A 57671-nucleotide genomic window follows, 5' to 3' on the forward strand; every position below is an offset into this window, starting at 1 on the left:
CGCCGACGGCTCGTCTTGGACCGATGCCTATGCCGACCTTCAGAGCGCGCTCACAGCGGCGCCCCTCGGAGCCGAACTGTGGGTGGCCGAAGGCACCTACCGCCCCACCAAGGGCACCGACCGGACGGCCTCGTTCGAGTTGCGTACGGGCGTCGCGCTCTACGGCGGCTTTGCCGGCACTGAGACAGCCCGTGACCAGCGCGACTGGACGGCCAACCCGACCATTCTCAGCGGCGGCATCGGCACGCTGGGCGACGACACCGACAACACCTACCAGATCGTCACCGGCGAGGACGTAGACGGGACGACGGTGCTCGACGGCTTCACCGTGACGGGTGCCCGCGCAGACGGCACCTCGCCGCGCAACCGAGGCGGCGGGCTCTACCTGCTGCGCGGCGAGCCGGTGCTGCGCCACCTCCTCATCACGGGCAATCGCGCCGATCAAGCTGGCACCCGCGCGGCCTTCGGGGCGGGCGTCTTCTGCGGTACGGGCTGCAACGCGGTGCTGGAGGACATCGTTTTCCGCGACAACGTCTCCGAGGGCGGCGGCGGCGGGATGTCGTGCAAAGGCTCCGCGACTCCGGTGCTGCGCCGCGTCCGCTTCGAGAACAACGCCGCGGGCATCCTCGGCGGCGGGATGACGAACGACACTGGCTGCGACGCCGTCGTGATCGATGCCGTGTTCCTCGGCAACACGGCGCGCTACAGCGGCGCACTCGACAACTTCCGCGACGCCGATGCAGTGCTCATCAACGTAGTCTTCGAGGGCAACGAGGCGAGCGAGTACGGCGGCGCGATGATCAACGACGACCGCAGCGATGCGCTCATGGTGAACGTCGTCTTTGCGAACAACCGCGCGCTCAACACCACCGACGCCGGTGCGGGGGCGCTTCAAAACAACAGCAGCACCCCGACGCTCATCGGCGCGACGTTCGCGGGCAACACGGCCGTCAACGGCGCGGGCGCGCTCGGGCAACGCGGGAGCACGACTCTGACGGCACGCAACCTCGTCCTCTGGGGCAACAGCAGCGAAGTTCGCAACGAGGGCAGCGCCACGCTCGACCTCGCGAACGCGCTCGTACAAGGCGGCTATGCCGACGGCTCCGTGATCCTCGACGCCGCCCCGCGCTTCGTCCGCGCCCCCGGCACCAACGGAGAAAATGACGCGGGCGACCTGCGCCTCCAAACCGGCTCGCCCGCCCTCGACGCGGGCAATGCCGACGTGCTCCCGCCCGACACCTACGACCTCGACAACGACGGCGACACCACCGAGCCGCTTCCGCTCGACCTGCTCCGCCTGCCGCGCGTGTCCGGCGCTACGCCCGACCTCGGAGCCTACGAAGGTGCCGTGTCGGTAGCCGGAGAGCCGGACCCCACCCCGCGCGGCGCCGTGCTCGACGCGCCCTACCCGAACCCGTCGCGCGGGCACTTCACGCTGCCGCTATCGCTTGCCGAAGCCGGTCCCGTCCGCGTCACGCTGCACGACCTACTCGGCCGCACCGTCGCTGTGCTCCTCGACGACGTTCGCGCCGCGGGCTCCCACACGCTGGAGGCCCGTCTCGACGACCTTCCGGCGGGCCTCTATCTCGTCACGCTCCATGTGGCAAACCATACCGAGCATCGCCTTTTCACGCTGACGCGCTGAATTCGCCGATGGCTGACGACCGCAGCCGCTCGCCCGCCTCAGAAGCTGTAGCGCACGCGGGCGTAGGCGTTCGTGTTGTCGGCGAGTTGCCCGAAGAACGTGGGGGCGTCTCCGAAGAACAGGTTGCCGCCGAGTGTGAACGTGACCGCGTCGCTCCACTGGTGCTGGACGACGGGCCGCACGTAGCCGTCGCCGTCGTTGGGGCTGACGAAGGCGAAGAGCGACAGCACGACAGTCTGCTGCCGCAGCAGGTACGTCCACCGGCTCGTGACGACGTGCCGCGTCTCGCTCGGCTCGACCTCGGGGGCAAAGCTGTTAGCGATCAGCGCATCATGGTCGCGCGTGTGTTCGAGGTAGTACTGCACCCCGAGCGTGAGGTTGGTCGCCAGCTCGCGCTCGTGCCCAACGAGCCCGCGCAGTTGGCTGTTCGGCATGAACGGGTCGGTCCCGTCTCGATCGTCGCGCGAGTCGTAGTAGGCGACCTCGGCCTGGCTGATGCCGCCCGCGAGCTCGCCGCGCAGGCTGGCACCGACTGCGCTGAGCGGCGCGTACGTCGGCGTCCCTGCGGCAGGGTCGAACGCCAACGGTTGCTTCGTGAATCCGGCGTAGCCGTAGAGCGCCGCCTCGACGCTGCCCAGCGTGCGGTAGACGCGCACCGCCACCTCGCTGTGGCCGAGCGTGGCGTCGGGGAGCCGCGGTTCGATGGGCGCATCCAGCGTCTCCATCCCAACGCGCTGCCCGGAGATGGGGTCGAAGAACGACAGCCGCTCGCCCGTGAGCGTGCGGTCCGGCGTGAACCGTGGCATCCAGGCCACGTCGAGGTTCGCGACGGGGCTGTAGGCCGTCGCGCGCACGGCGTTGGCGGGAGCCTTCAAGAACTCGTCGTCGCGCCCGATGAAGAAGGCGACGAAGTCCTTCGGAAAGAGGTCGTTCAGGAAGAGCAGGTCGCCGGTGCCCCACGTCATTACCTGGCGCCCGAGACGCAGCGCGACGGCGCTCCCAGGCTGCAGTGCCACGAGCGCCTGCCGGATGTCGAGGTCAATACGCTCCGTCACCTCGTCGGCGATCACGTCGCCCTCGAAGCGAAGGTCGGCGCGGTCGGTGACGTGCTCCAGGTCGAGCCGGAACCGCGCCTCGTTCATCACGAAGTCGCCCGGCTGCGTCGGGTCGTCCACGAGGCGGCTCGCGGTCCCGACCTCGACAATCCCGTGCAGTTCGACGGGCAGCGCAGCCTCATCGTCCCAGTCGTCGTCCCAATCATCCTCCTGGGCGAGCACAGCGGGTGCGGCAAGCAGGAGCAGCATCACGAAGAGGACGTGCACTGCCATCTGGGGACTCAACCAGATCTCGAGAGGGAGAGGAGTGTGACCTCTCTGTCTAACCGTGGTCATCCCGAGCGGAATTCGCCTAGCGAATGGAGCCGAAGGATCTCGGTTGTATTTCCAGGTCAAGGTGAGGCTTGGGTGCCGGCACGGAGATTCTTTACTCGCGGGAGCCTTCGGTTTGACTCGCTGCGCTCGCTCGGAATGACATCGTCTTTGCGAGCCCCTCCCCTTGCCAGCCCGTTCGCGGGGATGGCACTGAAGTGCGTTCACGCCCTCTTTCACCATGAGTGGCCTCACCGTGTGCGGAACCACTGGCGGTCGGGGTTGCGGAGCGTGCGCTCGGTGAACACAGCCTCGGGGATATCGAGGTCGTAGTCGATACGGCGGATCTCGGAGATCGTGTGCCCGCCCGTGCGGAGGTCGGACACCTTCATCGTCGTCGCCGTCGGGTGGCCCTCCACGGTCTCCACAGCGAGCGTCTCGATGCGTCGGTAGACGTCGCCGTCGGCATCGACGTACTCCATCGTCATCGGGAGGAACGTGGTCTTGTCGATCCAGACGGTCCACGCAGCGAACTCGGCCGAGCCAGGGTCGACGGGGGTGTTGCGGACGACGTAGTGCGTGTCGGTCGCCTCGATCAGCTCGTGGCGGTCATCTTCGATGGCGCGGCCCGAGATGTCCTCGTACAGAAAGTCAGAGCCGACGAAGCTGGTGCGCTTGTCGCCCGCCGCGATGCGCTTGACGAGGTCGAGGCTGGGGAGGTAGAGCCAGCGGTCGTCGTCGCGCCCGACCTGCTTCTTGACGAGGAAGACGGTGCCGCGCACGTCGGCAGGGCGGCTGAAGAGGACGACGTAGTCCTGGTCGCCGCCGTCGGCGCGGTCGCGCCTGAGGATCGTGAACTGCCGGACGCGCTCGCGGCCCTGGGCGTCCACGATGGTGAGCCGCGCCTGCGCCCGTCCGTCGTCGCCCGCGTAGTACGCCGAGCGGTTGGCCCGGTCGATGATCGCCTCGACGTCGGTGAGGTCTTGGGCAGAGGCGGGTCCTGTCCACACGAGCGCGAGGAGCAGCATCGCCACCAATTTCTCAAAGGTTAGCAATCTCTTCAACGCAGCGTGTGCGTCGAGCTTTGTGCGGCTCCCCCCGCTTGACACGCCTGGACGGCGGCCAAGCTGTCCCCCTCGTGCACGAGGGGGACAGTTCGAAGAGCGACCACAGGGAGACGATGAGAACGGGGGGAGCCGTTGCGACTCCATGCTCGGTTGTTTCTGGTAAGCGATAGTAGCCACAGCAGTACGTCGAAGCATGGGTCAGGGAGAGGTTGGAGACGCGGGCGCCATAGAGCCGCTGCGACGGCCGCGCAAGCTACGCGCGGTACCCATCGCGGCTGGCAGCAGCAGGAGCGTGGCGAGGCACGAGGCAGCCATGATGGTGGCGAGGAAGACGCCGACGGTGTTGTACGGCACGAGCGGCGAGACCAAGAGCGGCAGGAAGCCGATGGCGATCACGAGCGCGTTGCGGGTGATCGCCCGCGCAGGCTCGGCGAACAGCGCCTGCATGGCCGCGGGCCAGTCGCCCAACTCGGCGAGGAGAACGCGCGAGCGCTGCAGGAAGTGAATCGCGAAGTCGATGGAGAGGCCGAGCGTGAGCGAGCTGAGGACCGCAATCGGCATGTCGTAGTCCTTCCCGACCCAGCCGATCAGCCCGTAGATAAACAGAATCGTGACTGAGAGCGGGAGCATGGCCAGCAAAGCAACCCACAGCGAGCGGAAGAGCACAAACATCATCACGAACACGATCGCGAAGCTGCCGAGCAGCGCGTTGAGCATGCCGTTCACCATCGCCTCCTGCCAGACGACGTTGAGGTAGGTCAGCCCCGCCCAGTCGACCGTCACGCCCCCCGGCGGCGGGTTTGCGGCGATGAAGGCGGCAACCTGCTCCGTCACGGCGAGCATGTCCTGGTTGTCGCCGCTCTTGAGCTGCACCCAGATCGTCGCGGCGTCGTAGTCGGGCGTGACGAAGTGCCAGAGGTCGTTCGGGCGGTGCGACGACTGGTAGCTGAGCAGCGTCTGCGCCACACCGCCGGACGTTTCGGGGAGCGAGAAGTAGGCCTCATCGCCGTCGCGTAGCGCGCGGTGGACGGTCTTGACGAGGTCCGGCAGCGCATTCGACTTGCCGACGTGGTCCGTGGCGAGGAGCGTGGCCTGCAGCGCCTCGACGTAGGAGAGCGTCGCGGGGTCGCGGAACGTCCCGCCCGAGCCGCCGCCTTCGAGCACGGCGAGTACGTCCTCCCACACCGCCAACACCTCGTCTGTGTCGGCCTCGCCCATGTCCGCGAAATCGAGTGCGTCGTAGACGCCATCGAGCAGCGCATCGAGATCGCCGTCCGCGTCGGCTCGGAGGTCCGCCCACTGCGCTGTCAGCACAGGATTGCCTGCGGACTCGACCACCGCCTCGGCCTCGTCGATGAGCGCGGTAGGGCTGGCCTCGCCGTCGTGGCGCAGGACGAGGTAGGCGTCGTAGGTCCCGCCGAAGTGCTGGTTGAGGACGCGGTCGGCGACGCGGATCTCGTGGCTCGCCCTAAACCACCGCACCGGGTTGTCGTTGATCGTGATCTGCGCCACGCCCCACGCACTGAACGCAACGAGCGCCACGGCCGCCACGACGACGGCCTTGCTGAACCGCACGGCGCGGTCGCCCAGGCGCAGCAGGCCTGTGGAGAGGAACGAGCCACGTTCGAGGGAGCGCGCGGCGGCTCGGCTCATCTTCGCGAGCTGCGCCTCGCTCATCACGGTGATATACGCCGGGACGAAGAGGATCGTGAGCGCGAACGCGAGGAGAATGCCGAACGCCACGAACAGGCCGAAGACGCGCACCGGCGGGATCGGGGCGAAGGCGAGCGAGGCAAAGCCGACGGCCGAGGTCAGCGAGGTGTAGAGCATCGGCGTGAACAGCTCCTCCATCACCTCGGCGAGGGCCTGCTGGCGGTCGCCTGATGTGCTGTAGCGGTCCGCAAACTCGCTCAGGATGTGGACCGAGTCGACGACGGCGATGGGCATGAGGAAGATGGGGATCATCGAGCTCATGATGTGGACCGGGAAGCCGAGCCCGATCAGCAGCCCCATCGTGGCGATGACGGTCGCGAGCGCGACGAGCATCGGCGAGGTGATGAGCGCGAAGCTGCGGAAGAAGAACCACAGCATGAAAAACACCATCAGCCCCGCCATCGGCGCGGCCACGCCCATCTGCACGAACATCTCGACGCCGAACGTCTCCTCGGCGACAGGCAGCCCAGTGATGTGCACGGCCTCGTCACCACTGCTGCTCGCCACGAGGGTACGGATCTCCTCGGCAACCCGGTGGCTCTCGCTCTTGTCCACGATGGGCACGTAGATCGCCGCCGCTTGGCGGTCCTCGCTCACGAGCGTGCCCAGGAACACGGGCTGGCGTTGTACCGCCGCCTGAATCGCCAGCGCCTCGGTGTCAGTCGAGGGCGGCTCGTCCATCATCCAGTCGAACCGCACGACACCCTCACCGTCGGAGCGCACATCGTCCACGGTGGCGAGCGAGAGCACCTCGTGCGCCACGACGCCGTCGATGGCCTCGATGCCGCGCGTGAGGGCGTGGACGCGCGTGAGCGTCTCGGCGTTGAAGACGCCGCTCGGATGCGCCTCGTTGACGACGCCGACGACGAGGAAGTCGTAGAGCGCGAAGTCGGCTTTCACGGCCCGGTGGAAGACGCGCGCGGGCTGGTCCTCCGGCAGCATGTTCTCCGGGTCCGTGTCGATCTGGAGGCGCGGGATGAGCGCACCGAGGCCGAGCGTGAGCAGCAGCACGCCCGCGAAGACCCAGCGGGGCCGCTGCGTGGACAGTGCCGTGAGAGAATGGGCGACGGACATAAGGGCGCGATGCGGAGAGCGGAACGGCGGGAATATAGAAGCGCCGTCGCCGGAGCAGCCGCAAACGAACGCGGCGGCGCTCGCTCTGGAGCACCGCCGCGCTGGGTGGGTCTAGCCTGGCCGATCAGCCGGGGCCGCTCAGTTCATGAACAGCTTGCCGTGCGGCGTCTGCCAGACGAAGGCCGTTGGGATGCGGGCCCGCGCGGGCGCTTCGTCCTCGACGGCGTCCTCGGGCTCGTCGTCGAGCAGCGCCTCCGCGTCGCGGATCGCGCCTTCGTCGACCGGGTCCGCAAACTCGTCGTACGCCGGGGCGAGTTGGATCAGGCCGCGAAGCTGCCCGACCTGCTCGCCGTCGCCGTCGAAGAGGAGCGCGCGGACGACCACGCGGTCTTCGGCGACCCCGGCCACGCGGGCCTGCGCCTCGATGGGGCCGGTCACGTCGAGCCGCTGCACGGCGACGGTGAAGCCTTCACTGGCGATAGCGCGGCCGTCGGCTACGGACTGCGCGGCGAGGCGGGCGGCGTCGCCGAGGGCCTTGGCGAAGAGCGCGCGGTCCACGCGGCCGTCGGGCCCCTCGTCGGTGTCGAGCAGCCGGAATTTGACGCGCGAGGCCCCGATGCCGACGCTCACGACGTCGAGGCGGTGGGCATGGGCGGGCGCGGTGCGGTAGGCGTCTTCGAGCGCGATCAAGAGCGTCTGGTGGATCATGGTCGGGTCCGGATGGGCACCCGAGGCAGCAAGCGCGACGGATGCGGTAGTGTTGCCTGGTACAACAGACAACACCGTGCCCAACGAGCCACGCCACCGATTTCGCGCCATCGTGACAGAAGCGGGACACCTCACCGCGCCAGGGTGGCAGCAGCACGGTCACTGCCGTAATTTGTCCCTGGTCACTCGCTGTTCTGGCGCAGCCGCTCGTACTCGTCGCGCACATCTTCATCGACATGGACCCGACCTGAGCCCGCCCAATGTCGGTCGCGGCCGTCCGTCTTGATGCCCGAGATCCAGTACTCGTCGCCGCTCTCCACCTCGTAGTAGTTGCCCGCCGCACCGCCGCCTTTGATCCGCTTGAAGCGCTGCCCTCGGTAGTAGAGCGAGCGCCCCGACTTCGAGAAGGTGACGCGCCCGATGCGCGCGGGGCCGTCGCCGTTGTAGCCCGTCTTCAGTTCGATGTAGACGATTCGACTCGTCTGCCCGCGATCTAGCTGGCCCATCGTCCTGTCCTATGTTTGAATCACGCCCGGATTGAACGCTGGGATCGTGGGGACGTGGTCGGCAGCTTCGAGGCCCCAGGCGAGCAGCTTCCGCGTCGCGACGGGGTCGATGATCGCGTCCACCCAGAGGCGCGCGGCGGCGTACTCGGGCTGCATCTGCGCCTCGTAGCGCGCGGTGATCTCGTCGAGGAGCGCCTGCTCTTCCGCCTCCGACGACGGGGCCTGGCCTTTGCGCTTGAGGCTCGCCTTCTGGATCTGCAGGAGCGTCTTCGCCGCCTGCTGGCCGCCCATCACCGCGATGCGCGCCGTCGGCCACGCCACGATCAGGCGCGGGTCGTAGGCCTTGCCGCACATCGCGTAGTTGCCCGCGCCGAACGAGTTGCCAATAATGACCGTGAACTTCGGGACGACCGAGTTGGCGACGGCGTTGACCATCTTCGCGCCGTCCTTGATGATGCCACCGTGCTCGGAGCGCGTGCCGACCATGAAGCCGGTCACGTCCTGGAAGAACACCAGCGGGATGCGCTTCTGGTTGCAGTTCATGATGAACCGCGCGGCCTTGTCGGCGGAGTCGGAGTAGATCACCCCGCCCGCCTGCATCTCGTCGGTGTGCGACTTCTTGCCCGACTTCGCCTTGACGATCTGCCGCTGGTTGGCGACGATGCCCACGCTCCACCCGTCGATGCGGGCGTAGCCGCAGAGGAGCGTCTGGCCGTAGCCAGCTTTGTACTCCGTCCACGAGTCGGCGTCCACGATGCGCGCGAGGAGGTCGCGTGTGTCGTAGGGCTGGTTGCGCGCCTCGGGCATGAGGCCGTAGAGTTCGTCGGCGTCGAACGCCGGGGCCTGCCCCTCGATGCGGTCGAAGCCAGCCCGGTCGCGGGCACCGAAGCGGCCGACGAGGTCGCGCATCGTGGCGAGGCAGGTCTCGTCGTTGGGCATCTTGTAGTCCGTGACGCCCGAGATCTCGGAGTGCGTGCTCGCGCCGCCGAGCGTCTCGTTGTCCGTCTCCTCGCCGATGGCCGCCTTCACGAGGAACGGCCCCGCGAGGAAGACCGAGCCGGTGCCGTCCACGATCAGCGCCTCATCCGACATGATCGGGAGGTAGGCCCCGCCTGCCACGCACGAGCCCATGATGGCGGCGATCTGCGGGATACCGCGCGCCGAGAGCACGGCGTTGTTGCGGAAGATGCGCCCGAAGTGCTCCTTGTCGGGGAAGATCTCGGCTTGCATCGGCAGGAAGACGCCCGCCGAGTCGACGAGGTAGAGGATCGGGAGGTGATTTTCGAGGGCGATCTCCTGCGCGCGGAGGTTTTTCTTCGCCGCGATGGGAAACCACGCGCCCGCCTTGACGGTGGCGTCGTTGGCGACGATCACGCAGAGCCGCCCTTCCACGCGCCCGAGCCCCATCACGACGCCGCCCGCCGGGCAGCCGCCTTCGTCCTCGTACATCCCGTCACCGGCCCAGAGGCCCAGCTCGATGAAGTTGGGGTTCTCTTCGATGTTGGGACCGTCCACGAGGTGCGCGATGCGCTCGCGGGCCGTCAGCTTGCCGCGGCTATGCTCGCGCTCGATGCGCTTGGCGCCACCGCCGAGCTTGATCTGCGCCTCGCGCTCGCGGAGCCGGTCAAGCAGCGCTTCGTAGTGCGCCTTGCGACGCTCGTAGGCCGCGTTAAGGTTGGCGGGAGCGCCGAGGTCGGGGAGCGTGGCGGCGTCGGGCATGAGCCGTGGTGCGTGTTACGTGTTGCGTGTTCAGACTGTGGTTGTCGCGCAGCACAGGCGAGAGAAACGGACAGACTACCAAGATAGACGGGGCTTTCCGGAAGCGCTTTCCAAAGGCGTGCGAAGAATGTCGTGGGGCGTGGAAGCAAACGGACCACAGATGCCGCATCAAGCGCATTCGCCACGTCCATCTCCCCTATTCGCCAGTCGCTAGTCACTCGACCCCGAGCCGCCGCAGCCCACGCGCTAGCACCTCCGCAAGGAGCGTCTCGTACGACTGCCCCATCAGCGCCGCAATGATGGCAAACGTGCCGTCCGGTGCAAAAGTGGGCAACGTGTTGACTTCGAGAAACCAGACGCGGCCCTCGGCATCGACGCGGAAGTCGGCGCGGGCGAAGTCGCGGGCGTCGAGGGCGCGGACGACGGCGAGTGTGTCAGCATGGAGGCGCGCTTCGAGGTCGGCGTCGAGGCCGCCTGGGAGGTCATAGGCAAAAGGTGCCGCCGCGTCCTCATATCGCTCCAGCGCGTGCAGGCCGATGCCCGTTGTTCGCTCGACGGCGCGTTGGAGCACCGGCAGTGCCTCCCAGCCCTCGCCTTCGGGCGGATCGCTACCGACCACCGCGACCGTGAACTCGGCCCCCTCGACGAACTGCTCCACGAGGAGGTCCTGCCCATAGAGCGCCTGCTGCCGCTCGACTTCGACACGGAGCGCGGCGAGGTCGTCACAGCGGCTCGATGGCGCGATGCCCTTAGCCGTGCCCTCGTAGCGGGGCTTCACGAAGACAGGGAAAACGAGATCGAACGGTTCCAGATCCGACGGCTCACGGACGACGCGCCAGTCCGGCGTAGCGACACCAGCGGCGCGGGCGAACGTCTTCGTGAGTGCCTTGTCGAGCGACACCGAGAGCGCGAGCGCGTCGGAGCCCAGGCACGGCACGCCCGCGAGTTCGAGCAGCACCGGCGCGTGCGCCTCACGGTTGCGGCTGCCGTAGCTCTCGGCAATCGTGATCGCGGCGTCGAGGCGCAGCGTACCGGTGAGCAGGTCCGGCATCCGGTCGAGGAGCGCCCGCGCGGAGCCGATGCGGACAGGCGTATGACCGAGCGCTCGCACCGCCGCTTCGAGCGCGGCGACGGTCTCCTCGGGCTCGTACTCTGCGTCCCAGTCGGGTGGAGCGCCGGGCGGCGGCGGCGTGTCGCCGAAGCGGTCGTAGACGAGGCCGATGGTCACGGTGGAGGGTGGAGAGTGGAGAGTGGAGAGTGGACCAAAGCTGCTCGCGTACGCTGCCGCCGTCAAGCGAAATCCTCGCTGGTCTGGTAGCGTGGTCTACACGCCTTCTCCAACCTTGCCTTTCAAGTCATCCCCGCGCATGCGGGGACCCACTCGACTACTACGATAGCACGGGGCTGCGTTTCCGTCACGCAGTCAACTCGACCGTGGCCTCACTTCCTGCAACAACTCGCGTGCTCTCAAGGCACACTCCTCACGCCCGCGTGCGGGTACTCGTCGCGGAAGCGGCCGTCTCCACCGGAGCCTCCTCGTCCAGCGTCAGGGGCGGGGTGGCCGTCACCTGTGACGTTCGTGAGGGCAGCGGCGTGCGCTCGCCCGCAGCCACGCCGACGGGCGAGGCCAGCGTATTGATCACCTCATCGGCGAGGGTGTTGAGGCCGTCGAGCTTCTTCTGGCGCCAGCGACGGTCGAGGCCTTCGATGATCGGTGCGGCGACGAACGTGCTGAGCACCGTCACCACGGCAAACACGATGAGGAAGATCGCGCCGATCTCGCTCATGCTTGACGCAACGCCTCCAGCGATGCCACCAAGCAGGAATCCGAGGCCAGCCCCGTACCACTTGCCTTCCGTCTCCGGCTTCGCGTGGCCGACGCGCTGCGAGAGGCGCAGCCGGACGCGTTCGCCGCGCTCCGACACGCCCACGCGCGTCTCGACGCCGAGGCCGTTCGTGTGGACCCACTCCTGCGCGTTGCCGACCGTCTCAACGCGCCCGCCCGTCCCGCTCTTCCCACCGTAGGCGGCGGCGTCGATTCCGAAGCGCTCACGGAGCATCGCCACGACATCCTCCCAGCCCTCGGTCGAGAGGGGGCCTTCGATCCAGCGCTCCACGACCACGTGGGTGTCGGTCATCTCGGAGCGCCGCTGGAGCGTCTGCCCCGTGTTCGCCACCTCGGAGGCGGCCATGCGAAGGAACGAGGCGTCGAGCCCGACCTCCTCACCTAGGCGCTCCAGCTCATCAATGGTCAACCCGTGCTCCGGCTTGGGCGTGTGCTCCTGCAACTCGACGGCGCGCTTGATGATGGCGCGCACCTGGTCCTCGGTGTAGATGCGGTCGGGCATGACGGCTTCGGGGTGTTGGTGACTGCCGCCGCTACGACCGCCGCGTTTTCGGGGTTTCAGCGACCCTGCTCCCTCAGAACAGTCGTCCGGCGTGGACCGTGGGCAGCCTGTGGGTCACAGCAAGCCGAAGCCTATCCTCATTCGCGTCAGGCCGACCTAGTAAAAATTCGACCCGCGCTTTACCATTTCGACCTTCGCCAGCTACAGCAGATAGATCGGCGTGAAGGTGAAGCAGAGCGGGAAGATGAGCAGGCTCGCGTAGCCGAGCAGGCGGCGGCGCGGCGAGAGCGGCTCCGGGATCAGCACAGGCGGGTGCTCAATCCGGATGAGATAGACGATGAGCGCCACCCAGACGAGCCAGAACCAGAAGCCGAACGCCTCGGTCAGCCCCGGTACGCGCGAGCCGAGCGCGATGGCGAGCGTCACCGCGATCAACGCGGGCGCAGCGAGCCGCAGGACGCGGTCGAACATGCGGTTGAGGAACAGGTAGAGCACGCCCGAGAGCAGCGCCCACACCGCCACGTTCGCGAGCTGCGCCGACCAGCCGAAGCCGAGTTGGAACATCAGCGGGATCTCGTCCACGAAGCCGAGCCCGCCGGAGAGAATCATCAGGAAGACCGTCGCCCGGGCGATGATGCGGTGCCAGCGGTCGCCGAAGAGCGCGAAGGTGATGTGCCCGCCATCGAGTTGCCCAACCGGAAGCAGGTTGAGTGCGGTGAAAAAGAGCCCGATCCACGCCGCGAAAAGCACGGGGTAGTGGTAGATCTCGTGCATCGGCGGGAAGTTGGGCACCACGTCCGCGAGCAGGCTAATCAGCAACGTCTCGCCGAAGACGATGGTTGGGAAGCCGGTGCCACTGGGCGATGGCGGCGGCGCCACGCCGGTCCCCTGCCAGGCCTGCACCAGCGCCTCATGTGCCGGGCCGCCCACGCCGAGGAGGTACTCCGGGCCCGGCAGCGTCAGGAGCGCGTAGATCAGTGCACCGAGGGTGACCACGAACCCGGCAAGCGGTCCCGCGATGCCGACATCGAACAGGTGGTTCAGCCGCCGCAGCGGCTCGCGGATGCGGATGACCGCGCCCATTGTCCCGAAGTGGAAGAAGATGCCGAGCGCACCGAAGTCAGGCAGCGGGATGTAGTACGGCAGCGAGACGTCGATGCGGTGGTAGCGCGCGGCGAGGTAGTGCCCGAACTCGTGGCACGTCAGGAAGAGCAGCAGCGGCACGGCATAGGCCAGCCCGTCCATGGCGAGCGTCCACCATCCAGGTTCGCCGAATGCCAGCCAGCCGCCCTCAGGATAGAGCGCAGCGCGCCCGACCCAAATGCTACCCATGAAGGTGCAGGCCGCGAACGTCAGTAAAAAAAGGCCGAGGTGCAGCCCGTAGCGGTCGCGCTGCTTCTGCTGGAGCGCGGCGTCGTAGTTGACGAGCAGCCCGTGGTCGGCGGCCGATCTCTGGTCGGGGCGGGGAGATGTTTCCAAAGGGATGCGCGTGTTGCAATTGAAGCGTCCAACTCCCCCCGCCCCGCTCCTCTAGCGAGGAGTCGCGGGGCTGTCCCCCTCACCTATGAGGGGGACAGTTCGAGGAGCGCAGCACGCAAGTGCGGAGGCGACGCAGAACGGGGGGAGCCAGCGGAAGGGTTCCGAAGGGAAACCCCACCTCTACGGCCACACTCACCCCAACTCGTTCAGCCCCATCTCGATCCGGTCGAGGGCGACGCGGAGGTCGTCGTCGCTGGCGGCGTAGGAGAGGCGGAGGCCGTAGGGCGCGCCGAAGGCGGTGCCGGGCACGGCAGCGACGTTGTGATGCTCCAGCAGGTAGAGGCAGAGCGCCGTCGAGTCATTGATGACCGTATCCGTCGGGGCGTTCTTGCCGAGATGTGCCGAGATGTCGGGGAAGACGTAGAACGCGCCCTCGGGCGTGGGGCACGTCACGCCCGGCATCGCGCGCAGGCGGCCGAGGACGTAGTCGCGGCGGCGGCGGAAGGCGGCGATCATCCCGTCGAGGCAGTTGGGCTCGTCGGCGTACATCCGGTAGGCGGCGAGCCCGGCGTGCTGCGTGATGACGCACGGCGCGCTCGTGAACTGGCCCTGGATCTTGGCGCAGGCCTTTGCGATCCACGCGGGCGCGGCGAGGTAGCCCAGCCGCCAGCCGGTCATCGCGAAGCCCTTCGAGTGGCCGTTCACCACGATCGTGCGGTCGCGCATGCCCTCGCACGCGGCGATGGAGACGTGCTCGGCGTCGTAGACCACATACTCGTAGATCTCATCCGAGAGCACGAGCACGTGCGGGTGGCGACGCAGCACCATCGCGATGGCTTCGATCTGGTCGGGGCTGTAGACCGCGCCCGTCGGGTTCGAGGGCGAATTGAAGACCAGAAGCCGCGTCTTGTCCGTGATGGCTGCCTCCAGCGCCTCAGGGCTCATCAGGTAGCCATCGGCGGGCGACGTGTCCACGATCACGGGCGTGGCGCCGGCGAGGCGGGCTTGCTCGGGGTAGCTCACCCAGAACGGCGCGGGCACGAGCACCTCGTCACCGGGTCGGCACACGGCCAGCACGGTCTCGGCGATGGCCTGCTTGCCGCCGCTGCAGCAGACGATCTCCGTGGCGGGGTCGTAGGTGAGCCCGTTGTCGCGGCGCAGCTTCTCGGCGATGGCCTCGCGGAGGTCGGCCATGCCGGGGTTGGCGGTGTAGCCGTGGTGCCCGTCGCGGATCGCGCGCACGGCCGCCTCGCAGACCGGGCGCGGCGTCGGAAAGTCGGGCTCGCCCGCCGAGAGCGCAATCACGGGGCGGCCCTGGCGCTTGAGTTCCTTGGCACGGCCCGAGATGGCCATCGTGGCCGAGGGCTGCATGGCCGCGACGCGCGGGTTGAGGTCGGTGAGGGCAGGCATGGCGGTGGCGGTGGGGGCGCGAGAAGACGGGGTCCCAAGATCGGGAGCGTAAGGCACGCGCAGCAATGGAGCGTCGGCGAACACGAAGGGCCTTCAGGACGCGTGCCCACGAGACGACGCGCCTTTCGCCTCGTTCCCGACGCGTCCTCGTTTTTCGCGGGGCGCTGTAGTCTGAAGAATACACGGAGCGGTGCAACCCCTCTCAGCCTCGCGGCCTACCACCTCCACCCCGTCCTCTCTCGCCTCGCCCCTCGTCTGCCCCGTGACCTACGCCCGCCTCGACGGCTTCACCGACCTCTTCTGTGCCTATGCCTCCGGGGACGAGGCCCTGCTGGCGCACTACGCCCGCGCGCCCTACAATCTCGTGGCACGCGCGACCGCTGCCGAAGAAGCTGCCGACCACCCGCGCGACCGGGACGCCCTCGCTGATATCCTCCTCGACCAGAACCGCCGCTGGTACACAGAGGACGGCACGGCCTGGGACGCAGCACGCGCCAACATCGAAGCGCTGCGCGATGGCGAGACCGCAGCCGTGGTGACGGGGCAGCAGCTCGGGCTCTTCGGCGGACCGCTCTACACGCTCTACAAGACGCTCACGGCGCTCCAACTCGCGCGGCAGATGACCGAGGAGACCGACCGCCGCGTGGTGCCGGTCTTTTGGCTCGAAGGCGAGGACCACGACTTCGCCGAGATCCGCGCGCTCACGGTGACCCACCGTAACGAGCTGCAGCGGATCGTCTACGACGACGGCGCCGCCCCGCACGCAGACCGCGGAGCCGTCGGGCGGCTCGTACTGACCGATGCGGTGACGACAGCGCTGGACGCGTTGGAGGAGGCGCTGCTCCCGACCGAGTTCCGCGAAGCGCTCATGGCGAAGGTGCGCGCCGCCTACGCCCCCGGCACGTCGGTCCTCGACGCCTTCGGGCGGCTGATGGTGGCGCTGCTCGGCGACCTGGAGGCGCCCTCGGGCCTCGTCTTCATCGCCGACGACGATGTGCGGCTGCACCGGCTTGTGACGCCGCTCTTCCGCGCCGAGTTGGAGGACCCCGCCGCGACGCTCGACGCGATGGCGCAGGCCAGCGATGCCCTTCGTGCCGACTTCCACGCACAGGTCACGCCGATGCCGGTGAACCTGTTCTATCTCACCGACGACGCCCGCACGGCCATCGACCCCCTTGAGGGCCCTGACGGCGAACCCGACCCCTCAGGCGCGAGCGGCTTCCGGTTGCGCGGGACCGAGCAGACGTTCACCCAGGCTGAGTTGATCGCCGAGTTGGAGGCGCACCCGGAGCGGTTCAGCCCCAACGTCGTGCTCCGACCGCTCACGCAGGACAGCCTGCTCCCGACGGCCGCCTACGTTGCCGGGCCGGGCGAGGTCGCCTACTTCGCACAGTACCGCGGCATCTACGAGCGCTTCGGCGTGCCGATGCCGGTCGTCTACCCGCGCGCGAGCGCGACGCTCGTGGAAGGCAAGATCCAGAAGGTGCTCGACCGCTACGGCCTCGCCCTCCCCGATCTCCAGGGCGACCTCCACGTGCTCCACCGCCGTCTCGCTCTCGCCGCCGCCGACGCCGACCTCGGGGCCGCCTTCGGCGACGCGCAGCGCTGCCTCCACCAGTCGATCAACTCGCTCAAGCCGCTCATCGAGTCCATCGACAAGGGCCTCGTGTCCAGCGCCGAGGCGACGCGCGCGGCACTCCAGAAGGAATTCGCCAAGCTCAAGGACCGCATCGAACGCGCCCAGAAGCGCAACGAGGACGTCATCCTCGACCACCTCGAAAAAGCCGCGGTTGGCCTCGTGCCCGGCGGAAAGCTGCAGGAGCGCAGCCTCTCGGCGCTTTACTTCCTCAACAAGTACGGCCCCGCGCTCCTCCACCGCTGGCACGCCGAACTGCCGCTCGATACGTCCCAGCATGCCGTTTGGGAGGTATGAGCGCACGGACGTGTGAACGTGTGAAAGAGAATGCGGGAACCGCCCTTGCCACCGCCTTCAGGCCCTACGTTCACACCTTCGCCCCCTCACACGTCCACACCCGGAATGTTCAGTCCTCTCATTGAGCGCGCCGTCGAACTCGCGGCGGAGTGGCACGACGGCACCTACCGCAAGAGCCGCTGGCGGCCGGCCGTGTTCGAGGTACCGCAGGTCGAGGTGGGCGAGCCCGTCGCCGTGCTGCGGGTCCCCGTGATGGCCCACGTCACCGCGGTCGCGCTCACGGTGCAGCGCGCTGGCTGGGACGACGAGACCATAGCCGCCGCCTTCCTCCACGACACCATCGAGGACGCCAACCGCTACGGGCAAGGCCTCAGCTACGAGCAACTCGCCGCCGCGACGACGCCCGGCGTTGCCGACCGGGTCCTCGCCGTGACCGAGCCGAAGAAGGCCGAGAGCGGGCGCTTCCTACCGTGGCAGGTGCGCAAGGAAACGTATGTGCAGCAACTCGCCGACGGCACCGACGAGGCCGCCGCGATCTCGCTCGCCGACAAGCTGCACAACCTCTGGACGATGAACCAAGGGCTCGCGTGCGGCCGCGACATCTTCACCCGGGCGCGCCATGCCGACGGCTCGCTGCGCGGCCTCTCAGCCGGACCGGCGCAGCAGCAGTGGTACTTCAGCGCTGTCCTCGACGCAACCGCGCATTTCAGCGATAAACGTCTCGATCCGCAGCGAATCCGGCTCCGCGAGGAGATGAGTCGGTTCGACGAGCTTCTGGCTGAGCGGGGGTAACGCCCCAGGCAGGCACAAAAAAAACGACCCGGTGTCTTTCCCTACCACGGGGAGACACCGGGTCAACGCCCAGAGCCATGAGCGTTCCTTGAGTGCTAGACTAACCATTCGGGCGCGCCGTGCCTATCCCGTGATCCCGGGATATGTGGGGTACTCCGCAGTCTCCTAGCCGACCCAAGCCGGATTGCAGTCGACAAAACGCCCTTTTTCTGGCGCTGCTCGCGTGTACCTGCGTCTCGCCGCAGCCCGCACTTCAATTCAAACGGCAAGTTCAGCAGCAGGCCTGGCTCGTTGCTTCCTCGCGTTCAGGCACCCGTGTGGCCAGCCTGTCCCTCGGCACCATATCCCTCGGCACCGTAGCGCTTGTCGAGGCACAGCATGCGCGCCACTGACCCTAACTAAATCGGCTCCTCGCAGCGGTTGCTAACGGGGAGCCGATCCGGATGTAGAGCCGTTGCCTAGTGCTAGCCTGCGCTCGGCGTCGGGCGGACCGTGGAGCCGTTGCCACCTGCGCCGTCGCCTTCGGGAAGCAGGCGCGACGGGGCCGGGACGAGCGCGGCGTCGGTGTGGAGCGCCGTGTTCGTCGCCTCGTCGGAGGACGTGCCGAAGCGCGCCGCGATGGAGTCGAACGTGGAGTACATCACCGGCACGATCACAAGTGTCAGGAACGTCGAGAACGTCAGGCCCGAGATGATCGCCGTGCCCATCGGCCCCCAGAACTGCGTGTTCTCCGAGCCGAGTTGGAAGGCCGGGTCGAGGTCGGTGATGAGGCCCACGAAGTCGATGTTGAGGCCGAACGTGAGCGGGACGAGGCCGATTACCGTCGTAAGCGCCGTCAGGAGCACCGGGCGGAGGCGCGTCGCGCCGCCCTCGATGACGGCCTCCTGCTTCTCCTTGCCCTGCTTGTGTCTCAGCTGTTCGATGTAGTCGATCAACACGATCGCGTTGTTCACGACGATGCCTGCGAGCGAGATCACACCGATGAACGTCATCAGGCCGAACGGCGTCCGCGTGAGGATTAGCCCAAGCATCACGCCGGTGAGCGAGAGGCCCGTCGCGATCATAATGATGAGCGTGTTGCCGACCGAGTTGAACTGCAGGAGCAGGATCAGCGTGATGAGCGCGAGGCCAATGAGCAGCGCCGTCGTGAGGAAGCCGAAGCTCTCCGCCTGGTCCTCACTCTCACCCGTGTAGCGGATCGTGACACCCGGCGGTACCTCGTTGTCGACGTACGGCGCGAGGTAGCCCTGCACGGTAGCGAGCAGCGCGTTGCCGTTGACGCCCTCCGCGGCTCCGCCAGAGACAGTCACCACACGCTCCTGGTCGAGGCGGGTGATGTTGCCGAGGCCGCTGCCCACGGTGATGTCGGCGACGGAGACGAGCGGGATCTGCTGGCCCTCGTAGAGGATCGTCAGGCTGCGGAGCGTCTCCAGGCTTTCGCGGTCCTCCTCGCGGAGGCGGACGGTGATGTCGTACTCGTCCTCGCCCGTGCGGAAGGTGCTCGCCTCGATGCCGTTGACGGCGGCGCGGACGGTCTGCGCGATCTGCCGCGTCGAGAGGCCGAACTGCGCCGCGCGCTCGCGGTCGATGTCCACCTGAAACTCAGGCCGGCCCGTGTCGAGGTTGTCGCCGATGTCGACGATGCCCGCGAGGTAGGTCTCGCCCGTCTCCGGGTTGATCTCCAGCGAGCCCTGGATGAGGCGCTGCTTGATCGCCTGCGAGACCACCACGATCTGGTCGAAGTTCTCGCCTGCAATCTCGATGTTGACCGGCTTGCCCGTCGGCGGGCCGTTCTGGTCCTTCACGACCTCGAACGTGGTGCCCGGGATGCCGCTGAGTTGCTCGCGGATCTTGCGCAGCGTCATCGTGCTGGGCTCCGCGCGGTCGGCGAAGTCCTTCATCGTCATCGTGATCGAGCTGTTTTCGGGACTCGCAGAGCCGCCTCCGAACTGGGCATCGCCGCCAATACCCACCTGCGTGAGTACGGTCTTGACGTTCGCCTCGCTGTCGGCGTTCTCGGCGAGCACGCGCTCGATGCGCTCGTACGTCTCGTCCGCGATGGCGTTGGACGCGTCGATGTTGGTCCCGAGCGGAGCCTCGACGTTGACCTGAATGAAGTTCGGGTCGTTCGGCGGGAAGAACTCCACGCCCGTCGGCGCGACCTGGAACATCGCGACGATGGCGATGAGCGAGGCGAGCGTGGCCGTGAGCAGCCGCGCGCGGTTGTCGGTGAGAAGGAGCCGCGTCCGCTGGCCGAGCACGAGCGCTCCGAGCAAGCCAAACACCACGACCACCGTCGGGAGCAGCATCAATTCAATGACAATGAGCGGCGACTCGATGCGCCCGCCGAGCCACAGGAACGCGCACAAGGTCCCGATTACCGCACCGAAGACGAGGCCCGCTTTGACCGAGCCCATCCGCCCGAGCATGATCGTCTCGATGGCATGGATCACGATGCCGAGCGCGCCCAGGGCGAGCAGCGCCAGACCGGGGACGAAGAGCAACTGCGAGGCCGCCTGGCTTACACCGCCGAGCATCGCGCCGCCGATGAGCAGTAGGAAGCCGACGGTGAAGCTGCCGAGCGCGAGCGTGTTGCGGAGCATCGCCCGCTTGACGCTGTAGTCGCGGTCGAGCATCCAGCTGAGGAAGACGCGGTAGCGCTCCGTGAGACGCGGCACCGTCTGGGTCTGGAAGCGCAGCGAGAACGGGCCGAGGAAGTACTTGTGGAGGAAGTAGAGCACCGGGATCGACACGGCGAGGAAGACGAAGGTCTTCCAGTTGGCAAGCCCGATCACGACCCCGAGGAAGACGATCAGCGCCGTCACGCCGATCCGGAACTGGCGGCTGCGTTTGGGCTTCGCCTCGCCGTCGAGGCGCATGAAGTAGCCCGTCACGACGGGGTTGATGACGAGCGCTACGAAGAGGCTCGCCGAGAGCACCACGATGAGCGTGAGCGGCATGTAGCTCATAAACCGCCCGATGATGCCCGGCCAGAAGAGCATCGGTGCGAACGCGGCCACCGTCGTCGCTGTGGACGCCGCGACGGCCATGCCGACCTCGCCCGTGCCGAGGCGCGCGGCTTCCCAGCGGTCGTAGCCCATCTCCCGGTAGCGGTAGATGTTCTCGATGATCACGACCGCGTTATCCACCATCATGCCCAGCGCGATGATGAGGCTGAACAGGATGATGAAGTTGAGCGTCTGCCCCATCACCGCGAAGATGACGAAGCTCAGGAACATCGAGAACGGGATGGCGAGGCCCACGAGCGTCGCGTTGCGCACGCCGAGGAAGAACAGCAGCACCAGCACCACGAAGATGAGGCCCGAGATGATGTTGTTCTCGAGGTCGCTCACGAGCGTCTCGACGTTCTCGGACGAGTCGCCCGTGAAGGTGATCTCGGTGCCGCCGGGCATCGGGAACTCGGCGACGGTCTCGCGGACGCGGTCGACGACCTCGATGATGTTGGTGCCCGGCCGCTTCTTAACGCTCAGCGAGACCACGTTGAGGTTCTGCGGGTCGTCGTTGAGGACGTATTCGCCGTCCTCGACCTCCGTGCGGAGCACCTGGAGGCGGGCGAACGAGTCGCGGTCCTTGAAGCCCATGCGCGCCTCGGCCACGTCGCGGACGTAGATGGGCCGTCCGCCGGGCGCGTCGATCACGAGGCTCTCGATCTCCTCGGGCGTGTCGAACTCGCCGTCCACGCGGACGAGGTAGTTGAGGCGGCTCACGTCCACCGAGCCGCCGGGGATGTTGGTGTTCTCGCCCTGGATCGTCTCGATGACGTCGTTGAAGGTGAGGTTGTAGCCCTGGAGCGCGGCGAGGTCGACGTTGACCTGCACCTCGCGCGTGAGCCCGCCGATCAGGTCTACGTCGAGGATACCGGGCACCGACTCGACCTCGTCCTGGAGGTCTTCGGCCACGTCGCGGAGCTGGGCGAGCGAGTAGTCGGCGGCGAGGTTGATTGTGATGACCGGGAACTCGCTCGTGTCGATCTCGGAGACGATGGGCTCCTCGACCTCGCTCGGGAACTCGACCTTGGCGCGGTCTACCGCCTCACGCACGTCGATCTCAGCGTCGTCCACGTCCACGTCCGGCGTGAACTCGATCACGACCGTCGAGACGCCCTCCGACGAGGTGCTGCGCAGGTCGTCGATGCCGTCCACCGAGACGACCTCGCGCTCGATCTCCTGCGTGATGATCGACTCGATGTCGTCGGGGCTCGCGCCGGGGTAGATCGTCGTCACGACGATGGTAGCGAACTCGATCTCCGGCTCGGCCTCCTTCGGGATGTTGACGTAGGCGAGCAGGCCGCCGATCACGAGCACCAGCGTGAGCACGATCACGGCGATGCGGTTCCCGATGGCGAGGTTGGTGATGGTCATGGGTTCGGGCTGTTAGCGGGGAGCCATGGGTGGGTGGAGGCTCAGGTCCGAATCAAATGAAAAGGCTCTCAGCTAGAGGCCGAGTGCCAGAAGCTAGCGGCGCAGTGCGGCAACGGACTGGTCGTCCTGACCGACCACACGCACGCGGTCGCCGGTGGCGATCTGGGTCTGGCCGGAGACGATGACGCGGTCGCCGGGCTGGAGGCCGCCGTTGACGACGACGCGCCCGCTCGCCTGCGGGCCGAGGGCAACGCGGCGGCGCTCGGCGGTGTAGAGGCGCTCGCCGCCTTTGGCTTCGGCCTCAGGGACGGCCACGTAGACGCTCGCGCCGACCTCGTCGCGCACGATGGCGGCGAGCGGCACGGCGAGCACGTTGTCCAGCACCGAGCGCGTGACGAAAAGCTTCATCACCATGGCAGGCTTGAGCGTGCCGTTGCGGTTGTCGAGCTCGACCTCGACGGGGAAGGTGCGGTTCTGCGGGTTGATGGCGCTGCCGACGAACGACACCGAGCCGCGCAGGTCTTGGAGGCCGTAGGCGGTCGGCGCGATGCGGACGGGGGTGCCGCGGCGGATGTCGTTGGCGTAGCGCTCGGGCACGCCCGCGATGATCTCGACGCGCTGCGTGGCGACGACGCGCGCCACCTGCATGCCGGGTGCGACCATCTCGCCGCGGTCGGCGAAGTGCTGCTCGACGGTCCCGCCGAAGGGCGCCGTGACGACGGTGTTGCTGAGCGCCTCCTGCGCCTGCTCGACGGCAGCCTCGCTCTGGGCAACCTGCGCCTTAGCTTGCGCCAACTGGGTGCGGACGCCCTGGAACTCCAGCGCTGAGATGATCGAGTCGGCGAAGAGCGGCTCCTGGCGGTCGAACTGGTCCTGCGCCAACTCAAGCTGCGCGAGGGCCACATCGCGGCTGGCCTCGGCCTGGCTCAGCGCCGTGCGCGGCAGCGCCGGGTCAATGCGCGCCACCGTGCCGCCCGGGCGCACGTAGGTGCCTTCTTCGGCGACGAACGTCAGCCGCCCCGACGACTCCGCCGAGAGCGTGGCGTCGTCCGGGGCCTCGACGGTGCCGGTCAATTCGATGGTGTCCTCGAAGCGCTCGGCGTCGATCGTCACCACCTCCACAGGCGTGGCGGGCAGTGCGAGCACGGCGGGGCTGTCGGCCGCGGCCTCCTCCGCCGTCCCATCGGGCTGGCTACAGCCCGAGAAGAAAAGCGCGAGGACCACGGCGAGCACGAGCAGCGCGAAGCCGGAGAAGAGCGAGAAACGAGCGGGGGCGGTCATGTCAGGAGTGGCAAGCGACAGGTGGCAGGTGGCAAGAGGTGGGCAAGCGGGCCGCGGGACCGTTCACTTGCTTCTTGCCACTAGCCACTTCAGCGCATCGTGAATTCAGAAGAGGGGTCGGCGTCGGCGTCGAGGCGGAGGGTGCCGGTGGCACGTTCGAGGTTGGAGCGCGCGATCAGGAGGTCGTGGACGGCCTGGAGGTAGGCCAGGCGCGACTGGTCGAGCGCGTTGGAGGCGTCGCGGACCTGGAGCGGCGTGGCAACGCCGTTTTCGAGGCGCGCCTCGGCAAAGCTGTAGGCCGTCTCGGCGCGCTGCACGTTCTGGTCCTGCGCCGCGATGCGCTGCTGCGCCGAGCGGAGGTCACGCAGCGCGCGCGACACGTCCAGCCGCGCGGACTCCGTAGCCTGCGCAAGCGCGATCTCGGCCTGGTCGATGGCGATCTGCCGCTGTTGCATCCGGCGCGTCGTCTGGAAGCCGTTGAAGAGGTTCCACCGCAGGCTCACACCGACGCTCACGTTGGGCTGCCAGTAGGCGTCGGAGAAGAAGCCTTCGGTGTCGCTCTCGAACAGGAACGGATCGTTCTGGTCGGGCTGGAGCGTCACGGTGCGGTCGTCGGGCACGTTGCCTGAGTAGGCAAGCGTGGCGCTGGCCTCGATGGTGGGGAAGTACTGCGAGCGCGTGATGCCGCGGTCGACTTGGCGAAGCTCGACGCCGAGACGTGCCTGGGTGAGATCAGGACGCCGCTCCATCGCCGTCTCGACGGCGTCGGCGAGCAGGACCGACTGGAAGAGCGCATCCGAAGGCAGGTCGAGGTCGCCGCGCAGCCCGACGTTGTCCGCCACAGGCAGGCCGAGCGTGAGCAGCAGGTTGTCCGACGCCAGCGCCGCTGACGCCTCTGCGTCGATGAGTTGCGTCTCCAGGTTGGCGAGCTCGACCTCGGCGGTGAGGCGCTCGAACTTGGGCATCACGCCCTGTGCCACCCGACGCGTCGTCTCGTCCACGTTCTGCGCCGAGCGCTCGACGCTTGCCGCGAGCACACGCACCTGATTCTGAGCGAGCAGTGCCCCATAGAAGGCCTGCCGGGTCTGGTGAAGCACGTCTTGCAGTTGGGTCTCCAGCGCGGCCTGGTTGAAGTCCTTCAGGCTTCGCGCGCCGCGCACCGCCGCGAAGGCGCTGCCGCTGTAGAGCGTCTGCGTGATCGTGATCGCGCCTTGGAACTGGTTGTCGACGGCGAACGGGTTGCCGCCCTCCTCCACGACAATCCCGGCCGCGTCGAGGCCGTCCTGCTGGCGCGAGAGGAATTCGCTAAAGGCAATTGGGTCGGTGCCGGGGTTGTCGTCCGTCCGGGCGTCCTCGTTGAACACCAGCCAGTCGATGGCGCCGAGGCCGCCGAAGAGGTTGCCGGCCGATGAGCCCGCGAAGGGATCAGCCTGCTTCAGGTTGCGGGTGTAGCCTGCCGAGGCGTCGACCTGCGGGAAGAGTTGGCCCCAGGCCTCGCTCACCTGCGCGTCGGCGTTCTGCACGTCGAGGGCGGCAGTGAGGAGCGCGTAGTTGCGCTGGGTGGCGATCTGCATCGCCTCGTCGAGCGAGATCGAGACAACGGCGGGGCTGTCCTGGGCCTGACTCGGCGGCGCGAACAGGAAGGCGGCCATGAACGTGATCACGGCGGCCAAAGGAAGGCGGGACATCGGCGTTGAACGGGTCCGAGAAGAAAGGCGGAGCAGCGGAAGCAACGAAGACAACATCGGAGTTGGCGGTGTCAGCCCTGTGTCGTGTGTGCGAGAGGTGTGACGAGCAGCGCGTTCTCAGGCGGCGGGGTGGACGCACATGCCGTCGAACAGCACCGTCGTCAGGAAGTCGGCCACCTCGTCGATCGACTGCCAAGGTGCTTCGGCAGGAGCCTCGCAACCGGGCGGCGGGTTGAGATACATGAGGATGCCCTTGACGTTGCCCATGATCGTGTGGACGACGGGCTCGACGGGGAGGCGGCGGAGCGTTCCGGCTTCCATCGCGGCTTCGAGCGGGCCTGCCATGATGCCGAGGATCTCGTCGCGGCGGCGCATGAGCCGCACCGCTTTCGCTTCCTCGCCTTCGATCATCATGCGCTGCACCTCCTTGATGAGCAGGAAGAAGGCCGCCTGGTTGAGCGTGAAGTGCTGCATCAGCCGGGCGATCAGGCTCCGGTAGACTTCACGCACGGGCTGCCCGTTGGTATCGGCGAGGTGCTCGCTGAGGAGCGCGGTGAGCCCGTCGTAGAGGTCGTCGAAGACGGCGAAGAGGAGTTCCTCCTTGCCGCCGGGGAAGTAGTTGTAGAGCGTGCCCTTGCCGAACTCGGCGCGCTCGGCGACCTCGTCTAGGGTCGCGCTGGCATAGCCTTTCTCAGCGAAGAGCGCGGTGGCGGCGTCGAGCATGGCCGCACGGCGGGCGAGGCGCTCGCGTTCGCGGCGGGACAGGCCCTGGTCCGGGCGGGCGGGAGCAGCAGGCGAGACAGGCGTCATGGAATAGGCGGGGGCTGCTGACCCGGCGGCACATAACCGACAAGTGAACAGTGCGTATCAAAGGTGACTGACTAGTCACATTTCGACCCGTACGTCACATCTCTCACTCGGTTGCACCAATCTCATAAAGAGAATGTGAAGCATTCCCTAGGGTTTACCCGAAGCGCTTTCATCGCCCTGCGCACAGATGCTACTCCGCCGAAGCCGCCCCCTCCGTCACGGCGGCGAGCGTCCGACGCAGCTGCCTCCGGTGGTGATCCTGGTGCCACCCAATGAACGCCACCGCGTCGAGCAGCGACATCCGCCCGCCGAGCGGGTGCTTGAACGCCACGGCCTTCAGCCGCCCGGCTGGCACGGCCTCCAGCATGCTCCCCAGGCCTGCACGCGCGGCGCTCCAGTCAGCCGCCAGCGTCTCGAAATCGGGCGTGTCGCTGGGCGTGATGACCGCCACTTGGGCGGGGATGCGCACGCGTGTGGGCAGCGCGAAGAAGGCGCGCATCGCGAGCACCTTGAACGGCGCGGACGCGGCGGGCTGGCACGGCGGCCGGTCGAGGTAGTAGCGGATCGAGCGCACCAGGCCCTCATCCACGAGCACGAGGTGATGCACCAACTCGTTGAGCGACCATGCCTCGGACGCGGGCTTGCGCTGCCGTACAGCGGGGGCGAGCGGACGCAGCGTGGTGAGCGCGGACCGGCGGCGGCGCTCAAGGGCATCGTAGCGGCGCTGGAGGGGCGGAAGCATCGGGTAGGGCGCAGAACGAACGAGACCGCAAGATCGGCGACGGAGGCTGAACCCCTGCGCAGCCCCTCCGTTGGTGCAAACCCCTGCGCAGCGCGTAGCTTGCCCGCGTGCGCCCCGCTCACCACCCCGATCTATGACGCTCCTACTCGTCTACGTCGCCATCGCCATCGGCGTCTCCTTCATATGCTCCATCATGGAGGCCGTCCTGCTGAGCGTCACCCCCGCCTACATCGGCGCGCTGGAGGAAAACAACCCGAGCGCCAGCGCCCGCCTCAAGGAGTTGAAGGAGGATGTCGACGAGCCCCTATCCGGCATTCTCACGCTGAACACGTTCGCGCACACCGTCGGTGCCACGGGCGCGGGTGCCCAGGCCGCCGCCGTCTTCGGCGACGCCTCGGTGTGGATCATGTCCGCCGTCGGGCTCTTCTCGGGCGTCCTCACGCTCGGCATCCTCATCTTGTCCGAGATCATCCCCAAGACCATCGGCGCGGTCTACTGGAAGAGCTTGGCCCCCGGGGTCGCGAGCGTGCTCCAGTCGCGGCTCTTCCGCTGGCCGATGCTGCCCTTTGTGTGGATGTCGAAGGGCCTGACGCGGCTGATCGCGCGGGGCCAGAAGGAGCAGTCGATCTCACGCGAGGAGCTCGTAGCGATGGCCAACATCGGCGTCGAGGAGGGTGTGTTTGCGGCGCAGGAGTCGCAGATCCTCACCAACCTGCTGCGCCTCGGCTCGCTGCGCACCAAGGACGTGATGACGCCGCGCACCGTGCTCGTCGCCTTCACCGAGGACACGACGGCCGCCGAGGCCGCCGAGCAGCCCCTCCAGTTCTCCCGCCTCCCGATCTACGACAGTAACCTCGACAGCATCACGGGCTACGTGCTCAAGGACGACCTCCTCCAGCGCGCCGCCGACGATGAGGGCGACACCCCGCTCGCCGCGCTGCGCCGCGACCTGCTCACGGTCCCGGACTCGCTGCCGCTGATGACGCTCTTCCAGAAGCTGCTCGAAGGCCGCGACCACATCGCGCTCGTCGTGGGCGAGTACGGCGGCACCTCGGGCATCGTCACGATGGAGGACGTGGTGGAGACGCTGCTGGGCACGGAGATCGTGGACGAGGCCGACACCGAGCAGGACATGCAGCACCTCGCTCGTCGCCAATGGGCGCAGCGCGCCCGCCGCCTCGGTCTCCTCGACGACGTGGACCTCGACAACCTGGACGACGCCACGCGCGACGCCGCGGAGCGCGTCGGTGGCCTGGAGCCCGACGCGTAGACGCTCCTCAACGGTCGGCCACCCCACGGCAAAAGCCGCACGCAGCAAGCTGGCTTCACCGCGGCAAACTGACCCTACATGGGTAGGGGGAATGCGTCGTGTGCCGTCCACTCAGGTACTATGGTTCACCCGTCTCTTCTATCCTACCACCTCGTCTCGTTATGCATCGACTGTCACTCCTCGGAGCCGTTGGCCTGCTCACGCTCGCTACCGCGCCCGTCGCTCTCATCCAGTAGGCCGTCTCCGCGGCTCTTCCCCAAGCCGTCCCGGCCCCGGCCCCTGACCTCAGTGCCCCCGTCCAAGAGGTCCTCCTGGAGAACTTCGACAAGGACGATGACACGTTCGGCCTCATTAGCTACTTCTTCGGCGGTGAGGGCGACGACCCCGACAACAATACGGGCGACGGCTGGATCCTAGGCACCAACGCGCTCAGCTTCCACGAGCACGCGTCGTTTTTCGAGACGCCCACCCTGAGCACCACGTTCGTCACGGGCGGGCAGCTCTGGTTCACGAACGTCGGCACCGAGGCCGACATCGAGGAGATCGAGGTCAGCATCTTTAGCGACGAGGGCGACCCCGTCTTCGACCCCGGTCCGGAAGACGAGCTCGCCTCCCAGACGGTCAGCGTGCTGGACATCGCCGTGGACGAGACCGGCGAAACCGTCGTCCCGACCGAAGTCCGCTTCGACCTCCCGGTCGAGGTCGAGGAGGGCTTCTTCGTCGTGCTCAACTACGGCACGACGGCGTTTGACGACGACAGCAAGGAGGACAGCAAGGCCGCGGTCTCGCTCGGCGCCACGCAGCAGCTCGACACGCCGCTCATCAACACGTGGGCACGCTTCAACAACTCCTGGGCCCAGCTCGACGACTGGATCGGGCCGTTGGCCAACGATTTCGAGGTCTACCTGTGGATCGACGCGTTCGTGGACCCCAACCCAGTCGTCTCCAACGAGAGCGACGCTGTGACGCCGCGCCAGGTTGAACTGCTCCAGAACACCCCAAACCCGTTCTCGCAGGAGACGGCGCTGCGCCTCCAGGTGACTGAGGCCACCACGGTCACGCTCACGATCTACGACGCGCTCGGCCGCGCTGTCGCCACGCCGCTCAGCGAGGCCGTGCTGACGCCGGGCCTGCAAGCCATCCCCTTCGACGCGAGCGCGCTGCCGAGCGGCCTACGTGACGCGCCTCGAAACCAACGGCACCGTGCAGGTCCGCAAGGCGACCGTCGTGCACTGATCGGCCCGCCGTTCAGGCACAGCACGGGTAAACGCAGCGCTGATAGACACAGCACCGGAGCTACTCCATCATCGGAGCAGCCCCGGTGCTCTTTGTAGTCGGATGTGCTTTGGCTACTTCCCGACGCGGAGCGGGCGCAGCACGATCTCGGAGACGAGCGTACGCACCGGCATCTGCACGGCGTGCAGCACGCTCGCGGCGATGTCCTCCGGCTTCATCGCGTTCGGGCTCATCGTGATGCCGGCCACGTCGCCGAAGTGCGTGTCCACCGAGCCGGGGTAGATGCACGTCGTGCGGATACCGTGGGGGCGGAGTTCCTTCATCGTCGCCTCCGCGAAGCCACGCAGGCCGAACTTGGTCGCGTTGTAGGCCGCAAGCTGCGGGTTGCCGACCAGCCCTGCTACCGAGGCAATGTGGATGATGTGGCCTCCGTAGCCGGGCGCGTCGTCCGTCGAGGTTGCCTCGAACTGGCGCTTCATCAGCGGCACGGCGCGGCGGGTGCAGTAGAACACCCCGTTGAGGTTCGTCTCGATCTGCACGTTCCACGCGTCGAGCGGGAGGTCGTCGACGGGGCCGAATTTGCCAAGCCCGGCGTTGTTGACGAGCACGTCGCAGCGGCTGGACTCCACGTCGATCTGTGCGAAGGCGGCGTCCACGCTCGCCACGTCGGTGACGTCGCAGCGGACCGGGTGCAGGCGCTCGCCGAGACGCTCGCGGTGGGCTTCGAGGTCGTCGGTGGAGCGCGCGAGGGCGTAGACCTGCATCCCAGCGTCGAGGAACGCCTCGGCGCAGGCGAGGCCGATGCCTCGGCTGGCTCCAGTCACAACGGCTACACGATCAGTCAGGGTCATAGGACAGGCAAAGGGGTAAAGGGAAAGCATTCAGTAGGCTGGAGGTACGGAACAGGACGGATGCGGTTCAACAGCTCCGTTCAACCCATGCGCTCCGGGTGTCCGCCCCCGTTCGTTTCTCCTAGCCCTCTGCCTGCGTCACGGCCACGGAATCGACGCGCATCGTCTGCGTCGAGACCCCGTCTTCGATGAGCGCGCGCAGGTCTTCGACGGCGGCCTCCTCGGCGGCGCGCGCCTCGCCCATGAGCCCCTGCATCTGGCTGCGCCGCTGCTGGTACTGCGCGCGCAAGAACATCAGTTCGCCAGCGTCGAACGTCGCGCTCAGCCCGCTGGCGATGACCGTGACGGCGCGCGGGGCGGGCAACCCGTCCGTGACCTCGTAGTTGCTGTAGGCGATGCGGAGGTCGACCAGCGCCGAGTCGACGGTGCTGCCGGGCAGCGGGCTGCGGGTGCGGATCTCGCGCAGGCGATACGTTCCCGCCTCAATGACGGCGTCGGCCGCGACGGGCGCCGCGAAGGGCCCGCTCGGGGAGTCGGGGCTGACCTCGGCGAGGTAGTCCGGGCGAGCGATGAGGCGGTAGCGGGCGGGCGTCGTGCTCCGGTCGATGGCGAGGTCGGAGCGCCCGCGCAGCAACGCCGACACCTGACGGTGGTCGGGCAGCAGAAACTGGATAGGCGGTGGGTCGGACTGGGTCGCGTCCACGCCTGCACGGACGCCTGCGTTGGCAATCCTGAACGAGCCGTCGGAGCGCTGCGCGTACTCCACGACGGCCTTCTCCGTTGCCAGCGCGAAGCCGCTGAGGTCTGCCGAGGCCGCTTCCCAACGCGCCACCAGCGAGTCGAGCACCGCGTCCGGGTTGTCCAGGATGGGCGCGTCTGCCGGGTCGGGCTCCAACGGAGCCTGGTCGGGGAGGCAGCCGGTCACAGCGAGCAGGACGGCGATGAGGACGAGACGCATGGGCACACGGGTGACGAGAGGACCTGAGAGCTGGGGGAGCCAGGGGAAAATCCTGCCTTCTGCTACGGCGGTCAACCGCCTCGGCTCCGCAGACGGCACCGAGGCCGCCGCATCGGCGCGCTTTCGCTGGCTCTTCGACGCGCCCGCCTCTCGCGCGCCCGCCTCTCGACGCGCACACGCTTCGGTCCCTACCTTGCTCTCCACCCCTGCACGCCCTCGCCCTGTGTCCGCCCTCGCCCCCCTGCCCTACGCCGACGGCTTCGTCTTCGATGGCGTGACGTATGCTCCCGACGAGGTCGTCGCGCGGCTCGCGCCGCTGCTCTTGGACCCGCGCAAGGCGCGCATCGCTGAGGCCGTGGCGCGGCGCACCTACACCGTCGTACCGGTGCTCGAAGGCGTTCACGACGCGGGCAACCTCAACGCCGTCCTCCGCAGCGCCGAGGGCCTCGGCTACGGGGCCGCGCACCTCGTCGCGCTCGAAGGCGATGCCGACAAGCTCGGGCAGCGCCTCGCCGCCCGCGCCGCCGCGCCACTGGCCGCCCCCGTCACCGACCTGGCCGCTGACCTCGACCTGGACGACCCCTCGAAGGTAGCCTCGCGCGTCAGCCAGGGCGCCCACCGCTGGCTCGACTTCTACCGCTGGACCACGCCTGCCGCCTTCGCCGCGCACGCCCGCGAACTCGGCTACCGCATCGCCGCGACGCACCTCAGCGCCGACGCCGTGCCCATCGACACCGTTGACTTCACCGTGCCGACGGCCCTGGTGCTGGGCAACGAGCAGCGCGGCGTCTCGGACGACCTCCTCGCCCTCGCCGACCTCAACGTCGTCCTCCCCATCGACGGCTTCATCCAGAGCTACAATATCTCCGTCGCGGCCGCGCTCGCGCTCTACCATGCCCGCCAGGATCGCCTCGCCCGCCAGGGCCGCCACGGCGACCTCACGCCCGCCCAGCAGATCGCGCTCACGGCGAGCTACTACCTCCGCTCTGTTCCGCACCACGCCGCCGTCCTGGCCGCGGGTCGGTGAGTGCGGCGGTGCGGCGGTGTCGCGCTGCGCTCTCGCGGCTAGCTTCGGCGCATTGTCTGATGCGCCACGTCTCAACCCCGATTCGCCATGCGTCGCTCTCGCACTCGTTCACACGTGCACACCTTCACACGTCGACACGTCGTCTCGTTGCTCCTGATCGTGCTCGCCGTGGGCTGCAAGAGTGCCGAGGAATTGTATGACGAGGGGCAAGCGCTCGAAGCGCAGGGCCGGCATGCCGAGGCCGCGTTCCGCTACGTCGACTCGCTGGAGAAGGAGGACAACGCCGCTGTGCGCGAGCGGCTCGTGGCGGCGGGCACGCGCGCGATGGAGGGCTACACCGCCGCCATCGGTGCCGCCATCGAGGGCAGCGACCCGGTCGGGGCCGCCGAGGTCTACCGCGACGCCGACGAGTTGCTCGGCGCGGCCGGGGGCGTGGGCGTGCGGCTGCCCGTGTTCGACACCTATGACGAGGACCACCGCGCCACCTTCGACGCCGCCATCGCGACGCTGCAAGAAGTCGGCGACGATGCCTACGCGGCCGACGACTTCGAGCGCGCCGTCGAGGCCTACGACCGCGCCACACGCTACGCCCCGTCGCCCTCGGTGCAGACCGCCCTCGACGCCCGCCGCGCCGACGCCTACGGCGGCTGGGCCGAGGTCGCCCTCGTCGCCGGGCGCTTCCGCACCGCCTACGACCGCGCCGAGCGCGCCCTCAGCTACGCCCCCGCCCAGCGCGCCCTGCTCGACCTGCAAACCGCCATCCTCGACGCAGGCAGCATCCGGATCGCGGCCTTTCCGACGGAGACACGCGGGGGCCGCGCCACCCGCGCTATGCCGAACGACTTCCGCGAAGCCCTCAACGACCGCCTCGAAGACGAGGTGTGGAGCCGTCCGCCGCTCTTCGTCGCGGCTGCCTACCCGCCGGACGTGCGCCGCGCCATCCGCTCACTCTCGGGCGGCGACGAGCGCTACGGCCGCCGCGGCACCTCCGCTGAGCTCGCCCGCCTCCTCGACGCCGACCTCGCCGTAGCAACCCGCCTCGACGACTTCACGCGCGCCGAGGAGGAGCGCGAGCGCGAGACCCGCACCGCCGACCGGCGCAGCGGCGGCACCGCCACCTACACCCGCGTCACGACCGACCTCGACCTCAGCGCGACGCTCGTCTACGAGGTTGTCGATGCCCGCTCGCGCCGCGTTGTTTGCGAGGGCGAGGTGGAGCGGCGTGTGGATACGCGACTACGGACGGGCGTCTACGCGGGCCGCGTGAGCGACCTCGACCTCGACCGCAGCGAGCCGCGGCTCTTCGACGAAGAGTACCTGGACGACGAGGAGCGCGACCTCGAAGTGCGTCTCCGCGTCGCCCTGGCGGAGCGCCTCGCCGACCGGGTCTACCGCTGCGTCGAGCGCGAGGTGCCGTGATGCGGTATCGCGGTGCGGCGCTGTCGCGGTGCGGCGGTATCGCGGTGCGGTTGATCTAATTCACGGGTCGGTGGTTGGAGACGGCTCCCTCACGGACTACGACCGGACGACACGTGACGACTAGCTACTACACGCTTCGAGCGCTGGCGCGCCTCTGGAACGGCGACCTCGCAGGCGCTCGGCTCCTCGACGCCTACTCGCAGAACCGCGCCGAACTGACGCTGGTGATCGCTCCTGAGGAGGCGGAGGATGCCGACGCCTGGACGCTGCACCTGCTGCTCGGCGCGGAGCGCGGGGCGTTTCGCTCGGGGGGTACTCACCGCGCTCGCCGCAATAGCGTCACGCTCTTCGAAGACGCACTCGGCCGCATCGTGACCGGCGTGCGCGTCGCCGAGCGCGACCGGTTTCTCTACTTCGACCTCGACGATGGGACGCGCTTGGCGGTACTGCTCTTCGGCCCGCGCCCCAACGTGCTCTGGATCGACGGAGACGAGGCGGGCGAGGATGCGCCGACCGTTCGCACCGCCTTTCTGCGCGACGACGCACTACGCAGCACGGCGGCCCCATCGCCGCGCCCGGCTCCGGCAGTCGCCACGTTCGACGCCTTCGAGGCACGCTGGACGACGCAGCGCAAGACCGTGTCGTCGGCGCTCGCCCGCACGATGCCGCTCTTTGGCGCGCTGCTCGCCGCCGAGGCCACGCACCGCGCCGGGCTCGACGCGGACGCTGCGCCCGACACGCTCGACGAGGCTGACCGCCGTGCGCTCTTCGAGGCGGCCCGCGCCCTCGACAGCGAACTGCACGGCGACGCCCTCGCGCCGCACGTCTACTGGACGACGAACGACGCTCGCGATGAGGCCACGGCGTTCTCGCTCGTCCCGATGCAGCATCTCGTCCATCGCGCTGGCACCCATCGCGCCGACACCTATCGCGCTGAGGCATTCGACACGATCGACCGAGCGCTGCGCGTCTACGTCCGGCGGCGGCTCGGGCAGCGGCGCTTCCGTACGCTCTTCAATCCTGTCGAGAAAGCACTCGTGGCCGCCTACGAGCGCCGTGCCCGGAGCGCCGAGGCTATGCTCGACGAACTCGCCGCGCCGAGCCGCGCCGACCGCCACGAGGCCTTCGGCCACCTGCTCATGGCACAGGCCACGCACCTCGCCCCTGGTCACGAGGAGATCGTGCTCCCCGACCTCCTCACCGACGGCGCGCCTGTCACGATCCCGCTCGACCCAGCGCGGACCGGCATCGAGAACGCGCAGCGCTACTACGACCGGGCTCGCCGCACCCGGCAGGCGCGCGCCCACGCCGAGGACCGCTGGCAGCACGTCCAGGACGAAGCCGAAGAGGCTGCATCGCTCCTCGCTGACCTGCGCAGCCAGGAACGCGTCGCTGACCTCGAACGCTTTCTCAAAGACCGCAAGACCGACCTCGAACCGTTCACCGGCCGCGAGGCCGTCGGCGAAGAGCGGCTGCCCTACCGGCGCTTTCCGCTGCCCGGCGGCTACGAGGCGTGGGTCGGCAAAAACGCCAAGTCCAACGCCGAACTCACGACCCGGCACGCGCGCCCCTTCGACCTGTGGCTGCACGCGCGAGGCGTCCCCGGCTCTCACGTGGTCGTGCGGGTGCGCGGGCGCGACGACCGGCCAGGGGCACCCGTCATCGAGGCGGCGGCGGCGCTCGCGGCGCAGTACAGCGACGCCCGGGGGGGCAGCCTCGTACCGGTAATCGTGACCGAGAAGAAGTATGTGCGACCCATTAAAGGGGGTGGGCCAGGACTCGTCAGGGTAGATCGAGAAGAAGTCGTTATGGTCTATCTCTGAACGAGGGCCTTTCAATCCTGCCTAGGCGAGCGAATCCCAAAATAGATCAGCCAAATCCTGCACAGAGCCTTGAATTTGGGGGTTTCTCCTAGGTTTATCTAGGGTCTACATCCACCTCCTATCTTTTGCAACAGGCTCGCCAATCCTGTACCTTTGCAGCCCAGCAGTTGAGTTACACACCGTCTCGGCTGCTCTAAGGCCTATCACATATCGCGCGACGCCGAGAGGACACCGGAAGACCACGGCACAAGGAAATCACGACGTACGTCGCCGCGCACAGCCGCCCCTCCTCATGGCTACCCCAACGCCTCTCGGCGCCGCTGCCCTGCGCCAGCTCTTCGACCACGCCCCGGTGAGCATGGGGCTTGTGGAGCTCCGCCCCGACGGCGTCCTCCACCTCATCGGCAACGAGGCCACCGACCGCATCAGCGACACGAACGGCCCCGACCTGGCTGGCCGATTCTTCCCCGAGGACGACGACCCCACGGGCGTCGTGGAATTGTTTTCTCGGCACTATGAGGAGGCCCGAGACACGAACGAGCCCATCCGCTTCAGCTACGAGCAGGCTAGCCCCATCGGCACGCGCTACCTCGTAGCCACGGTGAGCTACGTCGGCGAGAGCGAGGCGGGCGTCCCGCGCTTCACCTACGTAATCGACGACCAGACGAGCGAGACGCTCGCTCTGCTCGACATGGAGGCTACGCAGGAGCGCCTGCGCGCTTTCGTGGAGCACATGCCCAACCCGGTGGCCATGGTGGACCGCGAAATGCGCTACCTTGCCGTGAGCCACCGCTGGATCCGCGACTACCGCCTCGACGAGCCCGACGTACTTGGGCGCAGCCACTACGAGGTGTTTCCCGAAACCCCTGATGCGTGGAAGGCCGTCCACCAGCGATGCCTCGCGGGGGCCGTGGAAAGCAACGACGGCGAGGCCTTCGTGCGCGCCGACGGACGGATCGACTGGGTCCGGTGGGAGGTCCGCCCCTGGACCGATGTCGAAGGCGAGATCGGCGGCCTGGTCATGTACACCGAGGTCATCACCGATGAGGTCGAGCTTGCGCAGGCCCGCCGCGAGAGCGAACAGCGTTTCGAGGCGATCTTCCATTCGATGTTCCAGTTCATCGGGCTGATGAAACCTGATGGGACGCTGCTGGAGGCGAACACAACTGCGCTAGCCTTCGCAGACCTGAACCCCGAGGACGTGGTCGGGAAGCCGTTCTGGGAGTGCCACTGGTGGACCGTCTCTGAGGAGACGCAGTCTTATCTGCGGGACCAGATCGCCCGCGCCGCGCAGGGCGAGTTCGTCCGCTACAACGCCGAGGTTCTCGGCACCGAAGGCCACACGGCCGTCATCGACTTCTCGATCAAGCCCGTCCTGGACGAGCACGGCGACGTCGTCATGCTCATTTCAGAGGGCCGCGACGTGACCGAGCAAGTGCAGACGCGCACCGCGCTCGAAACCAGCCAGCGCCGCCTCCGCACCGTCCTCGACAACATCCCGATGGTGCTCTTCGCCACGGACGCCGAGGGGGTCGTCACGCTCTCCGACGGCAGCGGCCTCACCAAGCTCGGCATGACGCCTGGTGAGATCGAGGGGCAGAACGTGTTCGATCTCTACGCCGCGAGCGAGACCGTTGCCGATGGCCTTCACCGAGTGCTAGCGGGCGCTCCCACGCAGTACACCTCCGAGATCGGCCCGCTCGTCTACGAGACCTACGGGGTGCCCACCTTCGACGACGAGGGCGCCGTGAACGGCATGCTCGGCGTGGGCCTCGACATCACCGACCGCGCCGCGGCGGAGCGCAACCTCCAGGAGCGCGCCGACCGCTCAATGTTGCTCTACGACATCGCCGCCCGCGACGGCCTGCCCTACGACGACCACATCCGCTACGCGCTCGCCGAGACCACCCGCATGCTCGGCCTCGACTATAGCCTCGTCAGCCGGGTCGAAGGGGTACCAGGTGACCCCGACGCGCTCTACACCGTAGACATGAGCTTCGCCCGCCAGGGCGGTGCCCACCCGCCAGGCACTCAATTTTCGCTCCAGGACACCTACGGCCGTTTCGTCTGGGACAACGACGACACCGTTGCCACCATCACGCACATGGGTGAGTCGGAGCACCGGGAGGCGGCGTGTTATGCCAAGTTCGGCCTTGAAGCTTTCATCGGCATCACGGTCTCGGTCGGGAACCGGCCCTACGGGACCCTCAGCTTCTCCTCGACCACGCCGCGCCCCGGCGGTTTCTCCGAGGCCGACCGGGACCTCGTGCAGATGCTGGCGCAGTGGATTGGGGTGCTCGTGGAGCAGCGCGAGGCCGAGCGCATCCTGCTCGACGCCCGCGACCGCGCCCAGGCGGCCAACCGCGCCAAGAGCGCCTTCCTGGCAGCCATGAGCCACGAGATCCGCACGCCGATGAACAGCGTGATCGGCTTCGCCGAGTTGCTGGGCATGACGGAGCTCACGCCGCAGCAGCACGGCTATGTGGACCGCATCATGCGCTCCGGCGAGCACCTGCTCGGGCTCATCGAGGACCTACTCGACTTCTCGAAGATCGAAGCGGGCGAGATGCAGCTGGCCCAGGAGCCCTTCGCGCTCGAACCCGTCGTCCGCGGCGTGCTCGAAGCCCTCGCGCCGCAGGCCGCGGGCAAGCAGCTCGACCTCGCCTACGACCTGGACGACACCGTCCCCTCGCGCCTCGTTGGCGACGAGCGGCGCTTCCAGCAGGTGCTCATCAACCTCGTCGGCAACGCGATCAAGTTCACCGAGGAAGGCCGCGTCGAGGTAGAAGTCACCACGGAGGACGACGGCCCCGACACCCGCCTGCTGATCCACGTCCGCGACACCGGCATCGGCATGGACGCCGACGTGCAGGCGCGCATCTTCAAAGCCTTCACCCAGGCGGACCTCTCAACGACGCGCCGCTTTGGCGGGACGGGGCTTGGGCTGGCCATCTCGGGCCGCCTCGCCACGCTCATGCACGGCACCATCCAGGTAGCGAGCACGCCTGACGTCGGCTCCACGTTCACGCTCAATATCCCGCTGCGCCCTGCCTACACGACCCGCCGTGTGGTGGTTGGCGCGTCCCAGACGCCGCTCGCGGGCCACACGGTGCTGCTCGTGGACGACGAGGACGAGAGCCGCGCTATCCTCGCCGAGCACCTCGAACAGTGGGGCATGAAGGTCTTTGCGGTCACCAACTCCGACGAGGCGCTGCGCCTGCTCCTGGACGGCTACGCCTTCGACATCGGCGTCCTGGACATGATGCTGCCAGGGACGACGGGCCTCGACCTCGCACGCGTGATCCGCACGACGCCGACCGGCGGGGCGCTCCCCCTCGTGGTGGTGAGCTCAGCGCTGGAGCGCGTCCACGCGCCGGGCCTGGTGGACGCGGTGCTGCTCAAGCCACTCGACTGGCGCGTGCTCTACGAGCGCCTCGTGCAGGCCCTCGAACGCCAGCGCATGCGCACCAATGCCCCGTCTTTCCAAGCCGTCACGAACGCGCCAGCTCCGGACGCCAGCCCGCCTCGCCTACGCGTCCTGGTGGCGGAGGACCAGCCCGACAACCAGTTCGTAGTCCTCAACATGCTACAGATGCTCGGCGTGGACGTGGTCGTCGCCAACGATGGCATCGAGGCCGTGGAGCAGGTCGAGCAGCACGTGTTCGATGTCGTGCTCATGGACGTCCAGATGCCGCGGCTGGACGGCGTCGAGGCGACGCGTCGCATCCGCACGCAGATTGCGCCCGACCACCAGCCCCGCATCATTGCGCTCACGGCGCACGCCCTCGCCGAGGAGCGTCGCCGCTGCATGGACGCAGGGATGGACGGCTTCATCACGAAGCCTTTCTCCTTCGAGCAGCTTGCCGCAGAGTTGCGGCTCGGCGCACTCGGTGGCACTACGGTGGGCCGCGCCTGACCTGGGTGAGCCGTGTGAACGCAGCTGTTCTCGTTCACACGGCTGCATCCTCACGCCCCTCCTCAGTGGTGGCTGCGTCGAGGAGGCGGGCGTAGAGCGCGTCCACCTGGGCGTGGAGAGCATCGAGCGTGCCGCCGTTGTGGAGCACGTAGTCAGCGCGCGCCCGCAGGGTCTCAGGAGCAAGCTGGTGCTGCATCCGCGCCTCGACCTGCGCCCGCGTCACGCCGTCGCGCGCGAGCACTCGCGCTATCCGGGTTTCCGCCGGGGCGTCCACGACCGCAACAGCATCGAGGTGCTGTCCGGCATCGGTTTCGAAGAGGAGCGCCGCCTCGTAGACGTACAGCCGCACGCCGTCCGCTTCGGCCTCGGCCCGGGCGTCGAGAAAGGCCGCGCGAACGCGCGGGTGCACCAGCGCGTTGAGTTGGGCCAGCCGGGTGTCGTCGCCGAAGACCTGCTGGGCAAGCCAGGCCCGGTTGAGGCGACCGTCTGCGTCGTAGGTCTGCGGCCCAAACGCCGCGATGAGGTCGGCCCGCAGCGCAGCGTCCTCTTGCATGAGCCGCTTGGCGAGGCCGTCGGCCAAAAGCGTGCGCACGCCCGGCTTCGCTGCCAGCCGCGCCACTGCCGCCGACTTGCCGCTGCCAATGCCGCCAGTGATGCCGAGAGAGATCATGGGGAGCGAGGAGGCAAAGAAGAGGAGGCAAAGAAAGGGATGCTGCGGGACCGAAGGGGGGTGCGCCCAACATACCGGAGCCGCTGGGCGCTCGCTTGCCGAGGTCCCGATGAGGGCACTCTTCGACGAACGCTCGCGCTTTCACCCGACTCTCGCCACAACCAAGCGGCGACGTGCGTGTACCACCTCGCTCGCTGTCTTTTTCTGATTTCGCCACGCCGCGCTCTCATGGAAGCGCCTCCTTCAAGCACGCCTCGCCCCCGTCAACCGCGCCGCGCGCTCGTCCTCTTTTCGGGCGGCCAGGACTCGACGACCTGCCTCTTCTGGGCCCTTCACCCCGATTTTGGCGGCTTCGACGAGGTTCATGCGGTCGCGTTTCGCTACGGCCAGAAGCACGCCGTCGAGCTCGAACAAGCCCAGGCAATCGCCGACACGGCGGGCGTGCCGCTGACGGTGCTCGACATCACGGGGCTCCTCTCCGGCAGCGCCCTCACCGAGCACGAGAAGGACGTCAGCGCGGCCCACGACCTCGCGCCCGACCTTCCGGCCTCGTTCGTGCCGGGGCGCAACGCCGTGTTCCTCACGGTGGCGGCGTCGTTTGCCTACACGCGCGGCATCACCGACCTCGTCGGCGGCATGTGCCAGACCGATTACTCAGGGTATCCGGACTGCCGCCGCGTCTTCGTGGACAGCCTCCAGACAACGATGACACTCGCGCTCGACCGGGACCTGCGCGTCCACACGCCGCTAATGTACCTCACCAAAGCGGAGACGTGGAAGCTCGCTCGCGACCTCGGCCTCGTCGACGGCGTCGATGTGCTAGAGGCGGTCCGGACGATGAGCCACACCGACTACAACGGCGACCGCTCGACGCTGCACGAGTGGGGCTACGGGCGCCTCGACAACCCCGCGTCGGAACTGCGGGCCACAGGCTATGCCGAGGCGAAAGCCAACGGATGGGTATGAGCACAGCGACCCAGCCCCTCGCACCCGAGCATGGCTTCACGAACGAGCAAGGCTTGGCGCAGCGCCGAACCGACTCGCCCCGCCTGGGCGGCGTCAAGCGCTATGCGACGAAGGCCGTCTGGCGCACCCTCCAGGGCGAGGGCGTGTGGGCCGGGCGCGCGGCCGTGTTTGTGCGGTTGGCCGGCTGCAACATGTGGTCGGGCGAGAAGGCCGACCGCGACCGCGACGCAGCGCGCACGGGCGCGGCGTGCCCGCTCTGGTGTGATACCGACTTCCGCAAGCGCGGCAGCGTGAAGCTCTCCGCCGACGACCTCGTGGCGGAGGTCTGCCAGGCGGCGGACGCGAACGCCGAGGACCCCGTGCGCTTCGTGGTGTTGACCGGCGGTGAGCCGCTCCTGCAGGCAGACGCGGCGCTGGTGCAGGCGCTGCACAACGCCAGCTTTGAGGTGGCGACGGAGACGAACGGGACCGTCCCACTGGCCCGGGCCTTCTCGACGCCGGAGGGCGATCTCGTACCGCCGGACTGGATCGTATGCAGCCCGAAGCTACCCGCAGACCAACTCGCGCTGGAGTGGATGGACGAGCTGAAGCTGGTGGTGCCGGACTACCACCCCGATGCCTACGCGGCGTTCGCCGAACGGCTGCGCCCGCACACCGTCGCGGGCCGCCCGCGGCGCTACGGCTGGCTCCAGCCCGAGGACGGCCCGCGCCGCGCCGAAGCAACGCGCCTCGCCGTTGCCCTGGCTCAGGAGCGCCCGTTCTGGCGCGTCTCGGTCCAGACCCACAAGCTGCTCGGCGTCGACTGAGGGTCACGGACGAACCCAATCTCGACCGGGACGACGTAGGCTACACGCCGGCACCGCCGCGTACCTCGGAGGCTGCCAGCACGGCCGATGTGGTGCTGGTCCCGCGTGACGGCTATGCGCCGGGTGCCCGGTCGCTGGAGGAGCGCTACGTGAACGGCTCGCTCCCGTCGGCCTCGCTCCCGTCGGCCTACGACGACGAGGACACATTCGACCCGTATCCCCAGGCTGAGATGGCCAGATGACGCCCTTGCCACGCCAGCGGCTCATGACGACGGTACCGACAGCGCCCGTGCCACTACCGAGGATGCCGCGTTCGAGGATGGCCATGGGAGGTTGGGGCTGGGTTGAAGGGACTGCACCTAACCTCGCAGCGTGCGCCCCGCGCGTCCAGGTCGAACCCGCGACCTTCTACTCAGCGCGCTGTCACTGCTCCACCGTTGATAGTTGCGACACGCTAGATATTGTTACTCCCATATCTGTTAGTAACACAGATTGGAGTATCTTGGCCCTGCCGGAAATCCTCGCCTCCTGATCGCACATGGCTACCCCGACTCGTCCTGCCGACCTCTTCGACCGCGAGGCGCTCTGGAGCCGCCTGGAGGAGGCGCACGCCGCTCCTGGCCCGGGGCTGGTGCTGATGATGGGTCGCCGACGTGCGGGTAAGAGCTTTCTGCTGACCCGCTTCGCGGAGGCGGTCGGCGGGGCCTACTACCAGGCTACGCGCCGAACTGAGCGCGAGCAGCTCCTGGCCCTCTCGCGCGTCCTGGCCGAGCGCTTCGACGATGCGGCCCTCCGCCGCGCGGCCCTACCGGACTGGGAGGCGCTGCTGGGCTATGTCGCGGAGCGCGCGGAAGGAGCGCCGTTCCTGCTCGCCCTGGATGAGTTTCCCTACCTCGCGGACGCGGCCCCGGCGCTGCCGTCGATCCTGCAGGCGTGGTGGGACCACGAGGCTCCGGGGACGCAGCTCACCGTCGTCCTCTCGGGCAGCCATGTCTCGGCGATGAAGCGCCTCGTGGGGCCAGACCAGCCGCTCTATGGCCGCCGCACCGCGCGTCTGGACGTCCATCCGTTCGACTACCGCGACGCGGCGCGCTTCGTCCCGACCTGGTCGCCCCGCGACCGCCTCCGCCTCTACGCGGTCTTCGGCGGTCTGCCAGGCCATCTCGCGCTCGTGGATCCAGACCGCTCGCTGGCAGCGAATGCGGCTCGTCACCTCCTCGACCCGTCGGGCCGTCTCCACGATGAGGCGGCGCACACGTTCGATGCGTTCTTGGCGGACGCGTCGGTCCATTACTCAGTGGTGGAAGCTATCACGAGCGGGGAGCGACGCTGGAGCCGCATCGCGAGCCGCGTGGGCAAGCAGACGAGCGCCCTCGCCCGCCCGCTCGACTGGCTCCTGGAGATGGAGGTCGTCGAGCGCGTGGCACCGCTGACGGCCTATCCGAACCCGAGCCCGAAGCGGATGCTGTACCAGCTTGCGGACCCGTACCTGGTGTTCTGGCACCGCTTCGTGGCGGACATCCGTGGCCGAGGGCTCTCGGCGCTGACGGATCCGGAGGTACTGTGGGAGCGCCTCGTGGCCCCGCGCCTGGACGTAGCCCACACGGCGCACGTATTTGAGGAGGCCTGCCGGCAGTTCGTAGCGCGGACGGCCCGCGAGCCGCACCCGGCGCTATCGTTTCGGCCTGTGCAGGTGGGGCGCTGGTGGAGCTCCGACGCGAGCGAGGAGGTCGACGTCGTTGCGCTCGACGGCGCGGGCGGCCTGCTCGTGGGCGAGTGCAAGTGGGGCACGGCGGACGCGCGCGACCTCGACCGGCTCATCCGTCGGGGCCGTCTCGTGGCGCAGGAGGCAGGCGGTGTCAAGACGACAACCCCGGTGCTGTTCACAGCGGGCGGCTTGGCACCCCAGGCGCAAGCCCAAGTCGACGCTGGCGTTGCTGTCCACGTAGCGCTCGATGCGCTCTACACCGTGACCTAGAGCAGTTCGATATGGCTGGCTCCATCGGCATCCTGCGCGGGGCCGTTCACGGACGGGCGCGTTGGCTCCAGGCCCCGAAACGTCAGGGCTGGAGTAGAAACACGTGACACCGACCAGGCCTCCGGACCATATCGTTATCACATTATGTCGGTACCTACGTCTATCTACCGACGTGTTGTGACGCACGCAGACCGCCTTCTCCGTCTCGCTCGTTCGTGGGGCGTCATTCGCTCGAAAGACCTCGCCCCGCTCGACATTCCGCGCCAGACGCTGGCACGCCTCCACCGCCGTGGGCTCCTGGAGCGAGTCGGGCGAGGCCTCTACGTGCTCGCTGATGCCAACGTCACGGAACACCACACGCTCGCGGAGGCGTCTAGGCGGGTCCCACATGGGGTGATCTGTCTGCTGTCGGCGCTTCGCGTCCACGACCTCACCACACAGGACCCGTTCGACGTGTGGATCGCCATCGAGAACAAGGCCCGGCGGCTGGACCCGGAGGCGCTCCCGCTCCGCATCGTCTACATGTCGGGCCCCTCGTTTACAGAAGGCATCGAGAAGCTCGACGTGGAGGGTATGGTGGTACCGGTATTTGGCGCGGCAAAGACGGTCGCAGACTGCTTCAAATTCCGCCGCCGGGTAGGACTCGACGTGGCCATTGAGGCGCTCAAAGACTACCGCCGCAGCGACGGCTTCGACGCGGAGGCGCTCTGGCACTATGCAGCAGTCTGCCGCGTGACGACGGTGATGCGGCCCTATCTAGAGGCGCTTGTATGAGCGGCACAAAATGCGCGCTCAGATGTCTCTGAGCGTGAGGTCGCGCTCAGGGGCGCTGGTGGTAGCGCTCTGCCCAACTACTCGCTGCAAACTACGGGGTACTCCAGATCGCGAGGCTGTTTGGGGCAATGCTAGCCTGGTCCCACCCCATCAACGATTGGCAACGCGCAACAATCATTGGCAATAGAGGTTCGCGTTTGACGAATCCGACACGCGCTCTCCACTCACTGCTTCGAAAACACGCATGACGGTGACCATCGACAAGTTCGGCCGCATTCTCATCCCGAAGCAGCTCCGAGAAAGGCTCGGCCTCACGCCGGGTACCGAGTTCGACCTCGACGTGCGTGGCGAAGGCGACGGTCCGGCCCTTGAACTCCGGCCTGACCGAGCAGAAATGGGGCTCGTCTACGAAGGGGACCTATTGGTCTTCCGAGGGAAGGTGGGTGCGGAGGCACACGACCTCAACGCATTCATCCAAGCGCAGAGGGACAGAAGAGTCTCGCACCTGGCTGGGCTCGACCAGGACGATATGGCCTCAAACGGATGAGCGAGCGTCCTAAGCCGCCGCGCACTATGGTCGACACCTCGGTCCTGGTCGCGGTCCTAGTCGCGGCCCTGGTGCAAGGCCTTCCGCGCCACGCGGACGCCTTACCCTACCTCTCGGAGGCCCACGGAGGCTCGCGTCACCTCCTGGTTGCAGCCCATGCGCTTGCCGAGACGTACGCCACCCTGACGGCAGGCACTGCCGGTATCGCCCCGCATCAACCCTGCGGATGCGAGGCAACTACTCGAAGCAAATGTGCTGGGCTTGGCTGAGATCATTCCGCTCGATGCTTCGGGTTACGAAGCCGTGCTCGACCGGATGACCACCCTGGCGCTGACGAGCGGAGCTATCTACGATGCACTCCACGTGCGGGCCGCTGACAAGACGCAGGCCGACGAACTCGTTACACTGAACGGGCGAAACTTCAGACGGATGCCGCCTGCCCCACCGTGTACGCTCATTACGCTTTGAACTCGGGAGCCTAGGCGGGAGGCCGTCCAGCCGAGGACGCTCCCTCGATTACCCACGCTTCCGGTAGACGGTCGCACGGACGCGCTCGTCGCTCAGGTAGTAGGGCTGGCCTGCTGCGTCGTAGTGCGGGCCAAGCAACTGCTCGACCGTCTCGTTCACGCTGAGGCTCTCGGCGCGGAGTGCTTCGAAGCGCGCACGCAAGAGCGCGGCGCGCGGCGAGGTGGAGCGCCTGCGCCACACGCGGGTCGTGCAGCACGGCGAGGAACACCTCGGCGAGAGGGAGGGTAGTGGCTGAGAGTAGAGGAACCGGCCGGAATAAACGAAAAAACCGGCAGTGTTTCCGGTAGCTCGTAAACAAAAAGCGCCCTATTTCAGCCACTTGGAGCAAAATAGGGCGCTTTTGTGTGGAGATGCCGGGAGTCGAACCCGGGTCCGAATAGGTCTACAGACCAGGCGTCTACATGCGTAGCTTGCTGGTTAGGATCTTTGCCGCGTCGGTATGGCCAGCGAGCCAACCTCCGTCACGGCGCATGCTGATTGAGGTTCGCCCTTCACGCTCAGCGGGCGCGATCCGGGCTAGTTCATCTAAGGTTGATGCCTCAGAGGCCTACCAATGAACGAGCAGACCAAGAGACAGATGGAGGCGTGTTACGCCGCCATCGCGTACGAGTAATCGTTCGCATTTATAGGTTACTCAACGTGGGTTGCGGGCGTGTTGAGCACCACCCGGCACGCAGCCTGCTGCGACTACCTACCCGTCGAAACCGTGTCATCCCCAATATGTGAAAGAGCGGCCTGTGCAAAGGCGCAGCTCATCATGAACCACCTACACGAACCGAGGTTCCTAAATGCGTTAGGAACCAGTCTTGTCTCGCTTGCGCGCGGTGCCCAGCATCTGCAACCCCTCGGCTTCAAACGCCTCTTCTAACGCAGGAAGCAGCGCACGCCTCAAGCCCGGATTGAGGTACGGCAGCTTCGAGCGCCCTCCCACGAGATAGTGACGATAGGGGTGCACGTGCACGCGGACGAATCCCGCCGAGAGGGGCACCACTTCGAGCGTCACCTCCGTGCGGTAGAGCCCCAGATTGCTCACGGTACGCGCCTCCGTGCGCAGCGTCGTAGCCTCGTACGGAGCCGGGGCCAGCGTCCACTCTGCCCGCTCAAGCGCACGGGAGGCGACCTCAATCAGCACCGGTGAGTCCGTGCTTGGCAGAGCCTCTTCCGCAGGCACGGTTGCCCCATTTGAGGCGGCATCCAGTACAGAGGATGCCGCAAAGTCGCGGTAGAGTGGCGAGACAGAGGGCGCACAGCCACTAACGAGGCTGAGCAGCACGCAAACAAGAACAGCGAAGCGCATTGTGAAGCGAGCGATCAACAGAGAGGACCTAGACCCCAACAATACCGCGACGACGGCCACCGCGCAGGGCAAAACCAAACACTACGGGGGCGTCCCCAGAACAAGCTCGGCGAAAAACCGCGTACCCATAAAAAAGGCCGGGCGGACGTGCTCACCCATACACGTCCGCCCGGCTTCGCTGGGACTCGCCGAGACGAGTCGTCAGCAAGTTGCTTCTTCAGAGAATCAGGAGGCACTACCGAAGTTGCTTGCCGTTTCTATGTCAAGGCGTATGCCAAAGCCTCTACCCCCCGATTGGGGGCATTTTCGCAGGTGTGCGATGGGAAGCTGTGCACTTAGCTAGACACCGCTGTCCAGCCATGAGGGACGCACCCCGCCTCCCGGGACGGAGGCCAATTCAGTGAAGACCCAACGTAGACCTCGTCCAGAGTGGATCAGAAGTGAGGAAAACACGTGCCACTAGGCCATTCTTAAAGAGTCGTGCGTCGGTGCGCGCGTATCTTCGAGACCTTTGCCCGGCGAGATTTCGTGTTTCGCCGAAACCTTCCGTCGCCAGCCCCCCATTGCTATGCCCAGCGGCCGCAAGCGCAAGCGCCACAAGATTGCTACCCACAAGCGCAAGAAGCGTCTCCGGAAGAATCGCCACAAGAAGAAGAAGTAGCGCGGCTCTTCCCTCGTCGCTCTGTTCGACCGCTGCGTTGACCGTCGGGTCGGCGCAGCGTTTCTGCGTGCACGCGTCCCACAGGTCGTATCAGCCATGCGCGCCGTATCTTGAGAGGGTCCCTGCTCCCCCTTTGATGCCGCCCCTTCGATGAACGATCTCCCTCCCACCCCTCCTGGTTCGTCCTCGCTCGGGTCGTCCGTGCGCGGGGCGGTCGTTGGCACGCTGATTGGCGGCGCGATCGGATTCGGGCTCGGCCTGCTGCTCGCACCAGACAAAGGCGCCATCTCACGCCGCCGTTTCGCGTTCATGCTCGATTCCTGGGCGCAGGGCGTTGCAGGCTGGCTCGACCGCATGGACGCGGAGGCCACCGAGCGTGACGCGCGCCAATCGAGCCAGGCACTCGTCGCCGACGCCCAGAAGCAGGCCGAGGCCCTGCTCGAAGAGGCCGAGTCGCTCATGAAGCAGGCGCGAGCCCGACGCGGCGCCTAGTCTCTCCTCTCCCCCAAAGCGCTCCTGGAACTACCCCAGCGGCGCCCCCCTCGTGCTCGCTCGGCGACGCACGCTCCTTCATCTCCTCACTCCGCAGCTTCGTCTACATGGTGGGCTTTTCGATCCTCCTACCCAGCGCGGAGGGCAAAGAGTCTGGCGGCAATCCCTTCGCGCCAGACATGTTCGACTACCGCACGTCGGACACCTTCAACTACTTCTCGCGCCTCAACCACGAGCGCAGAGCGCTCATCGATGCACTCCACGCGCACATCGACGAGGCCGACGATGACACGCTCCAGAAACTCTTCGGCGTGCAGGGCACCACGCTGGAAGCGGCCGTCAGAGCCAACCTGAACGTCTACGACAGCCCGCTCATGTCGGCCATCGAGCGCTACGGGCCTGGGGTGATGTACAAGTCCATCGACTTCCAAGCGCTCCCCACCGGCGCGCAGCGGCGCCTCCTCGAGAACGGTATCATCTTCTCGGGCCTGTTCGGCATCCTGCGTCCCGACGACCTCATTCCCGAGTACAAGCTCAAGATGGACGCCTCGGTGGACGAGATCGGGCGCGTGTCGAGCTTCTGGAAGCCTATCCTCTCCCCTGTTCTCAACGAGGCCCTCGCGGGCAAATTCGTCTGGAACCTTCTGCCCGGCGTCCACCAGACCGCCTGGGACGACGACGGTTCCTACGAGGCAATGGTGCAGGTGAAGTTCTACCGCCAGGACGAGAGCGGCGAGCGCAAGGCCGTCACGCACGGCGTCAAAGAGCTGCGCGGCGCCCTCGTCGGCTTTATCGTGCAGGACGTCACCGACTCCATCGAGGGGCTCGCCGACTGGGAAGCCCCCGACGGCTACGAGTTGGACATGGACGCGACCGAGTTCGACGACGCCACGAAGACCGGCACCGTTGTCCTCGTCCAGTATCCCGACTGGGAGGCCCGCCGCGCCGCTCGCGAGGCAGCTCGGGCCGAGGAGGAGGCGAACAAGCCCAAGCGGGTCCGCCGCTCCGACGAGGAGGACGAGAGCGAGCAGATCGAAGAGCCCGACGACGAACCCGTCAGCGACGACAACTGATTGGCGCTAGTCCCTCAGTTGACGTGCCCTAGTCGAGGTCTGCGTCGGGGATGTAGCCGTCCTGGCCGAAGCCGAGAACCGGGTAGCAGAGCCACGGCGCGAGGAAGAGGCCGATCCCAAAGAGGACGCTCCGCCCGAAGCGCTCTGCCACGGCCTGCGTGACCAGCACACCCACGACGGCGTTCACGAGCGGCAGCAGGTAGAGCACGATCCACCAATCCGGCTTCTCGGCGATCTGCACCAGCACGAACAGGTTGAGCACGGGCACGAGCGCCATCCAGCCAGCATAACCCGCCTTCTCGAAGGTCATCCACAACCCGGCTACGGTGACCGCAGCGACGAGCAGCACGGTGAGGGCGATAGATCCAACTACAAAGTCTTCCATGGGGTAGGGCTGATGAGAAACGCCGCGCGATACGGGAGGAGCGCCGCGGAAGATGCAGCGCCGAGGCCCGACCAGGCACGCCTTGTGCGACGAAGAGTCCACGAGAACGCGCCCCTGCATTGACGACGACATGCTGCCGCTCCACCTTCTGACCTCGCTCCGTCTCCTGCCCCGAACCCTACCGCCTGCCACGCCGATGCTCCGCTTTGCCTGCGCTTCTGCTCCCCAACTCGACGCACTTTGCTCTACGGGACTGCCAGTTGGGACCCTGCTCTACCGCACGCGCGCCGAGGTTAAGGCCGACTGCCGGGAGCGTCACGCCGAGGCGAAGCGGCTCGTCGTTGTCGACACGGCAGAGCTGGCGGTGGACGAGACGGGAGCGCTGGCAGTCCCAGCGCCACCGGACCGGCTGCTCAACCTCGTCCCCTACCTCCCACCGCGTGAGGTGGTCGCAGCGGGCGGCCTGGTCGTCCGCAAGCATCGAGGCACTCCGGAGGTGCTGCTGATCCACCGGCGCGGGGTGTGGGACCTACCCAAAGGCAAGCAGGACGACGGCGAGACGGTTGCGGAGACCGCGCTCCGCGAAGTGCAGGAAGAGGTCGGCATCGAAACGCTGCGCGCACTTGGTGTCGCCGATGTGACGATGCACGGCTACGCCGAGAAGGGACGCTACCGGGTGAAGACGACCCACTGGTATTGGATGACGACCCCGCAAACCGCGTTCGTCCCTGAGGAGCGCGAGGGCATCGAGCAGGTTGCCTACGTGCCATGGAACGAAGCTCGTGCGCAGCTCGGCTACGACACGCTCCGCGATCTCCTCGACGGCCTCGACCCAGCGACGATACTCGAGGCCTAGCGCAACCCGGCGAGGCGCTGCTGCAGCGCTTCGGTGAAGGCGTCAGGCTCGTCCACGCGAAGGCCCACGACCGTCACGGTTTTGCGCATACCGTACGGACCCACCGCCTGGACCGGGACGCGGAGCACGAGCAGCCGCTGTGGTGCATCGAGGCCGCCGAGGTTGAGGTAGCCCTGAACGTTCTTGAGCGCCTCTGGGCGAGTGATGCGCCGGAGCTCGCCGATCTGGTCGAGGGGCACATCCACGCGCCACCGTAGCCCAAGCCGAACGCAGAGCAGCGCGCCTGTTTCGCCCTCGTGAAGCGTCGCTGGGCGCTGGCGCAGGGCGCGGAAGTCGCCGAGGAGCCAGACGAGCGCGTAGGCCGAGACGACGAGATGCAGCCAGGCCCACCCCGGCGCTATGTGGGTGAGGAGTACATGAACGCCCACTAGTTCGAGCGTACCACCGATCAGGCCCGCCACGAGCACGAACCGATAGCTGCTCGTCCGGTGGCTGGTGAAGCGCTCGACTTCGCTCGATGCCTGGGGGAGCGGAGCCGCCGGACCGAAGGCATAGCACAGCACGGCGAGCTCGTAGGCGAGCGCCTCCGCTGCGGGGCCAGGAATCGCCGCTCCGAGTCCGGTGCGCAGCCGCGCCAGTACATCGTCTGCCTCGCTTGCGCGCACCGCGCGCACCACGCGGCCGACCCGCACGAGCACGAGCGCAAGCACGCCAACTTCGAGGAGCGGAACAGCGAGGTACACCCACCGCACGGGCGCGGCGTGGGCTTCAGGGAGAATCGTCCCGGCGAGCCATGCGCAGCCCAACGCCACCAGGAGTATGCTCGCCGCTGACCACCCACGCGGCTTGGCCACGAGCACGTAGAACAGCCCCGGCACGAGCACGACGAGGTCGAGCAGCACCCCCCATGCCAGCGCGTCCGGTTGCACGAACGCTGCCACGCGCGGCCCCACGCTGATCGCCACGGCGAGAATGACGACCGTCGCCAGTGCAAAGCTGACGAGCGCAGCGCGAGGCGTAAACGACAAGGTCATGGTCGGCTCCTACAGGGCTTCCTTCGTGCTCGGAAGGCGATCGCCATGCGGGTCGCGAGCGACGGCCTGGCGCAGCGCCCGGGCCGCCGCCTTGAAGAGCGCCTCGATGCGGTGGTGGTCGTTGCCGCCATAGAGCACCGCGAGGTGAAGGTTGCACCGCGCCTGCTCGGCGAAGCTGTACCAGAAGTGCCGCACCATCTCCGTCGAGAGATCGCCCACGCGCTCGCGGTCGAAACTTGCGTCGAAGACGAGGTAGAAGCGGCCCGAGAGGTCCACGACGCCGCGGGCGAGCGCCTCGTCCATCGGCACAGTGGCCTGGCCGTAGCGCGCGATGTAGGCCTTGTCGCCAAGCGCCTGCACGAACGCTTGACCAAGTGCGATGCCGACGTCTTCGACGGTGTGGTGGTCGTCTACGTGGAGGTCGCCGTCGCAACGGACGGTGAGGCCGAAGCGCCCGTGCCGCGCGAAGAGGTCGAGCATGTGGTCGAGAAAGCCGACGCCGGTGGCGTTGTCGTAGGCCGGCGTGCCCACGGGGTCCAGGTGCACCTCGACCGACACGCGCGTCTCGGCGGTGGCGCGTTCGACGGACGCAGAGCGCGGGGAGAGCGGGGAAGTCGGAAGCGCTTCGAGCACAGGCGGGTACGGAACGGAGTAAAGAAGCCGAAAAGATACGGGGCCGCAGCGCTCGACTGGGAAACCCGCCGCGGCACAGCACGCTTCATTTTTAACTCTGATCACCATCGATGTACTCCATGCCTGACGCGTTCGCCTTCCACTCGCTTGCCGCTGCCTTTCTGCAGGAGGAGGTGCTCGACGCGCTTGACGAGGCCGTCTTCCAGCGGCAGATCCTCGACACGACGCTGGCGACCTGGGGCGTCTTCTTCGCCATCGTGACAGGCGTGACGGTCGGGCTGCGGCTGCTCAACCAGTTCCTGATCCGCCGCTTCTGCAAGCGCGCCGAGCGCTCCGCCAACGAGTTCGACGACTACGTCGCCGAGTTCCTCCGCGGCACGAAAACGTTCTTCCTCGTTGCCGTCGGCCTCTGGATCGCCACGCAGGTGACCGACATCGCCGCGTGGCTGGAGCAACACAGCGACACGATCGTCGTCGTGCTGTTCGTAATCCAGGGCGTGTTCTGGTTCAACCGGATCTTCGGGCTTTACCTGCGGAAGTACCGCGAGCGCAACCTGGAGGGCAACCCTGCTGCTGTGACGACGATGCAGGCCGTCGGCTTCGTGGGGCGGCTCCTCGTGTTCACGCTCGGCCTGCTGCTCATCCTCTCGAACCTCGGCGTGGAGGTAACAGCGCTGGTCGCCTCGCTCGGCATCGGCGGCATCGCGGTAGCGCTCGCGGCGCAGAACATCCTCGGCGACCTCTTCGCGGCGCTCTCGATCGTCCTCGACAAGCCGTTCGTGGTGGGCGACTTCCTGAGCGTGGGCGAATTCCTCGGCTCGGTCGAGAAGGTCGGGCTCAAGACGACGCGCCTGCGCAGCCTCTCAGGCGAGCAGCTCATCTTCGCGAACAGCGACCTCGTCAAGAGCCGCGTGCGCAACTTCAAGCGCATGGAGGAGCGCCGCATCGTGTTTAGCTTCGGCGTGACCTACCAGACGACCGCCGCCCAGCTGGAGGCCATTCCCGAGTGGGTGCGCGCCATCGCCGAGGCCGAGCCGCACGTGCGCTTCGACCGCGCGCACTTCAAGCAGTTCGGCGCGTCGTCGCTCGACTTCGAGGTAGTCTACTACGTCACCGACCCCGACTTCGCGGTCTACATGGACCGGCAGCAGGCGATCAACCTCGCCATCGTGCGCAAATTCGAGGATGAGGGCATCGATTTCGCCTACCCGACGCAGACGCTCTACCTGCACGGGCGCGGACGCCAGAGCAGCGCAACCGTCCACACCGAGGTCGTCGGCTCGGCGTCGTGACCGCTCCGGCGTGCTGACCTAGCGCCCAGCGAGCAGCCCCGTCGGCTCCACGTCAATGTGGAACGTCTGCGAGGTGCCCGGAGCGAGCGCTTCGACGACGAGCCGCACCGTCTCACCATCGCCAGCGAGCGTGGCCTCGGGCGACGGCGTGCCGACGAGTTCGGGGCTCACGGCGATGTCGGCCGCGAGGTAACCAAGCGTCACTGTCACGCCAACCTGGCGCGCCGTCGCGGTGCCGTTGTTGGCGAGGCGCACGTTCACCCGCTGCGGCCCGACGGCCTCCACGTCGAGCGTGAGCCGGTCGCGGGTGCGCCACCAGTCGGCCACCTCGCTCGCCGTGGCAAACCACACGGCGCCATCGGACGCGAAGGCATCGACGGCCGCTTCCAGCATCGCCTGCGCGCGCCAGCCGCGGAGGTCTTCGCCGGAGAAGGTGAGCATCGCTAGACCGCCAGCATCGACGACACGCGCGGCGTCTTCGCGGACGAACTGCGCCTGGAGACTCGCATCGGGCAGGCGGCGCAGCGTGGCGCGCGGGCTCCGCGACGTGCGCGGTAGTCGGACGAGCGGCTCGCCATCGCCGATACGCATGAGCGACGGCACGGCGCGGTTGGCGACGGAGTCGAGGGCGATGTAGCCAAAGCCGCCGCGGGCGAACGCGGCGTACGGATCGAGGCCCGGAACGGAGGCCGGATCGTGCACAAGACGTGCGCCCTGCGTCAGGGTGACCGTTTCGGCGAGGCGCGCGCGCTGGTCCCGGAGTGCGGTCGGCGTGAGGTCGTCCGCGCTCCGCGGCCCGAGCAGCGCCACCTCGCCGTGCGCATCGAGGCGACGGTAGAGGTCCGCGTAGGCGGGCGCAGCATCGGCAGCGAGGAAGTAGGTCGCCGGGACGCCGCGCGGTTCGAGGAGGGCGCGCATCGCGTCGAGGCCGCGCGGGTCGGTGTCGGCACTGCCCGCGAGGACGGCGGCGGCGCGGTAGGGCGCAGGCCAATCGGTCACCCAAGCCACGGGGCGGCGCGCAAGCCATGCGAACGTGTTGTCGAAGAGCCGAGCGAGAGCCCTCTGGTCGAGCGGCCCCACGCCCATCGCAGAGAGTTCGTGCCCGAGAAAGACGAAACGGCCAGCTCCGAAGCGGCCGTAGAGCAACCCTGCGCTCGTGGCACGCACCGCGCCAGGCAGCCGATCGTCGGAGGTGTGATCGTACCACGACCCCGCGACCTGGGACCGCGCCTCGGCGGGCTGCGCGAGGACGGGCGCGTCGAAGCTGCCGGTGCGAAGTTGATAGCCTGCTGGGACACCCGCCGTGAGCGGGGTGCCGCCCCGCAGCGTGAAGCGCCGGAACGACGCCGCGAGGTCGTCGGCAGCCGTAGGGTCGCCGCCGAGCCAGGTGTGGTAGGCCACGGCGGTCCGTCCGCCGGGCACCGGCTCGACCGTAGCAAACGACGCGGCCGGCTGCGGCGTGCCGGGAGACCCAACCCAGGTGTAGCCACCGAGCGCGGCGAAGCCCGCTGCGGCAAGGTGGGCGTTTTGCTGCGTCTGGGCAGGCGTCATTTCGCCCGGGTCGATGTCGCGGTCGGGCCGGTAGAGGCCTGCCGGTACGACGCCGGGAAACGTGTCACGCGAGACGCGCCACGCGGCTCCGCCCGGGTCCATGAAGCCTGTGAACTGCGCGCCCGCAACCTCGTCGAGGACGGCGTGCCCACGCCAGGAGCCGTCGGGGCGGTAGACGCCCGGCGTCCACGTCGCCAGGACGGCCCCGCCGTCGCGGAGGAAGCCCTTGAGCGCCTCGACCTGCGCGTCCGAGAGCGCCTGCGCGGCGGGCAATACGAGGATATCGTAGTCGGCCAGCGCGCCCGGATCGGTGGCCCTCGCTTCGAGATCGGCGTCGGTGAGTTCGCCGAAGGCCACCTGCCGGTTGAGCAGGTAGGCGCGCCAGGTCCGCACGGTCGCCGCGAGCCATTCGGCATCGACGCCGAGGCCCTCCACGGATCGTGCGCGGTTGACCTGCGCCGTGTAGTCGCTATGCAGCAGACCCACGCGCCCGCGCTCCGTATCGCCCTGCGCCGCCGCCGACCACGGCAGCGCGCCGAAGCTGGTCTGGAGCAGGACGAGGTAGATCCACACCGCGCCGCCGAGCAGTGCGAGCGAGAAGCCGAGCACGCCAGCCAGGTGCAGCCGCTGCCGCCAGGGCGGCGTCGCCGTGCTGGGGTCGCGATGCGGCGGGGTCGCGTTGGACGAGGCGCTCGCCATGTTCACTCCCACGACAGCCGCTCGTCGGGCGGGGGCGGAGACGCGTGGGACGCCGGCGAATGAGGCGGATCGAGGTCCAGGAGCGTGTCGAGTTCGTCGGCGAGGCGGAGCAGTTCCTGATAGTCCTCGTCCTTGCTGTCAGCATGCTCGGCACCATCGGCATGCTCGGCGGCGCTCGGCGAGCCCTGCGACGCCGAGGCTGCCGTGGATGACGCCGGGGCCGAGGGCTTCGGCGCGGGACGTGGCGGTGCTACCTGCGGAGGCATCGGGCGCGGCGAGGTTGGTGCAGCCAGCTGCTCGCGCAGCACGGGTTCTCCATCGCGCGGTGCGGCAGCCGATCGTTGCGGTGGCGTTGGTGCGGGTCTCGGCGGAGGCGCAGGAGGCGAGGCTGAAGGCAGGACCGGCGTCGACATCGGTTCGGGAAGCCCTTCTCCGAAGAAGCCGGCGAGGTCGCCGGCGCGTAGCGGCGTCATGTCCTCGAACGTCGCGTCTTCCCACGCTGGCTCGGGCGGCGGGGTAGCAGGCGCGGCAGGCTGCGCAGGCGCGGACCACCCTTCCGGCGTGGATGCCTGATCCGGCGACGCCTCGGGCGCGGCGGGCGGCAGCGCGTTGGCCCCAGCTTGCTGCTGGAGCCCGGCGGCGGCGAGCCGGAGGAGTTCCTGCAGCTGCGCGACCTGCGTGGTGTCGCCTTGGGCCGTTCCCGCAGGTGCGGTCAGGAGCAGCGGCTGCGGCGGCGCATCAGGCGGCGGGGCGGGTGCACCGCGGCCCTGGCGCTCGCGCACCTTGTAGAGCACATACGCCGCGACGGCCAGGATCAGCGTCGCAAGCGTGCCGACCAGGATGATCGTGGATAGAATCGGGAGCAGCTCCATCGGAGGAAGCAGGAGAAAGAGGGCAGTCGTCGTCTAGTGTCGGCGCGCGGTCACGAGCGCTTAAGCGCTCAGTATGGAGGTGTGGACGTTTGAACGTGTGAAGGTGTCAACCCGGAATCGCCCGAATCGTACGTCCATACCTGCACACGTCCATACCGACCTCTAGGCTGTCCCGATGCGTTTGAGCTTGCCCCAGCCCATGCCGAAGCCGAGCAGTTCCTCGACGGTGGCCGCGCACTTGCACACGTCGATGGTGAGGACGAAGAACAGGCGATAGATCACCGTCAGCGGGACGAGGCGGAGGTCTTCGCGCTCGGTCGCCACGCAGTAGAGCGCCGCGGCGAGGTCGAGGATGGTGAGCGAAAGCCACCAGAAGACGAGGTACTGCGAGTAGCCCACGACGGCTGCCGCCACGAAGAAGAGGTGCGCGAAGACGTTCATCGCGGGCCAGATCAGGCTCTCGAAGGCCATCGACCAGAGGACGAGCGTGCCGCCGAAGTTGACCGTCGGGTTGAAGACGAGATCGCGGTGCTTGCGGATAGCCTGGAGGATGCCGCGCGTCCAGCGGTAGCGCTGCTTGAGGAGGTCAGTGAGCCGGTTCGGCGCCTCGGTCCAGGAGACGGCGCCGGGCTCGTAGACCACGCGCCAGCCCGCGCGGAGGATCTGGAGCGTGATGTCGCAGTCCTCGGCGAAGGTGTCGGAGGCATACCATCCTGCCTCGATGATCGCGGCCTTGCGAAACAGCCCGACGGGGCCGGGGATGATGTTCACGAGCCGCACCGCGCTCTGCGCCGCCCGCACCATGTTGAGCCCCTCGATGTATTCGAGCGCTTGGAGCTTCGTCCAGAGCGTGTCGCGGTTCTTGACCTTTACGTTGCCCGCGACGGCTCCGATCTCGGGGTCGCGGAGGTGGCGGATGGCCCGCCGCAGCGTCTCGGGCGAGAGCTGCGAGTCGCCGTCCACGCAGAGCACGAAGTCGTGCTGGCTGACCGCGATGCCCGCGTTGAGCGCCGTCGCCTTGCCGCCGTTGGGCTTCGTGACGAGCCGCACCTCGGCGCGGCCGCCGTGGCTGTTCTCGTAGACGCCCACCCGCTGCTCAGCGAGAGCGTTGGTCCCATCGCGCGAGCCGTCGTCGACGACGATCACCTCGAAGCGCGGGTAGTCCTGTTCGATGAGGCTCAGGATGGTCCGCTCAATGAGCACGTCCTCGTTGTAGGCCGGGACGATGATCGAGACGGGCGGCAGGAAGGCACGCGCGGGCGCTTGGGGGTCGGCCTCGACATCATCGCCGCTGGACCCCTCTCGGACGTAGGCTTCCTCACGGACATACGACGCCTCCTGCGCCGTGTACTTCGCGTTGTAGACGTACGAGAGCACGAGCACGCCGAAGTAC

At 67.8% G+C, this 57671-nt stretch carries 45 protein-coding genes and 1 other RNA gene (2 of these 46 running past the window's edge); 19 read left to right on the plus strand and 27 right to left on the minus strand.

The features are described from left to right. Positions 1 to 1645: the 3' portion of a T9SS type A sorting domain-containing protein gene (locus AAFU51_08480; protein ID MEO1571292.1), read on the plus strand. It extends 92 nt beyond the left edge of the window; 1645 of the gene's 1737 nt are visible here — the last part of the coding sequence; its start codon lies off the left edge, out of view; its stop codon occupies positions 1643 to 1645. Between the two features lie 38 nt (positions 1646 to 1683). On the opposite strand, the gene AAFU51_08485 is transcribed toward AAFU51_08480, so the two are convergent. From AAFU51_08485 to AAFU51_08530, 10 genes are all read right to left on the minus strand, one after another. Continuing rightward, positions 1684 to 2973, minus strand: coding sequence for a hypothetical protein (locus AAFU51_08485; GenBank protein MEO1571293.1), 1290 nt, complete (start codon positions 2971 to 2973; stop codon positions 1684 to 1686). Positions 2974 to 3263: 290 nt separating this feature from the next. Beyond that, complete coding sequence (locus tag AAFU51_08490; protein ID MEO1571294.1) at positions 3264 to 4040, minus strand: outer membrane lipoprotein-sorting protein; 777 nt, start codon at positions 4038 to 4040, stop codon at positions 3264 to 3266. Between the two features lie 237 nt (positions 4041 to 4277). Next, entirely contained in the window at positions 4278 to 6866 is a 2589-nt protein-coding gene (locus AAFU51_08495; GenBank protein MEO1571295.1) for an MMPL family transporter, read from the minus strand. Positions 6867 to 7004: 138 nt separating this feature from the next. Further along, on the minus strand, positions 7005 to 7574 hold the full coding sequence (locus AAFU51_08500; GenBank protein ID MEO1571296.1) for a hypothetical protein: 570 nt from the start codon (positions 7572 to 7574) through the stop codon (positions 7005 to 7007). 182 nt (positions 7575 to 7756) lie between these two features. Next, entirely contained in the window at positions 7757 to 8080 is a 324-nt protein-coding gene (locus tag AAFU51_08505; GenBank protein ID MEO1571297.1) for a hypothetical protein, read from the minus strand. Positions 8081 to 8089: 9 nt separating this feature from the next. Further along, positions 8090 to 9799, minus strand: coding sequence for a carboxyl transferase domain-containing protein (locus AAFU51_08510; protein ID MEO1571298.1), 1710 nt, complete (start codon positions 9797 to 9799; stop codon positions 8090 to 8092). 214 nt (positions 9800 to 10013) lie between these two features. Continuing rightward, the gene (locus AAFU51_08515) at positions 10014 to 11027 is read right to left on the minus strand and encodes a D-alanine--D-alanine ligase (GenBank protein ID MEO1571299.1); all 1014 of its coding nucleotides are present in this window, start codon (positions 11025 to 11027) and stop codon (positions 10014 to 10016) included. 253 nt (positions 11028 to 11280) lie between these two features. Continuing rightward, positions 11281 to 12147 (minus strand): hypothetical protein, encoded by an 867-nt coding sequence (locus tag AAFU51_08520; GenBank protein ID MEO1571300.1) that lies wholly within the window; start codon positions 12145 to 12147, stop codon positions 11281 to 11283. A gap of 201 nt (positions 12148 to 12348) precedes the next feature. Continuing rightward, positions 12349 to 13626 (minus strand): site-2 protease family protein, encoded by a 1278-nt coding sequence (locus tag AAFU51_08525; GenBank protein MEO1571301.1) that lies wholly within the window; start codon positions 13624 to 13626, stop codon positions 12349 to 12351. 192 nt (positions 13627 to 13818) lie between these two features. Continuing rightward, on the minus strand, positions 13819 to 15036 hold the full coding sequence (locus tag AAFU51_08530; GenBank protein MEO1571302.1) for a pyridoxal phosphate-dependent aminotransferase: 1218 nt from the start codon (positions 15034 to 15036) through the stop codon (positions 13819 to 13821). Between the two features lie 262 nt (positions 15037 to 15298). On the opposite strand from AAFU51_08530, the gene bshC reads away from it, so the two are divergent. Further along, positions 15299 to 16969 carry a bacillithiol biosynthesis cysteine-adding enzyme BshC gene (bshC, locus tag AAFU51_08535; protein ID MEO1571303.1) on the plus strand — a complete coding sequence of 557 codons (1671 nt, stop codon included), beginning with the start codon at positions 15299 to 15301 and terminating at the stop codon, positions 16967 to 16969. A gap of 105 nt (positions 16970 to 17074) precedes the next feature. Then, on the plus strand, positions 17075 to 17761 hold the full coding sequence (locus AAFU51_08540; protein MEO1571304.1) for an HD domain-containing protein: 687 nt from the start codon (positions 17075 to 17077) through the stop codon (positions 17759 to 17761). A 464-nt stretch (positions 17762 to 18225) separates the two neighbouring features. Here the strand turns inward: AAFU51_08540 and AAFU51_08545 are convergent, their stop codons facing one another. From AAFU51_08545 to AAFU51_08565, 5 genes are all read right to left on the minus strand, one after another. Next, positions 18226 to 22143: an efflux RND transporter permease subunit gene (locus AAFU51_08545; protein ID MEO1571305.1), complete on the minus strand. Its 3918-nt coding sequence runs from the start codon at positions 22141 to 22143 to the stop codon at positions 18226 to 18228. 93 nt (positions 22144 to 22236) lie between these two features. Continuing rightward, positions 22237 to 23424, minus strand: a complete 1188-nt coding sequence (locus AAFU51_08550; protein ID MEO1571306.1) for an efflux RND transporter periplasmic adaptor subunit — start codon at positions 23422 to 23424, stop codon at positions 22237 to 22239. Positions 23425 to 23513: 89 nt separating this feature from the next. After that, positions 23514 to 25112, minus strand: coding sequence for a TolC family protein (locus AAFU51_08555; protein MEO1571307.1), 1599 nt, complete (start codon positions 25110 to 25112; stop codon positions 23514 to 23516). A gap of 117 nt (positions 25113 to 25229) precedes the next feature. Further along, complete coding sequence (locus AAFU51_08560) at positions 25230 to 25922, minus strand: TetR/AcrR family transcriptional regulator (protein ID MEO1571308.1); 693 nt, start codon at positions 25920 to 25922, stop codon at positions 25230 to 25232. A 190-nt stretch (positions 25923 to 26112) separates the two neighbouring features. After that, positions 26113 to 26664, minus strand: a complete 552-nt coding sequence (locus tag AAFU51_08565; GenBank protein ID MEO1571309.1) for a DinB family protein — start codon at positions 26662 to 26664, stop codon at positions 26113 to 26115. A gap of 133 nt (positions 26665 to 26797) precedes the next feature. Here AAFU51_08565 and AAFU51_08570 point away from each other — a divergent pair, with 133 nt between their 5' ends. Together AAFU51_08570 and AAFU51_08575 are read left to right on the plus strand one after the other, a co-directional pair. Next, positions 26798 to 27934: a hemolysin family protein gene (locus AAFU51_08570; protein ID MEO1571310.1), complete on the plus strand. Its 1137-nt coding sequence runs from the start codon at positions 26798 to 26800 to the stop codon at positions 27932 to 27934. A gap of 626 nt (positions 27935 to 28560) precedes the next feature. After that, complete coding sequence (locus AAFU51_08575) at positions 28561 to 29268, plus strand: hypothetical protein (GenBank protein ID MEO1571311.1); 708 nt, start codon at positions 28561 to 28563, stop codon at positions 29266 to 29268. 15 nt (positions 29269 to 29283) lie between these two features. Here AAFU51_08575 and AAFU51_08580 read toward each other — a convergent pair whose 3' ends face one another. Further along, positions 29284 to 30021: an SDR family NAD(P)-dependent oxidoreductase gene (locus AAFU51_08580; GenBank protein ID MEO1571312.1), complete on the minus strand. Its 738-nt coding sequence runs from the start codon at positions 30019 to 30021 to the stop codon at positions 29284 to 29286. A gap of 121 nt (positions 30022 to 30142) precedes the next feature. Beyond that, positions 30143 to 30979: a hypothetical protein gene (locus AAFU51_08585; protein MEO1571313.1), complete on the minus strand. Its 837-nt coding sequence runs from the start codon at positions 30977 to 30979 to the stop codon at positions 30143 to 30145. A gap of 223 nt (positions 30980 to 31202) precedes the next feature. Between AAFU51_08585 and AAFU51_08590 the strand changes: the two genes are divergently transcribed. From AAFU51_08590 to AAFU51_08605, 4 genes are all read left to right on the plus strand, one after another. Beyond that, the gene (locus tag AAFU51_08590; protein MEO1571314.1) at positions 31203 to 32006 is read left to right on the plus strand and encodes an RNA methyltransferase; all 804 of its coding nucleotides are present in this window, start codon (positions 31203 to 31205) and stop codon (positions 32004 to 32006) included. Between the two features lie 87 nt (positions 32007 to 32093). Then, a complete protein-coding gene (locus AAFU51_08595) occupies positions 32094 to 33425 on the plus strand; it encodes a hypothetical protein (GenBank protein MEO1571315.1) in 1332 nt (443 codons plus the stop codon). A gap of 113 nt (positions 33426 to 33538) precedes the next feature. Continuing rightward, positions 33539 to 35248 (plus strand): NFACT family protein, encoded by a 1710-nt coding sequence (locus AAFU51_08600; protein ID MEO1571316.1) that lies wholly within the window; start codon positions 33539 to 33541, stop codon positions 35246 to 35248. A gap of 292 nt (positions 35249 to 35540) precedes the next feature. Then, positions 35541 to 39164 carry a response regulator gene (locus AAFU51_08605; GenBank protein ID MEO1571317.1) on the plus strand — a complete coding sequence of 1208 codons (3624 nt, stop codon included), beginning with the start codon at positions 35541 to 35543 and terminating at the stop codon, positions 39162 to 39164. A 34-nt stretch (positions 39165 to 39198) separates the two neighbouring features. On the opposite strand, the gene coaE is transcribed toward AAFU51_08605, so the two are convergent. Further along, the gene (coaE, locus tag AAFU51_08610) at positions 39199 to 39834 is read right to left on the minus strand and encodes a dephospho-CoA kinase (GenBank protein ID MEO1571318.1); all 636 of its coding nucleotides are present in this window, start codon (positions 39832 to 39834) and stop codon (positions 39199 to 39201) included. Positions 39835 to 40062: 228 nt separating this feature from the next. Here coaE and queC point away from each other — a divergent pair, with 228 nt between their 5' ends. The 6 genes from queC (at position 40063) to AAFU51_08640 (ending at position 44905) form a co-directional block, all read left to right on the plus strand. Beyond that, positions 40063 to 40800, plus strand: coding sequence for a 7-cyano-7-deazaguanine synthase QueC (queC, locus tag AAFU51_08615; GenBank protein ID MEO1571319.1), 738 nt, complete (start codon positions 40063 to 40065; stop codon positions 40798 to 40800). After that, complete coding sequence (locus tag AAFU51_08620) at positions 40797 to 41606, plus strand: 7-carboxy-7-deazaguanine synthase QueE (GenBank protein MEO1571320.1); 810 nt, start codon at positions 40797 to 40799, stop codon at positions 41604 to 41606. The genes queC and AAFU51_08620 overlap by 4 nt, the downstream gene beginning before the upstream one ends. Before the next feature lie 92 nt (positions 41607 to 41698). Continuing rightward, on the plus strand, positions 41699 to 41848 hold the full coding sequence (locus AAFU51_08625) for a hypothetical protein (GenBank protein MEO1571321.1): 150 nt from the start codon (positions 41699 to 41701) through the stop codon (positions 41846 to 41848). 296 nt (positions 41849 to 42144) lie between these two features. Beyond that, complete coding sequence (locus tag AAFU51_08630; GenBank protein MEO1571322.1) at positions 42145 to 43584, plus strand: ATP-binding protein; 1440 nt, start codon at positions 42145 to 42147, stop codon at positions 43582 to 43584. A gap of 144 nt (positions 43585 to 43728) precedes the next feature. Further along, on the plus strand, positions 43729 to 44358 hold the full coding sequence (locus AAFU51_08635; GenBank protein MEO1571323.1) for a type IV toxin-antitoxin system AbiEi family antitoxin domain-containing protein: 630 nt from the start codon (positions 43729 to 43731) through the stop codon (positions 44356 to 44358). A 244-nt stretch (positions 44359 to 44602) separates the two neighbouring features. After that, a complete protein-coding gene (locus tag AAFU51_08640; GenBank protein ID MEO1571324.1) occupies positions 44603 to 44905 on the plus strand; it encodes an AbrB/MazE/SpoVT family DNA-binding domain-containing protein in 303 nt (100 codons plus the stop codon). Between the two features lie 516 nt (positions 44906 to 45421). Here the strand turns inward: AAFU51_08640 and AAFU51_08645 are convergent. From AAFU51_08645 to AAFU51_08655, 3 genes are all read right to left on the minus strand, one after another. Then, positions 45422 to 45574: a hypothetical protein gene (locus tag AAFU51_08645; protein MEO1571325.1), complete on the minus strand. Its 153-nt coding sequence runs from the start codon at positions 45572 to 45574 to the stop codon at positions 45422 to 45424. Positions 45575 to 45775: 201 nt separating this feature from the next. Beyond that, positions 45776 to 46150, minus strand: a transfer-messenger RNA (tmRNA) gene (gene ssrA, locus AAFU51_08650). A 76-nt stretch (positions 46151 to 46226) separates the two neighbouring features. Continuing rightward, a complete protein-coding gene (locus AAFU51_08655) occupies positions 46227 to 46604 on the minus strand; it encodes a hypothetical protein (protein MEO1571326.1) in 378 nt (125 codons plus the stop codon). Between the two features lie 937 nt (positions 46605 to 47541). Between AAFU51_08655 and AAFU51_08660 the strand changes: the two genes are divergently transcribed. Then, complete coding sequence (locus tag AAFU51_08660) at positions 47542 to 47883, plus strand: YtxH domain-containing protein (protein MEO1571327.1); 342 nt, start codon at positions 47542 to 47544, stop codon at positions 47881 to 47883. A 107-nt stretch (positions 47884 to 47990) separates the two neighbouring features. Beyond that, entirely contained in the window at positions 47991 to 48956 is a 966-nt protein-coding gene (gene yaaA / locus AAFU51_08665) for a peroxide stress protein YaaA (protein ID MEO1571328.1), read from the plus strand. Between the two features lie 28 nt (positions 48957 to 48984). Here the strand turns inward: yaaA and AAFU51_08670 are convergent, their stop codons facing one another. Next, the gene (locus AAFU51_08670; protein MEO1571329.1) at positions 48985 to 49341 is read right to left on the minus strand and encodes a DUF5684 domain-containing protein; all 357 of its coding nucleotides are present in this window, start codon (positions 49339 to 49341) and stop codon (positions 48985 to 48987) included. 130 nt (positions 49342 to 49471) lie between these two features. On the opposite strand from AAFU51_08670, the gene AAFU51_08675 reads away from it, so the two are divergent. Next, entirely contained in the window at positions 49472 to 50197 is a 726-nt protein-coding gene (locus AAFU51_08675) for an NUDIX hydrolase (protein MEO1571330.1), read from the plus strand. Here the strand turns inward: AAFU51_08675 and AAFU51_08680 are convergent. Both AAFU51_08680 and hisB read right to left on the minus strand, forming a co-directional pair. Then, the gene (locus tag AAFU51_08680) at positions 50194 to 51231 is read right to left on the minus strand and encodes a hypothetical protein (GenBank protein ID MEO1571331.1); all 1038 of its coding nucleotides are present in this window, start codon (positions 51229 to 51231) and stop codon (positions 50194 to 50196) included. The genes AAFU51_08675 and AAFU51_08680 overlap by 4 nt on opposite strands. Positions 51232 to 51240: 9 nt before the next feature. Then, positions 51241 to 51864, minus strand: coding sequence for an imidazoleglycerol-phosphate dehydratase HisB (gene hisB / locus AAFU51_08685; protein ID MEO1571332.1), 624 nt, complete (start codon positions 51862 to 51864; stop codon positions 51241 to 51243). Positions 51865 to 51983: 119 nt separating this feature from the next. Here hisB and AAFU51_08690 point away from each other — a divergent pair, with 119 nt between their 5' ends. After that, positions 51984 to 53156, plus strand: a complete 1173-nt coding sequence (locus AAFU51_08690; GenBank protein MEO1571333.1) for a mechanosensitive ion channel family protein — start codon at positions 51984 to 51986, stop codon at positions 53154 to 53156. 18 nt (positions 53157 to 53174) lie between these two features. Here AAFU51_08690 and AAFU51_08695 read toward each other — a convergent pair whose 3' ends face one another. The 3 genes from AAFU51_08695 to AAFU51_08705 all read right to left on the minus strand — a co-directional run. Further along, positions 53175 to 55406, minus strand: coding sequence for a hypothetical protein (locus AAFU51_08695; protein ID MEO1571334.1), 2232 nt, complete (start codon positions 55404 to 55406; stop codon positions 53175 to 53177). A gap of 2 nt (positions 55407 to 55408) precedes the next feature. After that, a complete protein-coding gene (locus tag AAFU51_08700) occupies positions 55409 to 56278 on the minus strand; it encodes a hypothetical protein (GenBank protein ID MEO1571335.1) in 870 nt (289 codons plus the stop codon). 162 nt (positions 56279 to 56440) lie between these two features. After that, positions 56441 to 57671: the 3' portion of a glycosyltransferase family 2 protein gene (locus AAFU51_08705; GenBank protein ID MEO1571336.1), read on the minus strand. 341 nt of this gene lie beyond the right edge of the window; 1231 of the gene's 1572 nt are visible here — the last part of the coding sequence; its start codon lies beyond the right edge, outside the window — the gene reads right to left on this strand; its stop codon occupies positions 56441 to 56443.

The sequence above is a fragment of the Bacteroidota bacterium genome (genome assembly GCA_039821555.1).
In the GTDB taxonomy this organism is placed as follows: Bacteria; Bacteroidota; Rhodothermia; order Rhodothermales; family Rubricoccaceae; genus JBCBEX01.

Bases quoted from the DNA above. Each gene is read 5' to 3' on its own strand.
- AAFU51_08630 (MEO1571322.1), top strand. From the start codon at position 42,145: ATGGCTACCCCGACTCGTCCTGCCGACCTCTTCGACCGCGAGGCGCTC.
- coaE (MEO1571318.1), bottom strand. From the start codon at position 39,834: ATGATCTCTCTCGGCATCACTGGCGGCATTGGCAGCGGCAAGTCGGCG.
- AAFU51_08605 (MEO1571317.1), top strand. From the start codon at position 35,541: ATGGCTACCCCAACGCCTCTCGGCGCCGCTGCCCTGCGCCAGCTCTTC.
- yaaA (MEO1571328.1), top strand. From the start codon at position 47,991: ATGGTGGGCTTTTCGATCCTCCTACCCAGCGCGGAGGGCAAAGAGTCT.
- AAFU51_08520 (MEO1571300.1), bottom strand. From the start codon at position 12,147: ATGCCCGACCGCATCTACACCGAGGACCAGGTGCGCGCCATCATCAAG.
- AAFU51_08660 (MEO1571327.1), top strand. From the start codon at position 47,542: ATGAACGATCTCCCTCCCACCCCTCCTGGTTCGTCCTCGCTCGGGTCG.
- AAFU51_08635 (MEO1571323.1), top strand. From the start codon at position 43,729: ATGTCGGTACCTACGTCTATCTACCGACGTGTTGTGACGCACGCAGAC.
- AAFU51_08670 (MEO1571329.1), bottom strand. From the start codon at position 49,341: ATGGAAGACTTTGTAGTTGGATCTATCGCCCTCACCGTGCTGCTCGTC.
- AAFU51_08510 (MEO1571298.1), bottom strand. From the start codon at position 9,799: ATGCCCGACGCCGCCACGCTCCCCGACCTCGGCGCTCCCGCCAACCTT.
- AAFU51_08675 (MEO1571330.1), top strand. From the start codon at position 49,472: ATGCTGCCGCTCCACCTTCTGACCTCGCTCCGTCTCCTGCCCCGAACC.
- AAFU51_08490 (MEO1571294.1), bottom strand. From the start codon at position 4,040: ATGCTGCTCCTCGCGCTCGTGTGGACAGGACCCGCCTCTGCCCAAGAC.
- AAFU51_08585 (MEO1571313.1), bottom strand. From the start codon at position 30,979: ATGCGTCTCGTCCTCATCGCCGTCCTGCTCGCTGTGACCGGCTGCCTC.
- AAFU51_08640 (MEO1571324.1), top strand. From the start codon at position 44,603: ATGACGGTGACCATCGACAAGTTCGGCCGCATTCTCATCCCGAAGCAG.
- AAFU51_08550 (MEO1571306.1), bottom strand. From the start codon at position 23,424: ATGACCGCCCCCGCTCGTTTCTCGCTCTTCTCCGGCTTCGCGCTGCTC.
- AAFU51_08680 (MEO1571331.1), bottom strand. From the start codon at position 51,231: ATGACCTTGTCGTTTACGCCTCGCGCTGCGCTCGTCAGCTTTGCACTG.
- queC (MEO1571319.1), top strand. From the start codon at position 40,063: ATGGAAGCGCCTCCTTCAAGCACGCCTCGCCCCCGTCAACCGCGCCGC.
- AAFU51_08485 (MEO1571293.1), bottom strand. From the start codon at position 2,973: ATGGCAGTGCACGTCCTCTTCGTGATGCTGCTCCTGCTTGCCGCACCC.
- AAFU51_08690 (MEO1571333.1), top strand. From the start codon at position 51,984: ATGCCTGACGCGTTCGCCTTCCACTCGCTTGCCGCTGCCTTTCTGCAG.
- AAFU51_08540 (MEO1571304.1), top strand. From the start codon at position 17,075: ATGTTCAGTCCTCTCATTGAGCGCGCCGTCGAACTCGCGGCGGAGTGG.
- AAFU51_08580 (MEO1571312.1), bottom strand. From the start codon at position 30,021: ATGACCCTGACTGATCGTGTAGCCGTTGTGACTGGAGCCAGCCGAGGC.
- AAFU51_08545 (MEO1571305.1), bottom strand. From the start codon at position 22,143: ATGACCATCACCAACCTCGCCATCGGGAACCGCATCGCCGTGATCGTG.
- AAFU51_08595 (MEO1571315.1), top strand. From the start codon at position 32,094: ATGCGTCGCTCTCGCACTCGTTCACACGTGCACACCTTCACACGTCGA.
- AAFU51_08565 (MEO1571309.1), bottom strand. From the start codon at position 26,664: ATGCTTCCGCCCCTCCAGCGCCGCTACGATGCCCTTGAGCGCCGCCGC.
- AAFU51_08530 (MEO1571302.1), bottom strand. From the start codon at position 15,036: ATGCCTGCCCTCACCGACCTCAACCCGCGCGTCGCGGCCATGCAGCCC.
- AAFU51_08695 (MEO1571334.1), bottom strand. From the start codon at position 55,406: ATGGCGAGCGCCTCGTCCAACGCGACCCCGCCGCATCGCGACCCCAGC.
- AAFU51_08495 (MEO1571295.1), bottom strand. From the start codon at position 6,866: ATGTCCGTCGCCCATTCTCTCACGGCACTGTCCACGCAGCGGCCCCGC.
- AAFU51_08555 (MEO1571307.1), bottom strand. From the start codon at position 25,112: ATGTCCCGCCTTCCTTTGGCCGCCGTGATCACGTTCATGGCCGCCTTC.
- AAFU51_08505 (MEO1571297.1), bottom strand. From the start codon at position 8,080: ATGGGCCAGCTAGATCGCGGGCAGACGAGTCGAATCGTCTACATCGAA.
- AAFU51_08560 (MEO1571308.1), bottom strand. From the start codon at position 25,922: ATGACGCCTGTCTCGCCTGCTGCTCCCGCCCGCCCGGACCAGGGCCTG.
- AAFU51_08570 (MEO1571310.1), top strand. From the start codon at position 26,798: ATGACGCTCCTACTCGTCTACGTCGCCATCGCCATCGGCGTCTCCTTC.
- AAFU51_08500 (MEO1571296.1), bottom strand. From the start codon at position 7,574: ATGATCCACCAGACGCTCTTGATCGCGCTCGAAGACGCCTACCGCACC.
- AAFU51_08700 (MEO1571335.1), bottom strand. From the start codon at position 56,278: ATGGAGCTGCTCCCGATTCTATCCACGATCATCCTGGTCGGCACGCTT.
- AAFU51_08620 (MEO1571320.1), top strand. From the start codon at position 40,797: ATGAGCACAGCGACCCAGCCCCTCGCACCCGAGCATGGCTTCACGAAC.